55 protein-coding genes and 1 pseudogene (1 of these 56 only partly in view) are annotated in these 56,210 nt (G+C 70.7%); 26 read left to right on the top strand and 30 right to left on the bottom strand.

The genetic code is table 11. The features are described 5' to 3' along the window. On the bottom strand, positions 1–116 hold the start of the coding sequence (locus ACFWV3_RS12170; protein ID WP_382411128.1) for an SWIM zinc finger family protein. The gene continues 1,165 nt to the left of window position 1, outside the view; only the first 116 of its 1,281 coding nucleotides appear in the window; it begins with the start codon at positions 114–116; its stop codon lies beyond the left edge, outside the window. Positions 117–238: 122 nt separating this feature from the next. On the opposite strand from ACFWV3_RS12170, the gene ACFWV3_RS12165 reads away from it, so the two are divergent. Further along, positions 239–1,660, top strand: a complete 1,422-nt coding sequence (locus ACFWV3_RS12165; RefSeq protein WP_382411126.1) for an FAD-dependent monooxygenase — start codon at positions 239–241, stop codon at positions 1,658–1,660. Here ACFWV3_RS12165 and lysA read toward each other — a convergent pair. Beyond that, on the bottom strand, positions 1,651–2,964 hold the full coding sequence (gene lysA, locus ACFWV3_RS12160) for a diaminopimelate decarboxylase (protein WP_382411124.1): 1,314 nt from the start codon (positions 2,962–2,964) through the stop codon (positions 1,651–1,653). The two genes, ACFWV3_RS12165 and lysA, sit on opposite strands and share 10 nt — an antisense overlap. A gap of 241 nt (positions 2,965–3,205) precedes the next feature. Between lysA and ACFWV3_RS12155 the strand changes: the two genes are divergently transcribed. The 3 genes from ACFWV3_RS12155 (at position 3,206) to ACFWV3_RS12145 (ending at position 5,681) form a co-directional block, all read left to right on the top strand. Beyond that, positions 3,206–3,361, top strand: coding sequence for a hypothetical protein (locus tag ACFWV3_RS12155; protein WP_382411122.1), 156 nt, complete (start codon positions 3,206–3,208; stop codon positions 3,359–3,361). Between the two features lie 96 nt (positions 3,362–3,457). Then, positions 3,458–4,162 (top strand): hypothetical protein, encoded by a 705-nt coding sequence (locus tag ACFWV3_RS12150; RefSeq protein WP_382411120.1) that lies wholly within the window; start codon positions 3,458–3,460, stop codon positions 4,160–4,162. 13 nt (positions 4,163–4,175) lie between these two features. Next, positions 4,176–5,681: a hypothetical protein gene (locus tag ACFWV3_RS12145; RefSeq protein WP_382411118.1), complete on the top strand. Its 1,506-nt coding sequence runs from the start codon at positions 4,176–4,178 to the stop codon at positions 5,679–5,681. Here the strand turns inward: ACFWV3_RS12145 and ACFWV3_RS12140 are convergent. Further along, positions 5,678–6,781, bottom strand: coding sequence for a winged helix DNA-binding domain-containing protein (locus tag ACFWV3_RS12140; protein ID WP_382411116.1), 1,104 nt, complete (start codon positions 6,779–6,781; stop codon positions 5,678–5,680). The genes ACFWV3_RS12145 and ACFWV3_RS12140 overlap by 4 nt on opposite strands. Positions 6,782–6,796: 15 nt before the next feature. Next, the gene (locus ACFWV3_RS12135) at positions 6,797–8,773 is read right to left on the bottom strand and encodes an MMPL family transporter (RefSeq protein ID WP_382411114.1); all 1,977 of its coding nucleotides are present in this window, start codon (positions 8,771–8,773) and stop codon (positions 6,797–6,799) included. Positions 8,774–8,827: 54 nt separating this feature from the next. On the opposite strand from ACFWV3_RS12135, the gene ACFWV3_RS12130 reads away from it, so the two are divergent. Next, positions 8,828–9,271, top strand: a complete 444-nt coding sequence (locus tag ACFWV3_RS12130; protein WP_382411112.1) for a MarR family winged helix-turn-helix transcriptional regulator — start codon at positions 8,828–8,830, stop codon at positions 9,269–9,271. Here ACFWV3_RS12130 and ACFWV3_RS12125 read toward each other — a convergent pair. After that, positions 9,264–9,854, bottom strand: a complete 591-nt coding sequence (locus ACFWV3_RS12125) for a maleylpyruvate isomerase family mycothiol-dependent enzyme (RefSeq protein WP_382411110.1) — start codon at positions 9,852–9,854, stop codon at positions 9,264–9,266. The two genes, ACFWV3_RS12130 and ACFWV3_RS12125, sit on opposite strands and share 8 nt — an antisense overlap. Positions 9,855–9,909: 55 nt before the next feature. Between ACFWV3_RS12125 and ACFWV3_RS12120 the strand changes: the two genes are divergently transcribed. The 5 genes from ACFWV3_RS12120 (at position 9,910) to ACFWV3_RS12100 (ending at position 15,032) form a co-directional block, all read left to right on the top strand. After that, the gene (locus ACFWV3_RS12120; RefSeq protein ID WP_382411108.1) at positions 9,910–10,821 is read left to right on the top strand and encodes an RNA polymerase subunit sigma-70; all 912 of its coding nucleotides are present in this window, start codon (positions 9,910–9,912) and stop codon (positions 10,819–10,821) included. A gap of 911 nt (positions 10,822–11,732) precedes the next feature. Continuing rightward, entirely contained in the window at positions 11,733–12,536 is an 804-nt protein-coding gene (locus tag ACFWV3_RS12115) for an SDR family oxidoreductase (protein ID WP_382411106.1), read from the top strand. A gap of 141 nt (positions 12,537–12,677) precedes the next feature. Next, on the top strand, positions 12,678–13,568 hold the full coding sequence (locus ACFWV3_RS12110) for a helix-turn-helix transcriptional regulator (protein ID WP_382411104.1): 891 nt from the start codon (positions 12,678–12,680) through the stop codon (positions 13,566–13,568). Positions 13,569–13,617: 49 nt separating this feature from the next. Next, a complete protein-coding gene (locus ACFWV3_RS12105) occupies positions 13,618–14,184 on the top strand; it encodes a GNAT family N-acetyltransferase (RefSeq protein ID WP_382411102.1) in 567 nt (188 codons plus the stop codon). After that, complete coding sequence (locus ACFWV3_RS12100) at positions 14,184–15,032, top strand: alpha/beta fold hydrolase (protein WP_382411100.1); 849 nt, start codon at positions 14,184–14,186, stop codon at positions 15,030–15,032. Before ACFWV3_RS12105 ends, ACFWV3_RS12100 begins: the two co-directional genes overlap by 1 nt. Here the strand turns inward: ACFWV3_RS12100 and ACFWV3_RS12095 are convergent. The 6 genes from ACFWV3_RS12095 to ACFWV3_RS12070 form a co-directional block, all read right to left on the bottom strand. Continuing rightward, positions 14,982–15,527, bottom strand: a complete 546-nt coding sequence (locus tag ACFWV3_RS12095; RefSeq protein ID WP_382411098.1) for a hypothetical protein — start codon at positions 15,525–15,527, stop codon at positions 14,982–14,984. The two genes, ACFWV3_RS12100 and ACFWV3_RS12095, sit on opposite strands and share 51 nt — an antisense overlap. A gap of 133 nt (positions 15,528–15,660) precedes the next feature. Continuing rightward, a complete protein-coding gene (locus ACFWV3_RS12090; protein WP_382411096.1) occupies positions 15,661–16,311 on the bottom strand; it encodes a response regulator in 651 nt (216 codons plus the stop codon). Further along, positions 16,308–17,480: a sensor histidine kinase gene (locus ACFWV3_RS12085; protein WP_382411094.1), complete on the bottom strand. Its 1,173-nt coding sequence runs from the start codon at positions 17,478–17,480 to the stop codon at positions 16,308–16,310. The genes ACFWV3_RS12090 and ACFWV3_RS12085 overlap by 4 nt, the downstream gene beginning before the upstream one ends. A gap of 985 nt (positions 17,481–18,465) precedes the next feature. Continuing rightward, entirely contained in the window at positions 18,466–18,888 is a 423-nt protein-coding gene (locus ACFWV3_RS12080) for a VOC family protein (RefSeq protein ID WP_382411092.1), read from the bottom strand. A 10-nt stretch (positions 18,889–18,898) separates the two neighbouring features. Then, complete coding sequence (locus tag ACFWV3_RS12075; RefSeq protein ID WP_382411090.1) at positions 18,899–19,333, bottom strand: helix-turn-helix transcriptional regulator; 435 nt, start codon at positions 19,331–19,333, stop codon at positions 18,899–18,901. A 46-nt stretch (positions 19,334–19,379) separates the two neighbouring features. Beyond that, entirely contained in the window at positions 19,380–21,647 is a 2,268-nt protein-coding gene (locus tag ACFWV3_RS12070; protein WP_382411331.1) for a glycosyl hydrolase family 18 protein, read from the bottom strand. A gap of 175 nt (positions 21,648–21,822) precedes the next feature. Here ACFWV3_RS12070 and ACFWV3_RS12065 point away from each other — a divergent pair, with 175 nt between their 5' ends. After that, positions 21,823–22,269: a hypothetical protein gene (locus tag ACFWV3_RS12065; RefSeq protein WP_382411088.1), complete on the top strand. Its 447-nt coding sequence runs from the start codon at positions 21,823–21,825 to the stop codon at positions 22,267–22,269. 3 nt (positions 22,270–22,272) lie between these two features. Here ACFWV3_RS12065 and ACFWV3_RS12060 read toward each other — a convergent pair whose 3' ends face one another. After that, a complete protein-coding gene (locus tag ACFWV3_RS12060) occupies positions 22,273–22,725 on the bottom strand; it encodes a DUF4396 domain-containing protein (RefSeq protein ID WP_382411086.1) in 453 nt (150 codons plus the stop codon). Positions 22,726–22,804: 79 nt separating this feature from the next. On the opposite strand from ACFWV3_RS12060, the gene ACFWV3_RS12055 reads away from it, so the two are divergent. The 3 genes from ACFWV3_RS12055 to ACFWV3_RS12045 are packed head-to-tail and all read left to right on the top strand — an operon-like array spanning position 22,805 to position 24,413. After that, positions 22,805–23,137: a hypothetical protein gene (locus ACFWV3_RS12055; RefSeq protein WP_382411084.1), complete on the top strand. Its 333-nt coding sequence runs from the start codon at positions 22,805–22,807 to the stop codon at positions 23,135–23,137. Positions 23,138–23,186: 49 nt separating this feature from the next. After that, the gene (locus tag ACFWV3_RS12050) at positions 23,187–23,696 is read left to right on the top strand and encodes a DUF305 domain-containing protein (RefSeq protein WP_382411081.1); all 510 of its coding nucleotides are present in this window, start codon (positions 23,187–23,189) and stop codon (positions 23,694–23,696) included. Between the two features lie 48 nt (positions 23,697–23,744). Beyond that, complete coding sequence (locus ACFWV3_RS12045) at positions 23,745–24,413, top strand: glycosyltransferase family 2 protein (RefSeq protein WP_382411079.1); 669 nt, start codon at positions 23,745–23,747, stop codon at positions 24,411–24,413. A gap of 10 nt (positions 24,414–24,423) precedes the next feature. Here ACFWV3_RS12045 and ACFWV3_RS12040 read toward each other — a convergent pair whose 3' ends face one another. From ACFWV3_RS12040 to ACFWV3_RS12025, 4 genes are read right to left on the bottom strand one after another with little or no spacing between them, the layout of a single operon-like run. After that, the gene (locus ACFWV3_RS12040; RefSeq protein WP_382411077.1) at positions 24,424–25,416 is read right to left on the bottom strand and encodes a YdcF family protein; all 993 of its coding nucleotides are present in this window, start codon (positions 25,414–25,416) and stop codon (positions 24,424–24,426) included. Between the two features lie 22 nt (positions 25,417–25,438). Further along, on the bottom strand, positions 25,439–25,612 hold the full coding sequence (locus ACFWV3_RS12035; RefSeq protein WP_382411075.1) for a hypothetical protein: 174 nt from the start codon (positions 25,610–25,612) through the stop codon (positions 25,439–25,441). Positions 25,613–25,644: 32 nt separating this feature from the next. Next, positions 25,645–25,797 carry a hypothetical protein gene (locus ACFWV3_RS12030; RefSeq protein ID WP_382411073.1) on the bottom strand — a complete coding sequence of 51 codons (153 nt, stop codon included), beginning with the start codon at positions 25,795–25,797 and terminating at the stop codon, positions 25,645–25,647. 24 nt (positions 25,798–25,821) lie between these two features. Beyond that, the gene (locus ACFWV3_RS12025; RefSeq protein ID WP_382411071.1) at positions 25,822–26,556 is read right to left on the bottom strand and encodes an aminoglycoside phosphotransferase family protein; all 735 of its coding nucleotides are present in this window, start codon (positions 26,554–26,556) and stop codon (positions 25,822–25,824) included. A gap of 34 nt (positions 26,557–26,590) precedes the next feature. Here ACFWV3_RS12025 and ACFWV3_RS12020 point away from each other — a divergent pair, with 34 nt between their 5' ends. Together ACFWV3_RS12020 and ACFWV3_RS12015 are read left to right on the top strand one after the other, a co-directional pair. Continuing rightward, positions 26,591–27,352 (top strand): IclR family transcriptional regulator, encoded by a 762-nt coding sequence (locus tag ACFWV3_RS12020; RefSeq protein WP_382411069.1) that lies wholly within the window; start codon positions 26,591–26,593, stop codon positions 27,350–27,352. Between the two features lie 29 nt (positions 27,353–27,381). Beyond that, positions 27,382–28,827 carry an aldehyde dehydrogenase family protein gene (locus ACFWV3_RS12015; RefSeq protein WP_382411067.1) on the top strand — a complete coding sequence of 482 codons (1,446 nt, stop codon included), beginning with the start codon at positions 27,382–27,384 and terminating at the stop codon, positions 28,825–28,827. A 40-nt stretch (positions 28,828–28,867) separates the two neighbouring features. On the opposite strand, the gene ACFWV3_RS12010 is transcribed toward ACFWV3_RS12015, so the two are convergent. The 7 genes from ACFWV3_RS12010 to ACFWV3_RS11980 form a co-directional block, all read right to left on the bottom strand. Beyond that, positions 28,868–29,503, bottom strand: coding sequence for a response regulator (locus tag ACFWV3_RS12010; RefSeq protein WP_382411065.1), 636 nt, complete (start codon positions 29,501–29,503; stop codon positions 28,868–28,870). Further along, a complete protein-coding gene (locus ACFWV3_RS12005) occupies positions 29,500–30,357 on the bottom strand; it encodes a sensor histidine kinase (RefSeq protein ID WP_382411063.1) in 858 nt (285 codons plus the stop codon). Before ACFWV3_RS12005 ends, ACFWV3_RS12010 begins: the two co-directional genes overlap by 4 nt. Further along, the gene (locus ACFWV3_RS12000; RefSeq protein WP_382411061.1) at positions 30,354–31,559 is read right to left on the bottom strand and encodes a serine hydrolase domain-containing protein; all 1,206 of its coding nucleotides are present in this window, start codon (positions 31,557–31,559) and stop codon (positions 30,354–30,356) included. The genes ACFWV3_RS12005 and ACFWV3_RS12000 overlap by 4 nt, the downstream gene beginning before the upstream one ends. A 96-nt stretch (positions 31,560–31,655) precedes the next feature. Continuing rightward, the gene (locus ACFWV3_RS11995; protein ID WP_382411059.1) at positions 31,656–33,209 is read right to left on the bottom strand and encodes an MDR family MFS transporter; all 1,554 of its coding nucleotides are present in this window, start codon (positions 33,207–33,209) and stop codon (positions 31,656–31,658) included. Continuing rightward, a complete protein-coding gene (locus ACFWV3_RS11990; protein WP_382411057.1) occupies positions 33,206–33,832 on the bottom strand; it encodes a TetR/AcrR family transcriptional regulator in 627 nt (208 codons plus the stop codon). Before ACFWV3_RS11990 ends, ACFWV3_RS11995 begins: the two co-directional genes overlap by 4 nt. A gap of 62 nt (positions 33,833–33,894) precedes the next feature. After that, positions 33,895–34,647 (bottom strand): DUF427 domain-containing protein, encoded by a 753-nt coding sequence (locus ACFWV3_RS11985; protein ID WP_382411055.1) that lies wholly within the window; start codon positions 34,645–34,647, stop codon positions 33,895–33,897. 40 nt (positions 34,648–34,687) lie between these two features. Beyond that, a complete protein-coding gene (locus ACFWV3_RS11980) occupies positions 34,688–35,671 on the bottom strand; it encodes a ribose-phosphate diphosphokinase (protein WP_382411053.1) in 984 nt (327 codons plus the stop codon). Positions 35,672–35,940: 269 nt separating this feature from the next. Between ACFWV3_RS11980 and ACFWV3_RS11975 the strand changes: the two genes are divergently transcribed. Both ACFWV3_RS11975 and ACFWV3_RS11970 read left to right on the top strand, forming a co-directional pair. After that, entirely contained in the window at positions 35,941–36,078 is a 138-nt protein-coding gene (locus tag ACFWV3_RS11975; protein WP_382411051.1) for a hypothetical protein, read from the top strand. A 77-nt stretch (positions 36,079–36,155) separates the two neighbouring features. After that, positions 36,156–37,649, top strand: coding sequence for an alpha/beta hydrolase (locus tag ACFWV3_RS11970; protein ID WP_382411049.1), 1,494 nt, complete (start codon positions 36,156–36,158; stop codon positions 37,647–37,649). A gap of 401 nt (positions 37,650–38,050) precedes the next feature. On the opposite strand, the pseudogene ACFWV3_RS11965 reads toward ACFWV3_RS11970, so the two are convergent. The 5 genes and pseudogenes from ACFWV3_RS11965 to ACFWV3_RS11945 all read right to left on the bottom strand — a co-directional run. Continuing rightward, positions 38,051–39,859, bottom strand: a pseudogene (locus ACFWV3_RS11965) (DEAD/DEAH box helicase); the annotation flags it as partial. Positions 39,860–40,404: 545 nt separating this feature from the next. After that, entirely contained in the window at positions 40,405–40,905 is a 501-nt protein-coding gene (locus ACFWV3_RS11960; protein ID WP_382411047.1) for a DUF1062 domain-containing protein, read from the bottom strand. Between the two features lie 298 nt (positions 40,906–41,203). Continuing rightward, entirely contained in the window at positions 41,204–43,018 is a 1,815-nt protein-coding gene (locus tag ACFWV3_RS11955; protein WP_382411045.1) for a S8 family serine peptidase, read from the bottom strand. Between the two features lie 162 nt (positions 43,019–43,180). After that, the gene (locus ACFWV3_RS11950) at positions 43,181–44,119 is read right to left on the bottom strand and encodes an RNA polymerase sigma factor RpoD/SigA (RefSeq protein ID WP_382411043.1); all 939 of its coding nucleotides are present in this window, start codon (positions 44,117–44,119) and stop codon (positions 43,181–43,183) included. A gap of 78 nt (positions 44,120–44,197) precedes the next feature. Further along, positions 44,198–45,508, bottom strand: a complete 1,311-nt coding sequence (locus ACFWV3_RS11945; protein WP_382411041.1) for a hemolysin family protein — start codon at positions 45,506–45,508, stop codon at positions 44,198–44,200. A 92-nt stretch (positions 45,509–45,600) separates the two neighbouring features. On the opposite strand from ACFWV3_RS11945, the gene ACFWV3_RS11940 reads away from it, so the two are divergent. The 5 genes from ACFWV3_RS11940 to ACFWV3_RS11920 all read left to right on the top strand — a co-directional run bounded on the left by ACFWV3_RS11940 (position 45,601) and on the right by ACFWV3_RS11920 (position 48,937). Next, on the top strand, positions 45,601–46,005 hold the full coding sequence (locus ACFWV3_RS11940; protein ID WP_382411039.1) for an ATP-binding protein: 405 nt from the start codon (positions 45,601–45,603) through the stop codon (positions 46,003–46,005). A 70-nt stretch (positions 46,006–46,075) separates the two neighbouring features. Then, entirely contained in the window at positions 46,076–46,816 is a 741-nt protein-coding gene (locus ACFWV3_RS11935) for a hypothetical protein (RefSeq protein ID WP_382411037.1), read from the top strand. A gap of 10 nt (positions 46,817–46,826) precedes the next feature. Continuing rightward, positions 46,827–47,882 carry a sensor histidine kinase gene (locus ACFWV3_RS11930; protein ID WP_382411035.1) on the top strand — a complete coding sequence of 352 codons (1,056 nt, stop codon included), beginning with the start codon at positions 46,827–46,829 and terminating at the stop codon, positions 47,880–47,882. Further along, entirely contained in the window at positions 47,879–48,484 is a 606-nt protein-coding gene (locus ACFWV3_RS11925) for a DNA-binding response regulator (RefSeq protein WP_382411033.1), read from the top strand. Before ACFWV3_RS11930 ends, ACFWV3_RS11925 begins: the two co-directional genes overlap by 4 nt. 3 nt (positions 48,485–48,487) lie before the next feature. Beyond that, positions 48,488–48,937, top strand: a complete 450-nt coding sequence (locus ACFWV3_RS11920) for a hypothetical protein (RefSeq protein ID WP_382411031.1) — start codon at positions 48,488–48,490, stop codon at positions 48,935–48,937. 1 nt (position 48,938) lies between these two features. Here the strand turns inward: ACFWV3_RS11920 and ACFWV3_RS11915 are convergent, their stop codons facing one another. Continuing rightward, positions 48,939–49,586 carry a GntR family transcriptional regulator gene (locus ACFWV3_RS11915; RefSeq protein ID WP_382411029.1) on the bottom strand — a complete coding sequence of 216 codons (648 nt, stop codon included), beginning with the start codon at positions 49,584–49,586 and terminating at the stop codon, positions 48,939–48,941. A gap of 58 nt (positions 49,587–49,644) precedes the next feature. Between ACFWV3_RS11915 and ACFWV3_RS11910 the strand changes: the two genes are divergently transcribed. Further along, positions 49,645–50,061 carry a VOC family protein gene (locus tag ACFWV3_RS11910; RefSeq protein WP_382411027.1) on the top strand — a complete coding sequence of 139 codons (417 nt, stop codon included), beginning with the start codon at positions 49,645–49,647 and terminating at the stop codon, positions 50,059–50,061. A gap of 1,014 nt (positions 50,062–51,075) precedes the next feature. Continuing rightward, on the top strand, positions 51,076–52,320 hold the full coding sequence (locus tag ACFWV3_RS11905) for a cytochrome P450 (protein WP_382411025.1): 1,245 nt from the start codon (positions 51,076–51,078) through the stop codon (positions 52,318–52,320). On the opposite strand, the gene ACFWV3_RS11900 is transcribed toward ACFWV3_RS11905, so the two are convergent. Further along, positions 52,321–52,911, bottom strand: a complete 591-nt coding sequence (locus tag ACFWV3_RS11900; RefSeq protein WP_382411023.1) for a TetR/AcrR family transcriptional regulator — start codon at positions 52,909–52,911, stop codon at positions 52,321–52,323. 105 nt (positions 52,912–53,016) lie between these two features. On the opposite strand from ACFWV3_RS11900, the gene ACFWV3_RS11895 reads away from it, so the two are divergent. Next, complete coding sequence (locus tag ACFWV3_RS11895; RefSeq protein WP_382411021.1) at positions 53,017–56,121, top strand: S8 family peptidase; 3,105 nt, start codon at positions 53,017–53,019, stop codon at positions 56,119–56,121. The last annotated feature ends 89 nt before the right edge of the window (positions 56,122–56,210 follow it).

Raw genomic sequence — 56,210 nt, 5'->3', positions numbered from 1 at the left:
GCCAGGAACCCGGTGAAGAAGCGCGGGTTCGGCGCCCGGCCGCCGGAGGTCTGCAGCCCCAGTGCGCGCCGCGTCTCGTCCAGCCGGGAGTCGGCGACGTAGGCGTACGAGTGCATTCGCGCACTCTAGTGAACACACGTTCGACTGGAGGCCGGAACGGGCGAATATCGCTTGCGGCCGCGCACCCGTCGCCCGAGAATCTGCGACCGACCTCAGGAGCTGCGGAAACGGGTGGTTCGTGTTCGATGTGATCATCGCAGGGTGCGGTCCGACCGGCGCGATGCTGGCGGCCGAGCTGCGGTTGCACGACGTGCGGGTGCTGGTGCTGGAGAGGGACGCCGATCCTCCGCCGTCGTTCGTGCGCCTGGTGAGCCTGCACATCCGCAGTCTCGAGCTGATGGCGATGCGCGGCCTGCTGGACCGCCTCCTCGAACGCGGCAGGCAACGCCCCGTCGGCGGCAGCTTCGCGGGCATCCCCAAGCCGACGCCGGAAGGCCTGGACTCGGATTTCGGCATCCTGCTCGGCATCTCCCAGCCGCACGTGAACGGCGTCCTCGAGGACCACGCGGTCGCGTCGGGCGCGGAGGTCAGGCGCGGCCTCGGGGTGACCGGGGTCGAGCAGGACGACGACGGGGTGACCGTCGAGCTGGCGGACGGCGAACGGCTGCGGGCGCGGTACCTCGTGGGCTGCGACGGCGCGCGGAGCACCGTGCGCAAGCTGGTCGGCGTCGGTTTCCCCGGCGAGCCGTCGCGCAACGACACGTTGATGGGCGAGCTGGAGTTCTCCGCGCCGCAGGAGGAGGTCGTCGCGCGGGCGGCCGAGATCCGCGAGACGGTCAAGGTGTTCCACCTCGGCCCGTTCGGCGACGGCCGCTACCGCGTGGTGGTCCCCTGTGCGGCGGTCAGCGAGGACCGCTCGGCCACGCTCGACGACTTCAAGCAGGAGCTGCGCACGGTCGCCGGCACCGACTTCGGCGCCCACTCCCCGCGCTGGCTGTCCCGTTTCGGCGACGCCACCCGCCTGGTCGAGCACTACCGCGTCGGCAGGGTCCTGTTCGCGGGCGACGCGGCGCACATCCACCCGCCCGCCGGCGGCCAGGGCCTCAACCTGGGCGTGCAGGACGCGGTCAACCTCGGCTGGAAGCTCGCCGCGCAGATCCACGGCTGGGCGCCGGACGGGTTGCTCGACACCTATCACGCCGAACGCCACCCGGTCGCCGAGGACGTCCTGGACAACACCCGCGCCCAGGTGCACCTGATGGCCGACGAACCGGGTGCCCGTGCGCTGCGGAGGCTGGTCACGGAGCTGATGGACCTCAACGAGGTCAACAGGTTCCTCATCGAGAAGATCACCGCGCTCGGCGTCCGCTACGACTTCGGCCCCGGCCCCGACCTGCTCGGCCGCCGTCTGCGCGACGTCGAGCTGACGAAGGGCACGCTCCACGACCACCTGCGGGACGGCCGCGGCCTGGTGCTCGACCGGACCGGCACCCTGGGCGTCGCCGGGTGGTCCGATCGGGTCGACCTGCTCGCGGATCCCGGTGCGGCACTGGACTTTCCGGCCGTGTTGCTGCGTCCCGACGGGCACGTGGCGTGGGCGGGTGACCGGCAGCAGGACCTCGACGAGCAGCTCGCCCGCTGGTTCGGTGCTCAGAGGTAGCGGCGCAGCAGGTCCTCCTCGGTCTCCCGCCGCACGATCGGCCGCGCCACCCCGTCCCGCACGGCGACGACCGGCGGCCGGCCGACCTGGTTGTAGTTCGAGGCCAACGCGTGGTGGTAGGCGCCGGTGACCGGCACGGCGAGCAGGTCACCGGCGTGGACGTCGGCGGGCAGCAGCACGGTGTCCGCCAGCACGTCCCCGGCCTCGCAGTGCCTGCCGACCACCGTGACGGGCTTCGGCCTCCCGCCCCTGCCGACGAGCCGCACGGCGTACTTGGCGCCGTACAACGCGGGCCGCGGGTTGTCGCTCATCCCGCCGTCCACGGCCACGAACGTCCGCGTGGTGCCTTCCTTGACCGCGCAGACCCGGTACAGCGTCACGCCTGCGTTCGCGACGATCGCCCGTCCCGGCTCGATCAGCAGGCGCGGCACGGGAACGCGGTGCAGCGCGCACTCGTAGTTGAGCGTGCCGCGAACCCGTTGCGCGAAGCCGAAGAGGTCGAACGACGACTCCCCCGGCAGGTACGGCGCGCAGAACCCGCCACCGAGGTCGAGCTGCTCGATCCGCACCCCGCACGACGCGATCAGCCCGGCCATCCGCCGCGCGGCCTCCTCGTAGGACGCGACGTGCCGGACCTGCGAGCCGATGTGGCAGTGCAGCCCGACGAGCCGCAGCGACGGCTGCTCGACCACGCGCAGGACCGCCTCCAGCGCGGCGCCGGAAGCCAGGGAGAACCCGAACTTCTGGTCCTCCACACCGGTCGCGATCGCCGCGTGCGTGTGCGCGTCCACGCCCGGCGTCACGCGGATCATGACCTCCTGGCCGTGCCGGGCCAGTGCGCCGAGCTGGGCGATCTCGTCGAACGAGTCGACGACGATCCTCGACACCCCGTGCTCCAGCGCGGCTTTGAGGTCCTCGCCGGTCTTCACGTTGCCGTGCAGGAGGATGCGGTCGCCGGGCACACCCGCCGCCTTCGCGAGGGCGAGCTCACCGGCGGACGACACGTCGAGCGACAGGCCTTCGTCCGCCATCCACCGGTAGACCTCGGGGCAGGGCAACGACTTCCCGGCGAACACGACCTCGGCGTCCGGCAGCGCCGCGCGGAAGGCCCTCGCCCTGGCCCGGACCGTCGACTCGTCCAGCACCTGGCAGGGCGTGCCGAACCGCGCCGCGAGCTGCGCCGCGCTCACCCCACCGATCACGAGGTCCTGGCCGTCGAGACGGGTGCCGTCCGGCCAGAGACCCGCTTCCAGCACCGGCGCGGTGGAACATCCGGTGCTGGGCAACAACTCCGCGAGCGTCATGCGCCCAGCACACGCCCGGCGGGCGCCCGTGCCCAGGCCCCGGACGGGACCCTGACACGGGCGGCCCGCACCTTGACGCGATCCTGACGACCCGCGTGCCCCAGGTCACGGGTGCGTCCACACCCCGTGCGAGAAGGTCGCCGGACGGTGGACCTGGACCGGGTGGACGGCTTCCACCACCCGCGGGCGGCGTGGACGTGCCGGCCTGGTGGCCGCCCACCGCTGAAGTACGGTGTGGTCCGTGACCGAGGCCGCCCGCAAGACCGTCCAGCTCCCCCAGTGCCCGCAGTGCGAGGCCGACGACCTGCGCCCGTACGGCAACGGTTCCAAGTGGATCTGCCCGAGCTGCCGCTTCCTGGCCCCGTGCTGCGAGCCGGACACCGCCTGCCGCTGGTAGACCGACCCCCGAATCGTTACCCGGCGTGATAACGCCAGGTCGCCCGGCGGCGACGTACTCCCCACAGCGTCCGAACGGCGTAGCGAGGAGGCCGCCATGGCGACCACGTTCTGGGCTTGGATCGTGTCCGCACTCGTCATCGTGCTGCTCGCGGTGGTGGTCCCGAGCCGTCTCGGCGCGCAGAGCGTGCTGCGCGACGCCCGCGGCCGGTACAGCCTGTCGCGGCTGCAGATGCTGTTGTGGACGGTCGTGCTGCTGTCACTCGTCAGCGGGATGGCGTTCGGGCGGTTCGCGGCCGGGCAGGTCGACGTCGCCGGGTTCACGATCCCGGCGCAGGTGCTGACGTTGCTCAGCATCGCGACGGGGTCCGGGGTGGTGGCGGCGGCCATCAAGGTGGTCAAGAGCAACACCAGGCCGGACAACGTGGCCGCGTACGTGCGCGGTGAGGAACGCGGGCGGTTCATGGAGATGCTCACCGCCGAGGAGGGCGCGTCGGCGGGCAAGTCGATCGACCTGTCCAAGTTCCAGAACTTCGTCATCACCGTGCTGCTCGTGCTCATCTACGTCGCGCAGGCGGTCGCGGCGCTGCGGGCGGTGGACACCCCGGCAGGCATCGGCGGGCTGCCGGGGTTCTCCGACACGTTCCTGGTGCTGCTCGCGATCAGCCACGCCGGCTACCTGCTGGGCAAGATCCCGTCGCCCGCCGGGACGCCCGAGGGCGGGACGATGAGCGCGCGGCTCGCGTCGGAACCGGTGGGCACCGTCGCGGCGAACCCGGTCCCCGAGGTGCTCCCGGCGTGATATCCACTCGTCCGTGATCGAACGAGTGCGGTACGAGGAAACGCATCACCGCAAGGGCAAGGACGCCTGGCCCGACCCGTGGAAGGTCATGCGGGTCCACTTCCCGATCGTGGAACGGCTGCGCGACACCCCTCGTTCGACGTGGCGGCACCCGGACGAGCTGCCGAGCTCCCTGGTCCACCTGGCCGAGTCGTTCCACGACGCGGGCTGGGACGACCTGGCCCGCCGCGCGTACTACGAGGTGATCGACCTCCGCCGCGAGGCGGGCGAGTCCGTGGACCTGCGGCGGGCACTGACGGCGTTGCGCACCCTGCTCATCGACAACGAGCAGTACGAGGAAGCGTTGCCGGTGGCCGAGGACGAGCTCCGGCTCGCGGCGAAGCTGGCCGTGGAGGGCGACTACAGCACGGAGGTCGCCAACTCGGCCCGGTACTGGGTCCTCGACCTGCTCGGTGAGCTGGGCAGGCACGAGGAGTCGGCCCGCGTCGCGGGTGAGGACGTCGCCGCGCTGCGCACTCAGAGGCCCGTCAAGAACGGTCCGCCGCCGGGGTACGGCCTCGCCCACGCCCTGCGCGAACACGCCACGCGGCTCACGAGGATCGGTGAGCTGGAGCGCGCGGCCGAGAACCTCGGGGAGGCCGCCGAGTTCTGGCGGCACGCGAAGGGCGAGGCCATCCGCCTCTACAACGTCCTGAACGACCTGAGCACCCTGCAGCTCCGCCTGGGCCGCTTCGACGAGTGCCGCGCGTCGCACGCCGAAGCCGTCGCCGTCATCCGCAAGCGCGCCAGAACCGACGAGTTCCGCGGTCACCTCGCGGCTGCGTTGAACAACCACGCCAACCGACTGCACGACCTCGGCCTCGACGAGGAAGCCGTGAAGGCGGCCGAGGAGTCGGTCAAGCGATATCGCGCACTCCTCGCCAAGGCCGAGGGTCGTGCCAAGGTCACGCAGCTGGAACTGCGCTTGGCTCTCGTGCTGGTCGGGCTCGGCAGCAGGCTGCACGACGTCGGCCGGTTCGACGAGTCACTGGCCGCCAGCGACGAGGCCATCGCGTTCGCCTCCCGGCACGAGGACCGCGAGAGCGGCCGCGCGGAACTGGCCCGTGCGTGGTCCAACCGTGCGAGCCTGCTGATCTCCCGGCACGCCTACCGCGAAGCGGCGGAGGCGGCAGCGAGAGGCATCGAGCTGTACGACATCGCCGACGGCAAGGCCATGGCGCGCAACACGTTCGCTCTCGCATCGGCGCTGGCCGGTGAGCTCGGGACCGCACTGGAAGCGTCGCTGCGGTCGGTCGCCGAGTACCGGGAGTGGCACGCCGAGGACCCGGAGGAGTACGCCTGCCTGCTCGCCGACGCACTCTGCGACCACGCGGAGATCCGCCGGTTGCGTTCGGAGACAGGGGAAGCCGAGGCCGCCATCGCCGAGTCCCTTGCCCTGTACGAGATGCTCGCCGCTGCCAACCCCGCCCGATTCCGGCGCGAGCTGGACCGCGCTCGTGAGGTCGCCGCGCGACTCTAGAGGACGCGGACGTCACGGGCGGGAAGTCCGGTCCACCAGCGTGCATAACGCTTGTACACCTGCGGTTCGCGGTCGCCGAGCAGTTTCCGCAGCGCCGCCGCCTCCTCCGCGAGCCCCGCCCACTGGTCGTCGGTGAGTGCGTGGAACGAGGTCGCTTCGACCCCGCCGTCCTCGGTCGGCCGCCACACCCCGGCCACGTGCCCGTCGACGAGCAGCGTCGGCAGGGTGTCGCCGTTGCTGCGGATGACGACCTTCCGGTACTGCTCGGGGATGATGCGGCTGCGGTCGGCGTAGGCGAGCAAGGTGCTGTCCCACATGGCCATCAGCCGCGGCGGCGCCGGGGTGTCCTCGTCCGGGACCGTCCCCTCCGGAACGTCGTAGTGGTCGCCGGTCCTGACGAGGTCCAGCGTGGCCAGCGCCTCCCGGATCGAGGTGCGCGGCAGCATGGTGAACTGGTTCATGTCGAGCACGGTCGCGGGCCCGAACCCGGTGAGGTAGCGGCGCAGCATCTCGGCGAGCGCCGCCGTCCGTTCGCGCGGCTCGGCGGTCACGGCCTGGTAGGACGGTCGCAGCCCGAACGACCACGGCCCGCCCGTGGGCGCGTGCACGAGCCCGCCGTAGGTGCGCAGCGCCCACCAGACGCCGGGCTGGCCGACGTCGCCGACGTGCGTGTGCAGGAGCGCCTCGATCTCGGCCTTCGCCCGCGGTTCGGTGGCGAACTCCAGCACGTGCGCGAGCAGCGCGTCGGCCTGGTCGATCGTGATGTCCATGCCCTTGAACCGCTTGTCGTACAGCCGGGACGCCCTCAGCGCGGGCAGCATCGCGTGGTGGAACACGGCGTGGTCGGCGGCGGTGACGGCGTGCAGGGTGATCCGCATCAGCGACGCCTTGCGGACCGCCCCGGTCGCGAACGCCTCGTCCAGCGCGGCCGGGTCGAAGCCCGCGACCCTGTTCCACAGCGCGAGGTAGGGCGAGGCGGGTTCCTGCGCCTGGATCGCGACGACGTTCTCCACGGCCGTCAGCACGTCGACCGGCTCACGCTCCAGCAGCATCTGCCGGTGGAGCGTGGCGCGGTTGAGCTGACGGGCCGTGGAGGTCATGCCGGTGATCCTCGCTCACCGCAGCTTCGAGGGCCACCAGATCCGGCCGCCGATGTCGACCGACAGCGCCGGCACGAGCAACGACCGCACCAGCAGCGTGTCCAGCAGCACGCCGAACGCCACGATGAACGCGATCTGGGTGAGGAACAGGATCGGCAGCACCGCGAGCGCCGCGAACGTCGCCGCCAGCACCACGCCGGCCGACGTGATCACGCCACCGGTGAGGCTGAGCCCGCGGATGGTGCCGTCGACCGTGCCCAGCTCACGGGTCTCCTCGCGGACCCGGGTCATCAGGAAGATGTTGTAGTCGATGCCCAGTGCCACCAGGAAGACGAACCCGAACAGCGGCACCACCGGGTCCGCGCCGGGGAAGTCGAAGACGTGGTTGAACACCAGCGCCGACACGCCCATGGTGGCCGCGAACGACAGCACCACGGTCGCGATCAGCAGCAACGGCGCCAGCAACGACCGCAGCAGCAGCGCGAGCACGAGGAAGATCACGACCAGCACGATCGGGATGATCAGCAACCGGTCGTGCTCGGACGTGGTCCTGGTGTCGAGCAGCGTCGCCGTCTGCCCGCCGACCTTCGTGCCGTCGATGCCGTCCACCGCCGCACGCAGGCGCTCGACCGTCGCGACGGCGGCGTCGGAGTCGGGCGCGTCCTTCAGCGTCGCCTCGATCCGCACCAGTCCTTCGGCGGTGCCGCTGGGCCGCACGTCCGCGACACCGTCCACCTTGGACTTCTCGAGCACCTCGGCGGTCCTGCCCTCGGCGGCGATGATGACGGTCGGCGACCCGGTGCCGCCGGGGAAGTGCCGGGACAGCACCTCCTGGCCGGCGACGGACTCGACCTCGGTGAGGAACACGTCGGACTGCGCGGTGCCGGACGCCTTGAGCTGCGGCAGGAACGCGGCGCCGACGAGCAGCACGAGCGTCGTGACGACCCAGATCTTGCGGGGCTGGTTGCGCACGAACGTCGCGACCCGGCCCCAGAGCCCCTTGGTCTCCGGGTGCGGGGAGCCGAACTTCGGCGAGAACGGCCAGAACGCGCCGCGTCCCAGCAGCGCCAGTGTGGCGGGCAGGAACGTCATGGTGGTGAGCAGGGCGGCGCCGATGCCGATGGCCGCGACGGGCCCGAGTCCCTTGTTGGAGTCGAGGTCGCTGAACAGCAGGCACAGCACACCGAGGATGACGGTGCCGGCGGACGCCGCGATGGGTTCGACGGTGCCGCGCCAGGCCGTGCGGATGGCGGCGAACCGGTCCTGCGTGTCGCGCAGCTCCTCGCGGAACCGGGATACGAGCAGCAACGCGTAGTCGGTCGCCGCGCCGAACACGAGGATCGAGAGGATGCCCTGGCTTTGGCCGTTGAGCGCCAGCACGTCGTTCTTCGCGAGCAGGTAGACGACGAAGCTGGCGAGGCCGAGCGCGAACACCGCGGACACCAGCACCACGACCGGCAGCAGCGGGCTCCGGTAGACCACGAGCAGGATCAGGGCGACGACCGCGCCCGCGACGATCAGCAGCAGCCCGTCGATCCCGCCGAACGCCTCGACGAGGTCGGCGACCTGCGCCGCCGGACCCGTGACCAGCACGGTCAGGCCCTGCGGGGCGCCCCTGGTGCCGTCGCGGAGCTCGAAGACGGAGTCCTTGACGTCCTTCGCCGGGTCGAGCAGGACGACGACCTGCGCGGCCTGGTTGTCGTTCGGCGCGGGGATGACCGGGGACGCCTGGAAGCCCTCGACCTCGCCGGCCAGGTACTTCTTGTCCTCGTCGGTCAGCCCGCCCTGCCGTTCGACGACGATGATCGCCGGGATGGCGTTCTCGCGCTGGAACTTCTTCTGCAGCTCGGCGACCTGGGTGGACTCGGCGGAGTTGGGCAGGAACGCGCTGCTGTCGTTCTCGGCGACCTCGGACAGCTTGCCCGCGTACGGCCCGGTGAAGCCGCCCAGGGCCAACCAGACGACGAGCAGGACCCCGGCAAGCACACGCATCAGTGATTCCTTCGATCGTCGAATCTTTCGATGGCCGAACTGTATGCTGGCATCGTGAGCGACGCAACCGACTACGACCTGAGCATGTTGCTGCGCGGGTTGGTGATGGAGTCGAACCGGTTCCTGGAGATCTTCAGCGCGGCGCACGCACTGCACCCGACCGACATGACAGCGCTGAACCTGATCATGACCACACCGATGACGCCGGGCTCGCTCGCCAAGGCCCTGAACCTCAGCGCGTCCGCCACGACGTCCGTACTGGACCGCCTGGAGAGGGCCGGCCACGTGGTCCGCGAACGCGATCCCGAGGACCGGCGCCGCGTCGAGCTGCGCGTGCTCACCGACGCCCAGGTGCTGGCTGCGGAGTTCTTCGCCCCGCTGGCACGCGGTTATGCCCAGGCCTGGGGCCGGATGAGCGCGGAGGAACGCCAGGTCGTCGCCCGGTTCCTGGTCGCGACGATCGAGGCGACGGCGCAGGTGCGGTCGTCGGTCAGCTGAGCCGGTGCGGTGGCAGTTCGCGGCCGCAGACGAGGAGCAGCAGGTCCTGGGCGAGCCCGCGGACCGGCGTGCCCTCCCCGAACGTCCAGTCCAGGTCCGTGGCTTCGAGCCGCTTGCCCGCGAGGTCGGCGCCGAAGTACTTGACCGCGCCGGGCGTCATGCCGTCGAACACCAGCTTCAGGCGGTCGTGCGGCACCCGGCGGTCCAGTCCGAGCGCGACGGTGATGTCGAGCCCGTGGATGACGTCGTGCGACAACGCCCCCACCGCGCCGCCGCCGGGTGGTGTCCACGGGTGGTCGGCGTTGGCCTTGAGGATCTGTACGAGGTCGCCGGTGGACAGTGCCTTGGCGTCCTTGCGCGCCATGCGGTCGGAGGCGTGGTTGAACCGGCCGGCCGACCGCAGCATCTCCAGCACCACCCGTGTGCCCTTGGAGTGGAACGGCAGCGTCGTGTGGGCGACGACGTGCTTGACCGTCCACCCCGCACACAGGCTGGGCGCGTCCCACTGGTGCGGCGTGAGGCTTTCGAGCAGTTCTGCTTGGTCTCGTCGTTCGGCTTCGATCGCCGCGCGGATGTCCGTCATGCCCTGTGTACGGAGCGGCCCGCGAAAACTCATCGGCCCGCGTAGGGTCGTCGGCGTGATCGAGGCGCTGGAGCCGTTCAGGGTGGAGCTGACCGGCTACTGCTACCGCATGCTCGGCTCCGGCTTCGAGGCCGAGGACGCCGCGCAGGAAACACTGGTGCGCGCCTGGAAGTCGTACTCGTCGTTCGACGCCTCCCGCGCCTCGCTGCGCACCTGGCTCTACCGCATCGCCACGAACATCTGCATCGACATGCTGCGCAGCACCCAACGCCGAGCCCTGGCCGTGGACCTGGGCCCGTCCGGCGGCGAGATAGGCACACCTCTGCACGAACGCGTCTTCGTGCACCCCGCCCCCGACGCCCTGGTGCTGCCCGAGGACAGAGCCGTGCTGCGCGAGTCCGTCCGCCTCGCCTTCCTGGCCGCCCTGCAACTCCTGCCACCACGCCAACGCGCCGTGCTGATCCTGCGAGACGTGCTGGCGTGGCAGGCTTCCGAGGTGGCCGCACTGCTGTCCGTCTCGGTGGCCGCGGTGAACAGCGCCCTGCAACGAGCCCGCGCCACCCTGGACGTCGCCGACCCCGGCACACCGCTGGACCCGTCGGACCCGGTGCAGACATCACTGCTGACCCGCTACTGCGAGGCGTTCGACCGGCACGACGTGGAGACTCTCGTGTCGCTGCTGCACGAGGACGCGACGACGTCCATGCCTCCTTTCGCCTGGTGGCTGCGCGGCCGTCCCGCCATTTCGGTCGCTCTCCGCGACCCCGCGGCGTCCTGCGCCGGCGCGTGGCTGGTGCCGGTCGCCGCCAACGCCTCGCCCGCCTACTGGCAGATGCGGCCGGGTCTGGCGGATCCGTTCGCCCTGGTGTTGATCGACACGCGTGACGGGCTGGTGACGGGGGTGACCACGTTCCTGGACGTTCCGGCGCTGCTGCCGTTGTTCGGGGCCCCTGCCGTTCGGCGGTGAGCCTGTCCGAGCGGTGCGGCCGGTCGCTCGGGATTTCCACTGTGTCGGATTTCAAGATCTCAAGTTGTCCACAGGGTTGCGGATCGCTGACCTGCGGGTTCTTCGTTTTCGGTAACCTGTGGACAGACGGGGAACCGAAATCGCGATTTCTTCGTTCCGCAAGGCAAGGAAACGCGGGGGCCGGATCGCTCGGGTTCGGCCGGGGCTGTGGGGCTGTGGAGAGACCGGCTGGGCAGTCCGTCGGGATGTGGGCCGGGGGTCGGAGCTGCTCGGAACGCGGGCCGGGATGTCGCGGAGCCGGCCCGTCGCGACGGGCCGATTCGCGACGACGCCGAGCCCCGATACACGCCGAGCACCCTGACGGTGCACTCCGCGATTCCGGACAGGTCGAGCACCTGACCGTGCGGGCGCGCAGGTGGCGACTCCGGCAGCGTGATCCGGCGTGCCAGGCACACGCCCAGGCCGCACTGGGCCCACGCGGTGCGGCGCTGGGCCCACGCGGTGCGGCGGCGCCAGGCACACGCCTCGCAAAGGGGATCCCCCAGTACCTGTACCACCAGGATCTCCCAGCCGCCCGAAACGCCTGCCACTCTTGCCAAGTCGGTTCCCAGCCGCACCGAGGACACACGACGGATCCGCGGAAGGCACGCACCACGCCCACCGAGAACCCGGTTCCACACACTCTCGACAAGGCGCCGACCAATCCCGACGAATCCCACGGAAACGCGCCGCGGCGTCGCCCGTCGAGCCGCAAACGCGGCCTGACCCGTTGAGCCGCAGTTTCGGCCTGCCCGTCGAGCCGCAGCCGCGGCGTCACCCGGTGAGCCGCGCCCTCGGCTCGACCCGTTGCGCCGCAACCGAAGCGCGCCCGTGCCAGCACACGCCTCCACCGCAGAAGGAACAACCCACCCATGGCGGACACCAGTTTCACCACCCACGCCGGCCTCTTCGACCTGACCGGAAAACACGCACTCGTCACCGGCGGCACCAGGGGCATCGGGATGATGATCGCGCGCGGCCTCCTCCAGGCAGGCGCCCGCGTCGTCGTCAGCTCGCGCAACACCGACGCGTGCGCGGAGGCCGAGCGCGCGCTGTCCGAGTTCGGCGACGTGCGCGCGATCCCCGCCGACCTGTCCGAAATCGACGAGTGCCGGCGCCTCGCGGATCTCGTCGTGGCCGACTCGGGGCGTCTGGACATCCTCGTCAACAACGCGGGCGCGATGTGGCGCGAGCCGTTGGAGACGTTCCCGGCCGGGGCCTGGGACGAGGTGGTCGACATCAACCTCAAGTCGCCGTTCTGGCTGGTGCAGGCGCTGCTCCCGGCACTGCGCGAGGCCGGCACCGCCGACGACCCCGCGCGCGTGGTCAACATCGGCAGCATCGCCGCCATCCACGTGGCCGACTCACCCAACTACTCCTACGCGGCCAGCAAGGCGGCGCTCCACCAGCTCACCAGGGTGCTCGCCAGGGAGCTGGGGCCGCAGCACGTCACGGTGAACGCGGTGGCGCCGGGCCCGTTCCCGTCGCACATGATGGCGTCCACGCTCGAGGCCGTCGGCGACAAGATCGCCGCGAAGGCACCGCTGCGCCGGCTCGGCCGCGACGACGACATGGCCGGCACCGCCGTCTTCCTCGCCAGCCGGGCCGGTGCCTACCTCACCGGCGCCGTCATCCCCGTCGACGGCGGCATCGCCACGACCGCGTCGGGGACCTAGGAACGCACGGTCACCCGAGCTCTACCAGCGAGAACCCCGGCCGGACGACCCGACCGCGAACGAGGCCGAAACAACACCGGCGAGCAGCAGGGGTACCAGCAGGACCTCCCTCGATCCGCGACCGGCGCCTACGGTGGAGGAGTGGTCGAGATCGATCTGCGCACCGAGATCAAGGAGTTCCTGAGCTCGCGTCGCGCGCGGCTCACGCCCGAGCGGGCCGGGCTGCCCGCGTACGGCGGCAACCGCCGGGTCAAGGGCCTGCGCCGCGAAGAGGTGGCTCTGCTGGCGGGCGTGTCGGTCGACTACTACGTGCGCATGGAGCGCGGCAGCCTGACCGGCGCGTCCGACGGGGTGCTCGACGCGGTGGCCTCCGCCCTGCAGCTCGACGAGGCCGAGCGCGACCACCTGTTCCACCTCGCGCGCCAGTCCCGGTCGCCCGGCGGTCCGCGCCGCCGGCGACCCGCGGCGACGGTGCGTCCGGCGCTCCAGCAGGTGCTCGATGCCATCACCGACGCGCCGGCCTGGATCTGCAACGGCCGTTACGACGTCCTGGCGACGAACCATCTCGCCCGCGCGCTGTACTCACCGGTGCTGGCCGACCCGCGACGGCCGCCGAACACCGCCCGGTTCGTGTATCTGGACGAGGACGCGGCGAAAGCGTTCTTCGTCGACTACGACCGGATCGTCCGGGACGTGGCCGCGAAACTGCGCATGGAGGCCGGGCGCGACCCGCACGACGAGGAGCTGATCGCCCTGGTCGGTGAGCTGGCGACGAACAGCGAGCTGTTCCGGCAGCGGTGGGCGTCCCAGGACGTCCGGCTCCACCGGTCAGGACGCAAACGCCTGCACCACCCCGTGGTGGGCCGGCTCGACCTGGACGTCGAGGCCATGGAACTGACGGCCGACGCCGGTCTGCTCCTCACCGTCTACACCGCGCCCGCCGGCACGCCCACCGCGGACGGTCTGGCCCTGCTCGCGTCGTGGGCGGCGGCCCAGGAGACGCCGGCGACCGGAATCCAGGCACCCGGCTGACGCCCGGAAAGCCCGGCCAGCGGATCTCGGCTTGGCTAGGCTGAGCCGCATGATCCGGATCGTGCCGTCGGACGAGGTGCCCTGGGAGGACGTCGAGGCGATCTTCGACGGCTCCGAGCCCGGCAAGTGCCACTGCCAGCGGTACAAGGTCGAGGGCTGGATCTGGCGCGACTCGACGCAGGACCAGCGCTACGCCGCGCACGAGGAGCAGTCCGCGCGGGGCAGCGGCCTGGTCGCCTACGTGGACGACGAGCCGGCGGGCTGGGTGGCGGTCGAGCCGCGCACCCACTACGCCAAGCTGCTCACGATGCCCATTCCCTGGAAGGGCCGCACCGAGGACAGGCACGACGACGGCGTGTGGTCCGTGACGTGCTTCGTGGTGCGCAAGGGTTTTCGCCGCCAGGGCCTTACCTACGAGCTGGCCGTCGCCACCGTGGAGCATGCGCGCAAGAACGGTGCGCGCGCTGTGGAGGCGTACCCGATGCTCGCCGCACCGGGCCAGAACGTCACGTGGGGCGAGATGCACGTCGGCGCCCGGCAGGTGTTCGAGGAGGCAGGGTTCACGGAGGTCACGCACCCGACCAAGCGGCGTTTCGTGATGAGGGTGGACTTCTGATGGACTTCGACGAGATCGTCATCCGGACCGAGCGGCTCGACTTCCCCGCACTGGCCGCGGGCGACGGGCCGATCATCGTGTGCTGGCACGGTTTCCCCGACCACCCGGCATCGTTCGGGCCGCTCGCCGAACGCCTCGTCGCCGCCGGCCGCCGGGTCGTCGCGCCGTTCCTGCGCGGGCACCATCCGTCCACTGTGGACCAGCTGCCGTTCGGCGACGGCCTCACCCTCGCCGCCGATGCCGCGGCGGTGAACGCGGCGCTGTCGGACGAGCCGGTCGACGTGTTCGGGCACGACATCGGCGCGGGTGTGGCCGGGCGGCTCGCGGCGATCAGGCCGGACCTCGTGCGGCGGGTCGTCACGGCGTCCGTGCCGCCGCCGGCCGCGTTGCGCACGATCTTCGACGATCCCGCGCAGCAGCAACGGTTCTTCTACCTGTTCCTGTTCCAGGTGCCGGGTGTGGGCGAGGCGCTGCTGAACGACACGTTGATCGGCTACCTGTGGCGCACGTGGTCGCCAGGGCTCGAGGTGCCCGCGCACGTGCGGGAGATGTACGCGGATCCGGCGATCAGGGCCAACGCGCTGAAGCTGTACCGGGCGAACTTCGACCGGTCGCTGCACGACCCGGCGCTCGCCGAGCTCGGGCAGGTGTCCGAGAAGCCGGCGGAGGTGCCGATGCTGGTGCTCGCGGGTGCCGACGACGGGTGCATCACGCCCGACAAGTACGCCGACGCCGCCACGGGCCTCGCCGCCGGTTCGCGGGTCGAGGTCGTGGCGGGCGCCGGGCACTTCCTGCAGCTAGACCGCCCCGACGAGGTCGCGGCGCTGACGCTGGACTGGCTTCGCTGACCTGCGGATCCGGCCCCACGGCTTGAACACCGAGAGGACGTAGGCGACCAGCAGCAGCGTCGGCGCGACGACGACCGGCCCCATCAGGTTGCCGGGGAGCACCGCGGCCGGATCTCCCGCCGTCATCCGCTCGCCGATCCGCGCCGCCTCGGCCATGCCCGGCCGCAGCGCGAACACGATCAGCAGCGACATGCCGACGTTCACCACCAGCTTGACCGCGACCCACCAGTACCTCACGAGCCCGTACTTGCTCCCGACGCCGAGCACGACACCGGAGATCATGCAGATGACGCTGGCGCCGAACATCGGCCAGATCGCGAAGATGTCGACCGCCTGGATCGCCACACCGGCGGTGTTGACGTCCGAAGTGGACAGTGCGACGACGACCAGGATGCCCAGCGCCAGGTCGATGCCGAGCCACGCCGCCGCCGACAGGACGTGCACGAGCAGGACGGCCTTGCGGGCACGGCCGCTGAGCTTGCGGGTGGTAGTCATCGCGTTGCGCTCCTTCTCTCGTGGTGTCGCGTCCTACTCTCGCGACCACGAGCGCGCGCATCATCCGCTCACGTTCTGATCTCGCGTACGTCAGATTGCGTAGGTGGATTGCTCAGGCGGATTGCGTGGGGAGTCACCCTCCGGGCGTGACGATCCCTTGCTCGTACGCGAACACCACGGCGTGTGTGCGATCGCGCAACCCAAGCTTCGCCAACACACGCGAGACGTGCGTCTTCACCGTGGTTTCCCCTAGGTACAACGCGGCGGCGATCTCCGCGTTGGACGCGCCTTTCGCCAGCTCCACCAGCACCTCGAACTCGCGGTCGGTGAGCTCGGGCGGCCGCGTGCGTTCCCGCGCACCGGCCGTGCTGAACCGCGCGATCACCCGCCGCGTCACCTCGGGCGATAGCAGCGCGTCGCCTCGTGCGACCACTCGCACCGACTCGACGAGGTCCTCGGGCGAGGCGTTCTTCAGCAGGAACCCGCTCGCCCCCGCCTGCAACGCCTCGAACAGGTAGTCCTCGCGGTCGAACGTCGTCAGGATGACCACGCGCGTGCCGTGACCTGCGGAAAGGATCCGCCGCGTGGCTTCGAGGCCGTCCATCCGCGGCATCTGCACGTCCATCAGCACGACGTCCGGCCGCAGCGACGCGACCAGGTCGACGGCTTCGGCACCGTCGCCCGCCTCACCGACGACCTCGATGCCCGGCTCCGTGCCGAGGATGACCCGGAAGCCGGCGCGGACCAGGTCCTGGTCGTCGGCCAGCACGACTCGCAGACTCACGCACTCTCCTCCGTCGGCAACGACGCACGGACCAGATAGCCCGCATCACGCCGTGGCCCCGCCTCCAGCGAACCACCGTGCACGGCCAGACGTTCGCGCATACCGACAAGCCCAAATCCAGAACCGTTGGACGCCGAGTGCCCACGCCCGTCGTCGGCGACTTCGACCTCCAACGCGCTGTCCAGGAAACGCATCCGCACGTCCACATGCCGCGCATCGGCGTGTTTGACGACGTTCGTGAGTGCTTCCTGCACGACCCGATAAGCAGACAACGCAACCGCCGACGGCACGTCACGTGGCGACCCGTAGACGCCGTGCGACACCTCCAACCCGGCAGCGCGCGCGTTGTCGAGCAACTCAGGCAAGTCATCGAGCCCAGGAGCAGCCCTGGAGTCGGTCTCGGCATCAGCCCGGAGCACCCCGAGCAACCCACGCAACTCGTTGATCGCCGTCCGCGCCGTCTGCTCAACCGTCTGCAACGCATCGCGCGCCATGCCGGCATCGGAGTCGAGAACACGCCGCGCCGCACCGGCCTGGATGCCCATCACCGACACATGGTGCGCCACCACGTCGTGCAAATCCCGCGCGATGCGCATGCGCTCAGCCGCGATAGCGCCCCTCGTGTTCTGCTCCTGCGAACGCCGCAACTCCTCGGCCTTGAACTCGAGCTGCGCCTGCCGCCGCGCCGCCGTCCACGCCATCTCGCCCACCACGTAGGCGAAGAGGAAGAAGAAGATGTTGAACTCGAGTCCGTAAAGGACGTTGGCGAGCATCGGGTCCATGGGCCCCGCGGCGTTCTTGAACTGCACCTCGGGCCCGATGATCGCGCGCACGAGGTGGAACCCGAGCCACAGGAACATCCAGACGATCACCCCGATCCGGGACCAGCGCGCCCGGACGCGGTTCTGCTCCCACGCGCCGACGGTGAAGATCGCGAGGAACAGGACACCGGACGGCACGAGGTTGTCGCCGGTCTGCCGCCACTGCGCGCCGATGAACAGCACCGAGACCACGATCATGACGGCCACCGGATACCGCCGGCGCACGACGAGCGGCACCGCCAGCGCCAGCACCCAGGCGAGCTGCTCGCGCAGGCTGGGCGCCCGCCCGAAGGTGAAGGCGCCCATGCTGTTGATCAGCACGGTGATCTCGACCGCGCACAGCAGCACGATGCCGGCGACGACGACGTCCCGCCGCCGCTGGGCGGCTGTGGGGCCGGGCCGCCGCCACTCGTTCCACACGGGCTCCTGCACGCGGTCACGGTACCTGGCGGCGGTGTGCGCCGTGATCAACTCAGCCCGAGGTGGTGGGGTGGCTCGCGTCCGGGCTGCGGGAGGTGGGGGCTGGGTGCCGGCCGCTCACGCGGAGCAGCCAGCCGCGAGTCTCGGGAGGTGGCCAACCGGGGTTTGCGCAGTGGCGACGCGCAGCGCGCGGCGGGCGGGGCGGGGCGCAGCGCGGCGGCCGGGGCACGGCCAGCCAGCGACGCGACGCGCGGCGGGGGCGCGGTGGGCGAGCGACGCGGGGCGCGGCAGGGCGAGCGACGCGTGGCATGGCGTGGCGTGGCGTGGCAGAGCAGGGCGTGGCAGGGCGGGGCGCGGCAGGGCGGGGCGCGGTGGGCGAATGACGCGGGGCGCGGCGGAGGCGCGGGCGAACCATTCAGGATGAGCGGCCCGGAAAGGCCACCGGAGTCTCCGTGGACGAGGGGCGGCCGTGGTGTCCTGGGTGAGCAACCGAGGCAGGCGGCCGGCTGCTTCGCGTGGACGGCCAGAGCAAGCGGCTGACTGCTTCGCGTGGCAGCCAGAGCAAGTGACTGACGGCTTCGCGTGGGCAGAGCCAGCAGGCGGCTGAAGCGTCCAAGCCACGCGGGCCTCAAGCCGCCGAAACGGCCAACCCGGACGCTCGGCTGCCAACCAAACCACCCCGAACGAGCCCCAAAAGCCGCCCCGGACGAACCCCGAAAAAGCTACCGAGCCATCTGCCCAGCGCGACCCCCACTGCTCCCCCGCGCGATTCCTCCTGACGCAACGCGCGAACCCCGTTTTTGGTTCCCGCTCTGTCCACAGGCTACCGGAATCCAGATAACCGCAGGTCAACACCAAACCAGCCTGTGGACAACTCGCGATCAAGAAACCAGGAGAACCCGAAAACGAAAAATCAGAGCTGGTTCACACGAACCAGATTCCCGGCCGGATCCCGGAACGCGCAGTCCCGCACCCCCCAAGGCTGGTCCTCCGGCTCCTGCAGCACCTCACCGAACCCGGTCGACTCCACCCAGGATCGCGCCCGGTCGAACGTGCCCTGCAGGTCCTTCGTGGCGAGCGACAACGCGGTGTAGACGCCCTTCGCCATCAGCACGGCGATCGTGCGGCGTTCCTCGTCGCTCACACCGGGGTCGGCGGCCGGGGGGTGCAGGACGATGCCCGTGTCCGGCTGGTCGGGCGGGCCGACGGTGATCCAGCGCATGGTGCCCTGGCCCACGTCCTGGCGGACCTCGAAGCCGAGGGCGTCGCGGAAGAAGCCGAGGGACTTCTCGGGGTCGTCTGCGGGGAGGAAGGCCGCGGCGATGATGACTGACATGGCGGTCAACCTAATCGGAGTGGCCGGGTGCCGCTTCTCGATTCCTGATCGGCCTCATCACGGCCTTGGCCATGCAGTTCGGGATGCCCTGGCCGTCCAGCGAGGCGGCCTTGCGGTACTGGCTGGGCGACATGCCGACCAGTTCGGAGAAGCGGGTGCTGAAGGTGCCGAGCGAGGTGCAGCCGACCTCGAAGCACACGTCGGTCACGGACAGGTCGCCTCGTCGGAGCAGCGTCATGGCGCGTTCGATGCGGCGGGTCATCAGGTAGCTGTACGGGGACTCGCCGAAGGCGGCGCGGAAGGCTCGGGACAGGTGGCCGGCGGACAGGTGGACGCCGCGGGCCAGGGCGGCCACGTCCAGGGGCTCGCGGTACTCGCGGTCGATCCGGTCGCGGACCTTGCGGAGCAGGACGAGCTCCTGCAGGCGCGGGTCTGGGGCGGTCACGAGAGACAGCCTAAGGCCCGCGCCTGACAGATCGCTGACGGAGAACTCAGCAGGCGCCCTGGTCGCGCCAGACGCCCCACTCACCGGTGGTGCCGGGCTCCTCGTTCTGCGTCCACCACTGGGCCTTCCACTTGCGGCCCTTGTGCGACACCTCGTTGCCTCCCGTGTAGACCTTCGAGCTCTCCCACGCCGGCAGCGAACACACCGGGGCAGTCGTCGTGGTCGTGGTGGTCGTGGTGGTCGTCGTCGAGGTCGGCGTGGTGCCGCCGCCGATGCGCGGGTAGTCGGCGGTGATCGCGTAGGACTGGCCGCCGAAGGTGAACACGAAGTTCGACGGCGTGGCGATCGGCAGCTGGTAGCTCACGGTCAGCTCGATCGACGCGCCCGGTGCGAGCGACTGCCACGACGGGAGGGTGAGCTCCGCCTTCTGGAAGTCGCCGCGCAGGCCGCCGACGTTGGCGCCGCTGTGGCCCTTCGACGTGATCCGGAGTCCGAAGCCGGACTGGTCGGCCATGCTGCCGGGGGCGCTGGTGCCGTAGTCGAACGTGATCTTCGTGCTGCCGGGGATCGTCACCGAGGAGCGGTTGGTGAACTTGATCTTCGGCGTGATCGGGTAGTTGTTGTCGCCCAATGCGAAGCCGTAGACGTCCACGTCGACCGCCAGCGACTGGGTCTGCTGCGCGGAAGCCTTCGAAGCGCCGTAGGGAGCGGCGCCGTTCAGGCCCGAGTTGATGGTCGACAGCAGCGTGTCGCCCATGAAGTACTCGTTCTTGGCGGAGTCGAAGCGGTAGTCGCCGGCGAGCTCCCAGATCATGATGCCGCCGAGCCCCTTGTCGCGCACGTACTTCGCCTTCTCGGCGATGGACTGCTCGGTCTCGGTGGAGAGGAACACCTTCTTGTCGTCGTTCCACAGCCACGGCGACTTCAGCGTCGAGTCGTAGTACGGCGTGTAGGTGCCGGTGAGGCGGTCGGTCGGGTCGTTGGCCGGGTCGAGGCCGTACTGGGCGCCGTAGGAGCCGGTGATCTTGGCTTCGAGGTTCTTCGTGTGCCACAACGGGTTCACGCCGGACGGGACCTCGGCGCCACCGGCGGTGACGTCGTGCCACAGGTTGTCGATGCCGGCCGCGCCGTTGCCGCACGGGGTGGTCGAGCCGACCGCGGAACCGGTGCCGGGCGGGCACTGCGACTGGTTCGGCAGAGCTGCCTTGCCCCAGAGGCCGTTCGTGCCGCCGGTGACGCCCTGCCAGCCGCGCGAGTAGAACGGCACGCCGATGTTGATGCGTCCGGCCTGCATGGCGCCGCGGTAGTAGTGGTACGCCCAGTCGGTGTTGAGATAGCCCATGCCCTCGTACTGCGGCGCCGTGTACACGCCACCGGCCGAGAGCTCGCCGTCCTTGCCGTCGTCGTAGAGCGCGGCGTTCGGGCCGACGAAGTGGTTCCACGAGCCGTGCAGGTCGTAGCTCATGACGTTGAGGTAGTCGAGGTACTTGACGACCTGGTACGACTCCTGGCCGCGCAGCAGCCAGCCGGACGCGGGGACGGCGGCGGTCAGCAGGTAGTGCTTGCCGTCGGCGGCGCCGGCGCGGTCGAGCTTCTCGCGCAGCGTCTTCATGATCGCCTGGTAGCCGGTCCACAGCGTGCCGCGGTTGGCGTTGGAGATCCAGAAGTCGTCGGGGTTGCCGGCGTGGTTGTTGGACGTCGCGTACTCGTAGTCGATGTCGGCGCCGTTGAAGCCGTACTGGCGCAGGAAGGTGACGACGGAGTCGGCGAACGTGTCGATCGCGGCCTGGTTCTGGCCGAGCTTGTAGAAGCCGCCGGAGGCGTTGCGGGTGCCGTCGGCGTTGAAGAAGCCGCCGGTCTCGGCCCAGCCGCCGATCGAGATCAGCGTCTTGACGTCCGGGTACTGCTTCTTGAACTTCGTCAGCTGGTTGAAGTGGCCCTTGTAGGGCACGGACGGGTCCATCTCGGCGCCGGCGACACCGGGCCACTCCATGCCGATCGACGAGTTCGTGGCGCTGTTGTCACCGACGGAGATCTTGTTCTGGCCGTCGATGTGCGCGAACGCGTAGTTGAGGTGCGTGACCTTGTTCCAGGGGATGTCCTTGGCGAGGTAGCCGGGCTGGCCGTTCTTGCCGGTGCGCCAGCTGGTGAAGTACCCGATGACGCGGCGGGACTTGTCGGCACCGAGGTTCTCGCGTCCGGCGGTGTCGTAGACCGTGCAGTAGGGCGACTCGACGCCCGGCGTCTTGTAGAGCCCGTCCGGCCGGCAGTCCTCGTGGGCAGCGGCTGCGGTGGGCGCGTTCGTCACCGCAATCAGGGTCCCGGCTAGCAGGGCTAGTACCGGGACCACTCTCGTGAGCAGTCGCAAGGGAAGGACCTCCTGGCTAGGGCGGCGGCCACTGCCGGGAACCGTAAAATGGTCCAGACCTTTGCGTCAACACCCGATCACTGTCATACGTTGTCAGTGAATCGGTTTAGCGTCCGTTTCCATGAGCGAGAACGATTTCGACTTCTTCCACGGCCGGTGGCACGTGGCCAACCGCAAGATCGACGACATCCCCGGACGCGGCACCGAGTGGGTCGAGTTCGAGTCGGAGTCGGAGGCACGGCCGGTGCTCGGCGGCGGCGCGAACGTCGACAGCATCCGCGCCGCGGACTGGGAGGGCTTCACCCTGCGGCAGTACGACCCCGCCGACGACGTGTGGCGGATCTGGTGGGCGTCGAGCCGCGCCCCCGGCAGGCTCGACCCGCCGCTCGAGGGCCGGTTCGACGACGGGCACGGCGTCTTCTTCGGCGACGACGTGGTCGGCGGGCACGCGGTGAGGCTCCGGTTCGACTGGACCGCGGGCGACGAACCCGTGTGGCAGCAGGCCTTCTCCTACGACGGTGGCGAGACCTGGGAGACGAACTGGGTCATGCGCTTCACCCGCGCGTAGCGCTCAGTGGTGGTGCTGGTGGACCACGGCGTGCCCGCGGCCACGCGCGATCATCCACCGGTTCACCGGCACCGTCACGACGAACGCGATCGCCAGCGAGAACACCAACGACACCCAGAACAACCAGGTCGCCAGGCCGGTCTCCATGGCGCCGGGCACGAGCAGCATCACGGCGTTGTCGACGACCTCCATCACGGCGATCGACACGGTGTCGGCGGCCAGCGCGACCCCGATGGCCGCCTTGAACGCGAGACCGGAGCGCAGCACCGGGCGGATCGTCAGCGAGTAGCCGAACACGAACGCGAGCACCACGGACAGCACGACCGTGGCGAGGTTGTGCCAGCCCAGCGCCGTGCCGACGACCATGCCGAGCACCTCGCCGATCGCGCAGCCGGTGAGGCAGTGCAGCGTCGCGGAGATCGCCTGCCGGGTGAGGCTCACGGGTGCGTGGTCCATCTCGTCCTCCTTCAAGGCCCACCCGAAGGTACCCCTAGGGGGTATTGACGGCAACAGATACCCCCGTAGGGTTTGTCCCGTGACGAGGCGCCGGCTCACCCAGTGGGTGCTGCTGGGCGCGCTCGTCCTCGCCGTCGCGGGGATGCACCACGTGGCGACCGCGGAAACCCCGCACACCGGGCACGCGGTCACCCACCAGCAGGAACCCGTGCCGCCGCACGACCACGACCTGCTGCACCTGTGCCTCGCGGTGCTGGTCGCGGCCGCCGTCGCGCTCACGGTCCGGTTCCTCGTCCGGACGGCGCTCCCCCGGGACGCGGTGGCCACGACCGAGGCGCCGCTGCGCACACCCCAGCGTCCGCCACCGGGTGGCAGACCACTTCTCACGACTCTCTGCGTGCTGCGGAACTGAGTTCCTCAGTCCATTCAGCACTGTCCACACACGCGGAGAGAGAAACCCCTTGAAGAAGTCCCTCATCGGGGCTGCCGTCGGCATGCTCGTTTTGAGCGCCTGCGGTGGTTCCACGCACAACGACGCGGACGTGACGTTCGCGCAGAGCATGGTCCCGCACCACGAGCAGGCGCTGGACATGGCGGAACTGGTGCCGTCGCGCAGCAGCAACGACAAGGTGCGCGCGCTCGCCGACCGCGTCGAGAAGGCTCAGAAGCCGGAGATCGCGCGGATGAACGAGTGGCTCGCCGAGTGGGGCGCCGGCACGAAGCATGAAGGCCACGACATGGCCGGAATGACGGGCCACGACGACATGGCCGGACTGGAGAACTCGAGCGGCGCCGAGTTCGACCGCAGGTGGCTCGACCTGATGATCAAGCATCACGAAGGCGCCGTCGCGATGGCGAGGACCGAGCTCGACCAGGGTCAGGACGAGGACGCCCGGAAGCTCGCCAGGGCCGTCGCCGACGGTCAGCAGCAGGAGATCACCGAGATGGAGGACCTGCTGAGGACCCTGTGAGACCGCGGGGGCCGGGACCTCCCCGGCCCCCGTGCCATCATGGCGATCATGACGCTCACCTTCGCGGTCATCCCCACCCACGACCGCCCGGCCGAGCTGCGGCAGACCCTCGCGACCCTCGGCCTCCCGCCCGAGCGCGTCCTGGTCGTCGACAACGCGAGCACCCCGCCCGTCTCGGACGTCGAGGCCTGCGTGCTCCGCGACGAGGAGCAGCCGCCGAACATCTACCGGCTGTGGAACCTCGGCCTCGACTGGGCGCACGACCGGGCGGGCGGCGAGAAGTACGCGGTGGCCGTCCTGAACGACGACCTGGTGCTGCCGCGGGGTTTCCTCGACGAGATGACCGCCGCGCTCGACGAGTACGGCGCCTCCATCGCCTACCCCGACCGGTCAGGGGACAACGAGACCTGGCACAACACCGAGCAGGGCCCGGTCCTCAAACCCCACCGCATGACGGGCTACGCGTTCGTGGTCGACGGGCAGTCGGGGCTGCGTGCCGACGAGCGGTTCCGCTGGTGGTATGGCGACGACGACCTGGAGTGGCGGGCGCAGGCGCTCGGCGGCACCGTCCGCGTTGGTGGCGTAACCGTGGAACACCTGTACAGCAACGACTCCACGTACGGCAGTCCCGTCCTCCACGCGCAGACCGAAGTGGACGCTCAGACGTTCATCGCGAAGTGGGGCAGGCCGTCCTGGATCTTTCCCGCAGACAGTTAGACGGGAACAGTCAGATCTGGGTCAGCACCAGACCGCCCGCCATCAGCAGCAGGCACGCCAGGCCGTGCACGACGGGGTTGCGCACCAGCAGCGCCACGAACTCCCGCAGGAACGCGCTCGGCACGAAGTACCAGGCCGTGGGCGCGCCGATGACCTGCAGCCGCAGGCCGTGGTTGCGCGAGAGCACGGCGGTGCGGAACACGTGGTAGTTGTTCGTGACGGCGACGACCCGGCCGGTGTGGCCGCGTTCGGCCAGCAACGCCTTGCTGTACAGGAGGTTCTCGTCGGTCGTGGTCGCCTGGTCCTCCATCACGATCTCGTCGTCCGGGATGCCGCGCTCGACCAGATACTCGCGCATCGCGAACGCCTCGGACACCTCCTCGTCCGCGCCCTGACCGCCCGTCACGACGATGACCGGTGTCCGGCCCGCGGCGCGTTCGCGGTGGTAGAGCCGCATGGCGCGGTCGAGGCGGTTCGCCAGCAGCTTGGGCACGCGGGAGCCGATGAGGCCCGCGCCGAGCACGATGATTCCGTCGAACCCGCTGCGGCGGCCGGTGCGGCCGTAGATCACCGAGTACAGCAGCAGGCTCACGAACAGGAACGCGATGTAGGCCGAGACCAGGAACAGGCCGATGGCGCTGCCGCGGATCCAGTCGTTGGGCTGGCTGATGCCCCAGGCGAAGTACGCCATCTCTCCCAGCAGGGCGAGGCCCGCGAGCAACGACAGCAGGTTGCCCAGCGACCGGCCCTCCCTGCGGACCATGACCATGCCGTTGGCCAGCAGGGCGAGCGGGAGCAGCAGCAGGCCGACGACGGCCAGGAGGAACGCGAACGCGAGCGGCAGGCTGAGCACCGGGTTGTCCTGCCCGACGTCCGCGAGCAGCAGCAACAGCATCACGAGGGCGATGCCGAGCCAGATCGCGTTGCTCAGCCTGCGCCGGTCGCGCACCATCCCGAGCACGAAGAAGGCGGCGGGGATGAGGAACAGCAGCGCGGCGAGCACCGCGCAAGAGTAGTACCGGTGATCACCCGGTGCTCTCGGGCTCCTGTTCCGGAACGGGCTTCGGGCGCGGCCTGAGCCGCACCGCGCCCGTCGTGAGGTCGAGAGGCCCGGTCTCCTCGTAGTCCTCGCCGGTGCCGGCGTCCGTCGCCTCGCGACGGACCTTCGGCCCCGGGAACAACTCGCCCAACTGTCCCATGCCCGCGAGGTTACCCCCAGCAGAGGGTCACCTCAGAAGATGGCGATGAGCAGCACGATCACGGCGATCGCGATGGCCACGAGGACCCAGGTGGATCCCGCGGGCCTGCGGTAGTGGCTGCGGACCGTGGTGGTCCGGAAGAAGCTGTACGGCGCGCTGCGGCGGTGCCGGCGGACCCAGGGCATCTCGTCCTCCTGACGGTGGGCTTGTCAGGTCGGGGATACCCCGGTCCGCAACCTCTCCTTTACTCCAGCCAGACCAATTTCGGCGACTCGCGTGTCACCGATGTCGTTGCCGTGCAGGACCTCGTGCCACGGGCCGAGCTTGTGCCAGATCAACGCCCTCTCCCGCAGCTCGTCCGTGACGCCGTAGGTGTCGGCGAGCGCGGCGGCGAACTCGGGCGGCGTGGCGTGCAGCGTCCAGGCGAGGTCGATGGCCGCGTCCCCGATGTGCAGGTCGCCGAAGTCGATCACCCCGGTCAGTGCGCCGTCGTGGCCCAGGACGTGCTCAGGTCCGAGGTCGCCGTGCACGACCGTGTCCGCGGGCAGGTCGCCGAGCCGGGCCAGCAGCTCCTCCCCGCCCGGCACGCGCACCTCCGCCCGGAAGCGCTCGACCGGCAGCACCAGGGGTCCCACGCCAAGCAGGGCGGCCTCGTCCACAGAGGACGCGTGCAGCGCGAGCAGGAACTCCCCCAGCTGCCGGCCCATCGGCGCGGTCAGGTCGGCGACCTCGGCACCGGGTACGAACGCGTGCCGGACCACCACGGGTGAGGACGACACGACCTCCGGCACCGGGACGGGCAACGGCAGACGGGGCGCGAGCCACGGCATCACGACCGCCTCGCGCAGGAGCTGCGGCCCGATCTCCTCGCGGCGTGGCCGTCGTTCCACCCACCCGTCGACCAGGACGGCCGTGCTGTCCCAGCCCTCACCCAGGTACGTCACGCGCACAGTGTCACCCGAGAGGCAGAATTCGCGGATGGCCGCCTCCGTGTCCTCCAAGCTGCTGTCGCTGCTCGGCACCTTCGACGCCCGCCACCGCCGCCAGACGCTCAGCGGCATCGCGCGGCGCGGCGGGCTCCCGGTCAGCACGGCGCACCGGCTGCTGGCCGAGCTGGAGCAGTGGGGCGCGGTGCGGCGGCTGGAGACCGGCGAGTACGTGATCGGCCGGCGGATCTGGCGGCTCGGGCTGCTCGCGGCGGGCGAGGTGGACCTCAGCCGGGTCGCGGAGCCGTTCCTGCACGACCTGCACGCCGCGACGCGGGCCGTGGTGCACCTGGCCGTGCGGGAGGGCGCGGAGGTCCTGTACCTCGACCGGGTGTCGGGGCACGCGTCGGTGCCGATCGTGAGCACGACCGGAAGCCGGTTGCCGTTGCACTCGACCGGTGTCGGGAAGGTGCTGCTCGCGCACGCGCCCGCGGAGGTGCAGGAGGAGGTGCTCACGCACGGACTGACGCGGCTCACGGCGTTCACGGTCACCGAACCGGGGCGGATGCGCGCGCAGCTGCACCGCATCCGGCGGGACGGCTACGCGCAGACGTTCGAGGAGATGACGCTCGGCGCGTGCAGCGTCGCGGTACCGGTCGAAGTGGACGGTCACGTCGTCGCGGCGCTGGGCATCGTGGTGCCGGACCTGCGCACCGTGCGGGCGCGGCTGGTGTCGGCACTGCAGGTGGCGGCCCACGGGATCAGCCGGACGCTGGAGCCCGGTTTCCACCCACCGGAAGAAAAGCTTGGATGATCGCCCCCTTGCCTGTTGAATCTTCAACCGTGGCAAGCGAAACGCGTCAGCTCTTCATCGGCGGCGAAAGCGTTCCGGCGCTGGAAGGCCGTACCACCGACGACCTCAACCCGTTCACGGGCGAGGTCCACGCCGTCGTCGCCGCGGGGAGCGTCGAGGACGTCACCCGAGCCGTCGACGCGGCCCAGGAGGCCTTCGCCGGCTGGGCGGCCACCCCGCCGTCCGCGCGGCGCAAGATCCTGCTGAAGGCCGCCGACCTGCTGGAGACCCGCACGGCGGAGGTCGTGGCGCTCATGGCCGCCGAGGTGGGCGGCGTGGGCGGCTGGGCGGGGTTCAACGTGGTGCTGGCGTCGAACATCCTGCGCGAGGCCGCCGCCGCGGTCAGCCAGCCGGTCGGCGAGGTGCTGACGACGGACACGCCCGGTCAGCTGTCGCTCGCCCTCCGCGAGCCGCTCGGCGTCGTCGCGGCGTTCGCGCCGTGGAACGCCCCGGTCATCCTGAGCACGCGGGCCGTCGCCGCGCCGCTGGCCGCCGGCAACACCGTGGTGCTCAAGCCCAGCGAGGACGCGCCGATCGCGGCCGGGCTGTTCATCGCCGGGGTGCTGCACGAGGCGGGCCTGCCGGCGGGCGTGCTCAACGTCGTCACCAACGCCCCCGAGGACGCCGCCGAGGTCGCGAAGGCACTGATCACCGACTCGCGCGTGCGGGCCGTGAACTTCACCGGCTCCACCGAGGTCGGCCGGATCGTCGGGACGCTGGCCGCGCAGCACCTCAAGCCCGCCGTGCTGGAGCTCGGCGGCAAGAACTCGCTGCTGGTCCTCGACGACGCCGACCTCGACCACTCGGTCGACGCGGCCACGTTCGGCTCGTTCCACAACGCGGGCCAGATCTGCATGTCGGTCGACCGCGTCCTGGTGCACGAGTCGGTGGCCGAGGAGTTCACCGCGAAGCTCGTCGCCAAGGTCGGCTCGCTGCCGCACGGCGACCCGGCCGACCCCGGCACCGTCATCGGCCCGGTCATCAACCAGCGCTCCGCCGACCGCGTCGCCAACCTCGTCGCGGAGGCCGTCGAGAACGGAGCCCGCGTCCGGACGGGCAACGACGGCACCGCGACCGTGCTGGACAACGTGTCGCCGTCGATGCGGATCTTCCGGGAGGAGATCTTCGGCCCGGCCGTGGTCGTCGTGCCCGTCGCGGACGACGACGAGGCCGTGGCCATCGCGAACGACACCGAGCACGGCCTCACCGCGGGCATCATGACCGAGGACTCGCAGCGCGGGTTCGGGCTGGCGCGGCGGATCCAGACCGGCATCGTGCACGTCGGCAACCAGACGGTGGACGACGAGCCGCAGGCGCCGTTCGGCGGGGTGAAGGCCAGCGGCTACGGGCGGTTCGGCGGCCGGTGGGGCGTCGAGGCGTTCTCGGCGACGCGCTGGGTCACGATCGCGAGCGAGCACGGCCACTTCCCGTTCTGAGACGAGCGCGGCTGGACGAAGAAGCCGCCCTGGCCCGCCACTAGCCCACCAGTCCCGCCTCGTGCGCGACGATCGCCGCCTGCACCCGGTTCTCCGCTCCGAGCCGGGTCAGGATGGCGCTCACGTGCCCCTTCACCGTGCCCTCCACGAGGTCGAGGCGCCGGGCGATCCGCGCGTTCGACAGCCCCTCCCCCAGCAACGCGAGCACGTCCCGTTCCCGCGCGGTCAACGCCGCCACGCGCGACCGGGCGTCGCTCACCCGTCCCGACCGGAACCGGGTGATCATCCGCGCGGCGACCTTGGGCGCGAGGTAGGCGCCGCCGGAGGCCACCGCGTGCACGCCCGCGATCAGCTCCCGCGGGTCGCCCGACTTCAGCAGGAACCCGCGGGCGCCGCCGTCGAGCGCCTGCTCCAGGTAGCCGTCGTCGTTGAACGTCGTCAGCATCGCGACGCCGAACCCCAGCCGGGCCAGCTCCCGCGCGGCTCCGAGGCCGTCGAGGCGGGGCATCCGGATGTCGAGCACGGCCACGTCCGGCCGGTGCTTGAGCGCCAGGTCCACGGCCTCCCGGCCGTCGGCGGCCTCGGCGACGACCTCGATCTCCGCGTCCGAACCGAGGATGGCCCGCACGCCGGCGCGCACCATCGCCTCGTCGTCGGCGAGCAGGACGCGGATCACGACACCCCCGGAAGCGTGGCGACCAGCTCGAACCTGCCGCCGCCGCGGCTGGTCCGCAGCGTACCGCCGGCGAGCCGCACCCGTTCGCGCAACGCGACCAGGCCCAGCCTGCTGCCCGGACCCCGCCGGAACCCGGTGTCGTTGTGCGCCTCCACGACCGTCGTGCCGTCCGCCGTCGTCACCTTCAACGACAGCAAGGACTTCGGCGCGTGCTTGGCGGCGTTCGTCAGCGCCTCCTGCACGATCCGGCGCACGGTCGGTTCCACTGTGGACGGCACGGCTCCGTCCACTGAGAACTCGACGCGCAACCCGGCCGCCACCGCGCGGTCCACCAGCTCGTGCAGCCCCGAGACCGGCGGCGGGTCGCCGTCGCGCAGCAGGAACACCAGGTCGGCGAGGCGGTCCGTGGCACCGGCGGCCGTCCCGCGCAGTGCGGCGGCGGCAGCCTGGTGCTCGGCGGGCAGGGTCAGCTCCAGCGCGCCCGCCTGCAGCGCGAGCAGGCTCAGCTCGTGGCCCAGCGTGTCGTGGACCTCGTGCGCGATCCGGGCACGTTCCCGCAGGTGAGCGGCCTCGGCACCGGCGGCGGCCAGCGCGGCCTGCTGGTGTGCGGCCCGCCCGAGGAACCACGGCAGCGCGACCACCAGCCCCACCAGCACGACCCCGGTCAGCCCACCGGCGACACCGCCGGCGAACAGCAGCGCCGGCCACGGTGACGCGGTCCGGCGTCCCAGCAGGAACGCGACCGCGAACAACGGGACGCACACCGCGGCCGTCCACGGTGGAACACCGGGGTCCATGAAGAACGAGGTGACCACGGCCGCGGCGACGCACGCCCCGAGCGCACCTGCTCTCAACGCCTCCACCTGACCACCGCCACGCTGATGTTCATCACGCTCGACACGCCCAACCACACCACAAGCGGCAGCGAATAGTGCGCCAACTGGAAGAACGTGATGTCGCGCCCACCGCCGTAGAGCAGCCCGAGCAACGTCGGCAACGCCAGCAGCACGCCCAGCGGCACGAACCTCAGCACCTGCCACGCCCTGGGGAACCGGCGCGGTCGTCGCAACGCACGTACGCACAACCCGATGGACAGCAACGTCAACGCGGCGAGCACCAGATCGATCGGCAACCGGTAGGACGACGGCTCGGGCGGCGTTTCACCGTCGAGGACGTCCGCGATGCCGTTCTCCAAGGCGTACGTGCCCTCGTTGCCCAGCGTGACTCCGCTGGTGGACATGACCGCGATGCCGTAGCCGGACTTCGTGAGCAGCTGGCCCGCGGTGGCGGTGAACCAGATCCCGCTGTGCCGCAGCTGTCCCTGGGAGTCCTGCTGCCAGCCCATCCCGTCCCGCGGCGCCAGCGAGGGTTGCGCGGCGAGCCACTTCGCCATGTCCGCGGCGGTGGTGACCACCCCGTCCGACCCGGCGACGAACCGGTCGGGTTCGTTCAGGGGCACCGAGATCCCGTAGGCGTAGCCGTACCCGCGCCGGAAGTCCGCTGGCAGATCCCGTGGCGTCACGTCGATCGCGACGGTCTCGGTCATGCCGAGCGGCTGGAAGACGTGCTTCGCCAGGTAGGCGTCGAACGACTCCCCGGACGCGATCTCCACCAGTCGCGCGGCCAGGTGGTAGTTCGTGTTGGTGTAGCGGAACTGCCCGTCCGGCTCGGCGGACCGCAAGGCCTCACGGGCCCGGTCCACCGCCTCCGCCGGGGAGTTCGGCTGCGTCAGGCTCTTCTCCGGCAGCGTGCGGTCGCTGATACCGGACTTGTGGGCGAGCAGCTGGCGCGGCGTGACGCGCGAGTCGAACACGGGCCGGTCCAGGTCGATCTTGCCGGCGTCCGCGAGCTGCCGGACCGCCAGTGCCGTGAACGACTTGCTGACCGACGCGATCGCCATCTTGGTGTGCCCGGTGATGGGCGCGCCGGCCGAGTCGTGCCCGAAGCCCTGCACCGCGACGACCTCGTCGCCTCGGGTGATCGCGACGGCGACGCCGGGATACGAGGAGCCGGCCATGAAGGACGAAACCAGGAGGGCGAGCGCTGCGAGGTTCATGCCCGGAAACCTAGGAACCGCGACGCCCGTGAACCCGACCCGGAAGACAGGACGGACCCCCGACGAAAGTCAGGGGTCCGCCCGGTGGATGCGAGATCAGTGACCCGCGGCCATCTCCGCCGCCAGCCGGTCGTCGCCGCTCATCTCCTTGAGCGGCTTCTCCTTGATGAACAGCACCGCCAGCAGCGCGAGCACCGCGAACGGCGCGCCCACCAGGAAGATCTCCGCGGTCGCCGTCGCGTAGATGTCGGCGATCACGGCCTTGATCTCCGGCGGCAGCACCGAGAGGTCCGGCACCTGGTCGCCGCCCGTGGTGAGGCCGCCCATCGGGCCGAACTTCTCGGCCGCGAGCGAGGAGACCTTGCTCGCGAGCACCGCGCCCAGCGCCGAGACGCCGATCGCGCCGCCCAGCGAGCGGAAGAACGTCAGCGTCGACGTGGTCGCGCCGAGGTCCTTGGCCGGCACGTCGTTCTGGGCCGCCAGCACCAGGTTCTGCATCAGCAGGCCGACGCCGACGCCGAGCACGAACATGTCGACGGACACCATGAACACCGTGGTCTGCGCGGTGATCGTGGACAGCAGCAGCAGGCCGCCGACCATGATGACGCCACCGGAGACCAGGTACGCCTTCCACCTGCCGAACTTCGTGATCAGCTGACCGGCCACGGTCGACGAGACCAGCAGGCCGAAGATCAGCGGCAGGCCCATCAGGCCGGCCTGCGTCGGCGACTTGAACAGCGCGAGCTGGAAGTACTGCGACAGGAACACCGTGCCGCCGAACATCGCGACGCCGACCAGGGCGCTGGCGACGGTCGCGAGCGCCACCGTGCGGTTGCGGAAGATCGACAGCGGCACGATCGGGTCGTGCGCGGTGGCCTCGACGCGGACGGCCGCGGCCAGCAGCAGCACGCCGAGCGTGACGAGACCGGCGGTCCAGGCGGACGCCCACTCGAACTTCTGCCCGGCGAGCGACGACCAGATCAGCAGCGTCGACACACCGGACACGATCAGGAACGCGCCGAGGTAGTCGATCTTCGTCTCCTCCTTGCGCACGACCGGCAGGTGCAGGGTGCGCTGGAGCAGGTAGATCGCGGCGAGCGTGAACGGGATGCCGATGAAGAAGCACCAGCGCCAGCCCAGCCACGACGTGTCGACGAGCAGGCCGCCGATCAGCGGGCCCGCGACCGTGCCGACGCCGAACACGGCGCCGAACATGCCGGAGTACTTGCCGAGCTCGCGCGGCGGGATCATCGCGGCCATCACGATCGTGGCGAGCGCCGTGACGCCGCCGGCGCCCAGGCCCTGCACGACGCGGCTGACGATCAGCATCTCGATGTTCTGCGAGAAGCCCGCGATCAGCGAGCCCACGACGAACAGGCTCAGCGACGCCTGGATCAGCAGCTTGCGGCTGTAGAGGTCGGCGAGCTTGCCCCACAGCGGCACGGTGGCCGTCATCGCGAGCAGCTCGACCGTGACGATCCAGGCGAAGATCGACTGCGAGCCCTTCAGGTCGGCGACGATGCGCGGCAGCGCGTTCGACACGATGGTGCTCGCCAGGATGGACACGAACATGCCGAGCATGAGGCCCCACAGTGCCTGCATGACCTCGCGTCTGCTGTGCGTCGGTGCCACTTCCGCTTCGGTGCTCATGAGGTTCCCCCTTCGTCGTGGTGCGGCACGTGAGCCAGCCCGGTGCCGAACATCTCGAGCGCCTCGCCGACCAGGTCGCCCAGCGCCAGCGTGTCGTCCGCTGCCCACCTCGTGACCGCGCAGCGGAACGCGGCGCTGCCGGCGGCGACCAGCAGCCGCGGGTAGGCGTGGGACTCGGGCAGCCCTGCCCGTCGTGCCACCGCCGCCGCGAGCTGCTGCTCCGACTCCGCGCTGCTGGCGAACGCCCTGAGCAGCAGGTCAGGGCGTTGCGTCAGCACTTCCTTGCGCAGCAGCCACAGGTCGCGGGCGCTGTCGAGCTCGTCGGTGATCTCGGCGAGCACCGCCTGCCGGTAGGCGTCGAACGGCGTGACCCCGTCCGCGGCGGCGAGGACGCGCCCGGCCACCCGCGGTCCCATCTCGGGGTCCGCGCCGATCAGCGCCTCGTCCTTGCTCGCGAAGTAGTTGAAGAACGTGCGCATCGAGACGTCGGCCTCGGCGGCGATCTCCTCCACCGTCACGTGGTCGTAGCCGCGCTCGGCGGAGAGCCGCACGGTCGCCCGCTCCAGCGCCGCACGCGTGCGGCGCTTCTTGCGGTCGCGCAGGCTCTCCCCCGGCTGGTTCACACGGGACAGCGTACGGACTTTTTTGCACTCACTGCAAGTTTGCAGTTTGTGAAGTAGATCGCCTACGACCAGGGGCTCTTCGGGCGCTCCTGCAGCTCGCCGTCGAGGAAGAGGTCGACCTTCTCGCTGTAGAAGCAGGCCATCCCGGCGATCTTCTGGCTCTCCGGCAGCGGCGACCGGTAGATCCACACCAGGTCGTCGTGCCGCGTGCCGTTCACCTCGACCGACCAGTACGTGGCCGTGCCCTTGTACGGGCACTGCGTCTGCGTGTCCGACGGCCTGAGCAGATCGAACCGGACGTCGCTCAACGGCAGGTAGTACCGCGGTGGAAGGCTCGTCTCGAACAGGATGCGCGGCTGCGTGGACGCCGCCAGCGTCACGCCGTCCAACGCCACCCGCACGTGCCGTGAGCTGTTCAGGACGTCGACGCGCTTGTACGGGTCGCGCGGGTGGACGTAGATCGGTTCGTCCTCCTCCAGCCACTCGTCCATGGCGGCGAAGTCGAACCGGACGAGGTCCCGCAGCTCCTCGATCGGCGAGTCCGGATAGGTGAGCGCCGCCCCGGACGCCGTGCCGCCGGCCGTGACGACGTCGTGGACGACCCCGTCACCCCTGCTCGGCGAGTGCGCCGTCTCCCCCGCCGGCTTCAGCTCGGCGCGCACCGCGGAGAGCGGCAGGTAGTAGGCGGGGTAGTGCGGGATCTCCCAGACCAGGCGCGGCGAGATCGTGTCCGCGACCAGCTCGCCACCGAAGTACGCACGGACCCGCTTCGCCGAGTTCTCGACCCGCACCCGGCCACGCTGCTCGTTGCCCATGTCTCATGGCAACACGGAACCGCCCGCCGCGCTTCCCCCGTCAGGCGTTGCCGTCGAACAGGCTGGTGACCGAGCCGTCCTCGAAGACCTCCTGGATCGCCCGCGCCAGCAGCGGGGCGATGCTCAGCACCGTCAGCCCCGGGAACCGGCGGCCGGGCGGGATCGGCAAGGTGTCGGTGAGGACGACCTCGCGCGCCTTGCTGGCCACGAGCCGCTCGTGGGCGTCGCCGGACAGGATGCCGTGCGTGGCCACCAGGACGACGTCCTTCGCGCCCTGCTCGAGCAGCTGCTTGGCCGCCGACGTGCTCGTCATCGCCGTGTCGATCATGTCGTCGACCACGACGCACGTACGCCCCTCGACGTCGCCGACGACCCGGTTGCCCATGACCTCGTTGGGGCGCAACGGGTCGCGGGTCTTGTGGATGAACGCGATGGGGCAGCCGCCGAGCAGGTCCGCCCACTTCTCGGCCAGGCGCGTGCGGCCGGCGTCCGGGGAGACGACCGTCAGGTCCTCGCTCTGGTAGCGGGCGCGGACGTGGTCGGTGAGCAACCACATGGCGTGCAGGTGGTCGACGGGGCCGTCGAAGAAGCCCTGCGCCTGCGCGGTGTGCAGGTCGACGGTGACGATGCGTTCGGCGCCGGCCGTCTTGAACATGTCCGCGACCAGCCGTGCCGACACCGGTTCGCGGCCGGCGTACTTGCGGTCCTGCCGGGCGTAGGGGTACGTCGGCACGACCGCGGTGATGCGCTTGGCGGACGCGCGTTTCAACGCGTCGACCATCAGCAGCTGCTCCATCAGCCAGTCGTTGATGGGCGCGCAGTGGCTCTGCATGACGAACGCGTCCGCGCCGCGCACGGACTCCTCGAACCGCACGAAGATCTCGCCGTTCGCGAAGTCGTAGGCGGCCTGCGGGGTGATCCCGACCCCGAGGTGCTTCGCGACCGCGTCGGCCAGCTCGGGGTGTGCCCGGCCGGTGAGGAGGATGAGCTGGCGCTTGGCGACGCCCGGCTTGCCGCTGACCATCGTTGCGCTCCCCGGGTCGGTTGCCGTCCGTCCCGATCGTTCAGCATTCTCGCGAGATCGTGCAAACAACACGTCCGGCCGATGGGATTCCACGTCGCTGAACACAACGGATTAACTCGATCGGGCACACTCACACGTAGGCCATACCAGGTTTGGACCCGCACGCTCGGTATAGATCGAGGGAACCACGTTCACCTCTTGGGGTATGGCCGGTGTGAATCGGTGATCAGCGTGCTTTAGGGGTCGTAGAACGTCTTTACGCTCCTCACATGCCGGACAACCAGGACACCCCAGGACCGACACCCCAGGCCCCTTCCGCCGCGGCCCCGGTCGCGATGGGCACGCCCATCCACGACCAGCTCGCGGACAGCCTGGGAGTCCGCCAGAAACACCCGATACCGGACTGACCGACTTCCGGCGGTCGACCCGCCCTCGCGCGAGCCGGTAGGAAGGGCCCCTCTGCGGATGAGGAGGGGACCTGCCCATGCGTCTCACCGTGCTGGCCGCGGCCGCCGCGCTCCTGGTCACCGGCACGCCCGCCGTGCAGGCGTCCGGCGCTCCCGCGGTGCCCCGGATCGCCTGGGCCTCCTGCGGACCCGAGAATCCCGGTTTCGAGTGTGCCTCGGTGAAGGTGCCGCTCGACTACGACGACCCGCGTGGCGCCACCACCACGGTGGCGTTGGCGCGCAAGCCCGCGACCGACCAGGCGCACCGGATCGGGTCGCTGTTCCTGAACCCGGGAGGGCCCGGCGGTTCCGGCGTCGACTTCGCGCTGGGCGCGGGTAACCAGCTCTCGGCGAACCTGCGGGGCCGGTTCGACATCGTCGGCTTCGACCCGCGCGGCATCGGCAGGTCCGGCCCGCTGCACTGCTTCGCGAGCGAGGCCGAGCTCGACCGGTTCTTCGAGGGCGTCCCCGGCTTCCCGTACCAGGCGGCGCAGGAGCGGCCGTTCTTCGACCGGTACCGCTCCCTCGGTCCCGAGTGCCGCGACGACCAGCGGATCGCCCGCCACATGAGCACCGCGGACGTCGCCCGCGACCTCGACCTGCTGCGCCGCGCCGTCGGCGACCGCGAGATCAACTATCTGGGCTTCTCCTACGGCTCCTACCTCGGCGCGACCTACGCGAACCTGTTCCCCGGCAACATCCGCGCCCTGGTGGTCGACGGCGTGCTGAACCCGGAGCTGTGGTCAAGCGGCCGGCAGGTCGAGTCGGACCGGATCGCGACCAAGGAGGAGTTCCGCGAGTTCCTGCGCACCTGCGACGAGGCGGCGTGCGTCTTCGGCCCGCACTCGGAGCAGCGCTGGACCGCGTTGCTGAAGTCGGTGCGCGCCAAGCCGATCCAGCTCGGCGACGACGTCTGGACCTACGACGCGGTCGTCAACGCCGCCCTCGGCGCCATGTACTCGCCGAACGACTGGCCCGCCGCGGCCGAGCTGTTCGACCAGCTGTCCGACGCCTCCGCAGGCTTGTCGATCGCCGCCCGCGAAGCGGACTACGACAACGGCTTCGACGCCTACAACGGCAACGTGTGCGCGGACATCGAGTTCCCGCGCTCGCTCGGCGCCTACCAGGCCACCGCCCGGTACGCGCAGGCCGGTTCGGAGTTCGGCCCTGCCTGGTGGTGGGGCAACGCGGCGTGCGCCGACTGGCCGGTCAACCCCGACCGCTACACCGGCCCGTGGCACACCCGCACCAGCGCCCCGGTCCTGGTGGTCGGCAACTACTTCGACGGCGTCACGGACTACCGCGGCGCCCAGGCCGTGCACCGCCAGCTCGCCGGCAGCCGTCTGCTGACCTACGCGGGCTGGGGGCACACGGCGTACGAGGTGAGCCAGTGCGCCACCGACCACACCAACGCGTACCTGCTGACCGGCGCGCTGCCACCGGCCGGGACGGTGTGCCCGGCGAACCCGAACCCGTTCCTGCCGTCGGCGAGGGCCGCGGAGCCGCTGGTCAAGCCGGCGCACCGGAGGTAGGGCTCAGTCCCGGCGTCCGGTGCCGCCCGTCCCCAGCTCCTGCGCCAGCTCCACCGCGGCCCGCGCCGGGTCGAAGCCGAACCGGCTGCCGAACGCGTCGTGCACCCGCCACCCGCGTGGCCGAGCGCGCGCCAGCGGTCCAGGTGCGCCCGCGGCCCGTCCGGGTGCGGGCGCGTCTCCACGGCCACCGCCTCGTCCCGCTCCCCCACCACGAGGTCGACCCGCCACCGCCCCACCGGGTAACCCGTCCGCACGACCAGCCCCGCGGCCCGCAGTTCCCCCGCCAGCCGCGCGGTCCACTCGTCCGACGGCTCGGCGCCCTCCGTCTCCTGCGGCGCGACCGAGGCGTGCCGCAGGTAGTCGCCGATCAGGCCGGGCGGCTGAGCCACCGACGTCACCACGTGCACCCGGCGGCGGGCTCTGGTCGTCAGCACCGCGAGCAGGGTGCGGTCGTTCACGAACCGCCACGCGGCGGGGCGGTCGGCGGCCAGGCTGATCACCACCTCGTCGAACTCGCCGCCCTGCACGCCGTGCACCGTGCCGACGCGGACGCCGCCGGCGGTGATCTCGTCCAGCGTCAGCTCGCCGAGCAGCGCCTCCTCCAGCGCGTCGGCCTGCGCGCGGAACGGGGACACGACGCCGATCGATGCCACGCCCGCGGCGACGCGCTTGCGGACGTGGGCGAGCACGGCGTCCACTTCGGACCGGTTGACGCCCTGCGCCGTCCGTGACCCGTCGACGATCTCCACGTCGATGCAGTCGACGTCCGCGACGGCCGGGTGCGTGGTGAGCAGCTCCATCCTGCCGTCGTAGAAGCGGGACGCGGCGAACCCGATCAGGTGCGGTGCGCAGCGGTGGTGCTCGTCGAGCCAGTGCACGCCCGCGACGGCGGCCGCGTCGAACAGGCTCACCTTCGGCACGTCCAGCCGGTCGCGCAGGCCGGCCGTGCCCTCCGCCTCGACCGCCGCCCGCACCGCCTGGTCGCTCACGAACGACACGTGCCGCAGCTGCCGCGGGTCGCCGCCGATCACCGCGGACCTGCCGCGCAGCAGGGCGGGCGCGGCGAGCGGCTGGTCGACGTGGCTCGCCTCGTCGATGACGACCAGGTCGAACGCGCCGGGCACCGGCGGCAGGATGTCCTGCACCTCCGACAGCGTTCCCACCCACAACGGCAGCGCCGTCAGCAGGTCCGCGCTGTCGATCCGGGCCAGCGCGCGCCGCCGCGCCGACCGGCCCGAACGCAGCGCCGTCGCGAGCGCCGACACCGCCCGGCGCGCGCCGGCTCCCCTGCGGCTGACCGAGTACTCCGCGAGCCACGCGGCGACGGCCTCCCGCTGCACGGCGTCCTGCTCGATCAGCAACGGCCGCAGCGACCCGAACATCGTCCCGCCGGAAGCCCCGATCCGCACGGCGGCAGCGGTCTGTTCGGCTGCCTCGATCGCCGCCGTCAGGTCCTCGACGGAAACCTCAGTCGCACCAACGCTCTGACGCGCCCGGCGCAACGCCCAGCCAGTGCGCAGTCCACTCAGGAACCCGGCACGTGGTGCGAGAAGTTCCTTCAACCGCGGGAAATCCACACCGGCCGAGAACGCCTCGGGTGCCACCGCGCGGTGTGCCGCCATCAACGCCTCGTGCTTGCGGGCGACCGCCGCCAGCTCCTCGTCGCGCAAGGCTTGGGCGACCGCGCGTTCGACCCGCGCGACCCCGGCCGCCGCGGCGTCCCGTGCCTTGGCCGACTCCGGCAGCCGGGCGCCCTTCCGGGCGGCGCTGAACCCGTCGCTCAGCTCGCGCGCCATGCCCTGCCGCAGCTCGGAGTCGCCGAACAGCACCGGCACCGGCCCGCCAGCCCGGCGCAACGCCTCCCCGAGCACCTCGGCTGCGTTGCGGGTGCGGCTCGCGAGCAGCACCGACTTGCCCGCGGCGACCGCGTCCAACGCCAGCGCGGCGAGCGTGTGCGTCTTGCCCGAGCCGGGAGGCCCGCCCACGACGGTGATCCGCGCGCGGCGGGCGTGCTCGACCGCGAGCTGCTGGCCGCGGCTCAACGGCAACGCCGAGCTGATCGGCTCGTCCCGGTCGTCCACCGCCCCGCCGGTCCCGTACAGCGCGGCGAACGCCGTGTCCTCGACACCGGCCGTGGAAGCCCACTCGTACAGCGCCGACCCGTGCTCGGTCGTCACGACGGGTTCCCCCGCGTGCAGACCCACGCCCATCGCCACGACGAGCTCGCTGCCGGAGATGAACGCCGTCGGGTCGTCGTGCACCACCGGCACGTCTTCGAACCCCGCGAGCCGCAGCGTCTCGGCGACCCACTCCCCGGTCGGCGCGAGCGAGGACTCCCGTTCCGCGACCGCGGTCCAGTCCTCGACCAGCGGGAACAGCGCCGCGTCGCCGGCGGGGTGGAAGGTGTGGGCGGAGCCGGACCCCTGCAGGCGCACGGGCCGGGAGACCAGCGGCAGGCACACCCGGCGCCGTTGGCCGCCGACCTGCGCGGGCCCGGCGAGGAACGCCCAGCCCAGCCGCAGCAGCCGGTCGTCCCGGTGCAGCGCGTCGAACGCTGCGAGGCGCGCCGCCTGGTCCCGCACCGGCCTCGGCGCGGTCCAGGCGACGGGGTCCCCCGGCTGGGCGATCGCGCGCCACGACGGCTCGTGATCACCCAGCCACAGCAGGCCGGCCGCCCTGGTCAGGTCCAGCTGGACCTTCTGCGGCTGCTCGGCGGCGCTCAACCGGGCGAGGGTGCGCAGGACGGCCGGAACGTTCACGCCGTCATGGTGCCATTCCGCTTGAACGTGAACGCGAAGTCACCGGAGACCTTGCCGGCGAGCCGGACCGTCGAGACGAGGCCGCCCTCGTCCAGCAGCCGCAGGACCTCGGCCCGCGACACGCCGAACCCCTCGGCGATCAGGCGCACGGGCCGGACGGGGATCCGCGCCCCGAACCGGACCTCGACGTCGACCGTCTCGGCGTCGGGCACGCCCTCGGTGTCGAGCCGCCAGGCGCCGTCCCAGTCGAGCGAGACGTGGTTGCGCCGCTGCAGCACGGTGTCCTGCAGCAGTTCGGCGGCGAGGCTGACGTCGTTGTGGTGCAAGCGGTCCAGCAACGCGGACCGGACGTTGCGCACGTTCACGCGGTCCAGGACCGTGAGCTTGACCGTGTCACCACACCCGACGCACAGCACGAGCAGCCAGGCGTCGAGGACCTTGTGGTTGGCGTTGACGCGGAACTTGCCGTTGGCGCGGAAGCGTTCCGAAGCGCACACGTGACAACGACGGCGCACGAGCGGAAGGCGGGTGGGTACGACAAACCAGGTGGAGAGCACAGAGGTACACCGATCTTGGTGAGAAGTCCGCAGCACGAGGAAGCGCGACGCGATGCGGCGCGCTGCAAATCAGCTCTGGGGATGTCTCACGCGATGTACAACGGCGGTCCTGACCTCGGCGACCCGGTTCCGCGGGACGATAGCGGCGGACGACGACGTCGCTCCACTGGTTTTCGTGCCGGAACGAGAACGTGGCGGGCGTTCCGGAGAACACCCGCCACGCACCGGAACTACTGGATCAGAGAGTCAGGGTCCACGTGTCGATGGTCCCGGTGTCGATCGTCGCCGCGTCCCGGACCCGGAGCGTCCAGGTGCCGTCGCGCGTCTCCGACGACAGGTTCACGGTGTAGGTCTGGTCGATGTCGTCGGTGCTGCCGCCGGTCCGGTTGTGCAGGTTGTAGACCGACCCGTCGGGTGCGACCAGGTCGACGACGAGGTCGCCCTGGTAGGTGTGCTTGATGTGCACCTCGACCGTGCTGACCGGCGAGGCGGTGCCGGTGCAGCCGCTGAACGCGACCGTGCTCGTCACCGTCGAGTTGTCCGGGATCGTCACGTCCGTGCCGTTGGTCTGCGGCGCGCAGGACGCCGAGCCGACCCACCACGTGAACGACGTGCTGCCCGTGCCGCCCTCGGTGTCGGTGGCCGTGACCGTGACGCTGTAGGTGCCCTCGGCGGTCGCCGTGCCGGAGACCAGACCCGTGTCGGAGATGGCGAGGCCGGTCGGCAGGCCGGTCGCCGACCACGTGTACGGCGCGACGCCGCCGTTCGCGGTCAGCTGCAGGGTCGCGGTGCCGTCCAGCGCCGTCACCTGGTTGCCGGGGTTGACCACCGAGACGCTCGGAATGCCGCCGATGTTGGTGCGCAGCAACAGGTTCGCCGTGTTGGAGCCGGGGTTGGTGATCTTGTTCGGGGTGGCCTCCGCGAGGATCGCCGCGTGCACCTCGGCCGGGGTCTTGCCGGGGTTGGCGCCGAGGTACAGCGCCGCCGCGCCCGCGACGTGCGGCGAGGCCATCGACGTGCCGCTCATCGTGGCCGAGCCGCTGTTGTTGCTGTAGGACGCCGAGACGATGTTCTCGCCCGGTGCGAACAGGTCGCTGCAGGTGCCGAAGCTCGAGAACGACGCACGGGCGTCGGTGCGGCCCGACGCCATGACGTTGATCGTCTCGGTGACGCGCTGCGGCGAGTACTTGCAGGAGTCGTCGTTGAAGTTGCCCGCCGCCACCACGTACGTGACGCCACGGCTGATCGACGCGCGCACGGCGTCGTCGAGCACGCGGCTCGGCTCGTTCGCGGTGCCGGTGTAGATGCTCATGTTCGCGACCGCCGGCAGCACGGCGTTCGCGGTGACCCAGTCGACGCCCGCCGCCTCGGTCGCGACAGAGCCGCCGCCGGAGCAGTTCAGCACGCGGACGGCCTTGAGGGTGACGTTCTTCGCCACGCCGAACGTCGCGCCGCCGATCGTGCCGGAGACGTGCGTGCCGTGGCCGTGGCAGTCCTTGCCGTTGCGGCCGTCGGTGTACGCGTCGAACCCGAACGACGCCCGGCCGCCGAAGTCGGTGTGGTCGTAGTTGATGCCGGTGTCGATGACGTACGCGGTGACGCCGGAGGCGTCCGCGGTGTAGCTGTAGCGGCTGTCGAGCGGCAGGTCGGCCTGGTCGATCCGGTCGATGCCCCACGACGGCGGGTTGAGCTGGTCGGTCAGGATCTGGACGGTCCGGTCCTGCTCCACGTAGGCCACCGACGGGTCGGCGGCGAGGCGCTTGGCCTGCTGCTTCGACATCGTGGCCGAGAAGCCGCCGAACGCGGCCTTGTACGTGAAGCCCTTCTTACCTCCGTAGCGCGCGGCCAGGTCGTCGGCGCGGCCACCGACCTCCGAGCGCCTGACAACGTTGTCCTTGAACACGACGATGTAGCTGTCCTGGACGGCGTTGGGTGCGCTTTCCGCGACGATCGGCCCCTCCGGCGGTGCGGCCGCGGCCGATGGGAGCGCGAACACGGTTCCGGCGACGGCAAGAGCCGCCACCCCGAGCGTGCGCAGGGTGCGTTGTCTCATCACTGCTCCTCATTCGCAGGGAACCGCGTGTGAACGCGAGCCGGCCCTCGACGGCCCCTTGATGCGTTCACACGCGGTTGCGAAACAGCGTTAGTCCGTTGTCGGACGTGATGAGTCTTTAGTTGTGAGAACCCCTCATACAAGCGACTTTCGTACGGAGTGTCACCCGGCGAGTGCGAAGAGTTCCTCCGGACGGCCCGTCTGCTTGAGCACCGCCAGCGACTGCTTCTCCAGCTGGCGGATCCGCTCGCGGGTCAGCCCGAGCTCCTCCGCGACCTCCTGGAGGGTGCGCTCGCGCCCGTCCTCCAGGCCGAACCGCAGCCGCATGATCCGCACCTGCCGCTCGGGCAGGACGTCCAGCAGCGACCGCACGCCGTCGATGAACTCCTGGCGCTCCACCATGTCCGGCGCCGAGACGCCGTCGGTGTCCTGGATCAGGTCGCCCAGCGTCGAGTCGCCCTCGTCGCCCACGGGCGTCTCCAGCGACACGCACGCGCGTGCGGCGTCGCGGAGGTCCTGGACGCGTTCGGGCGAACACTTGGCCTCGGCGGCGATCTCCTCGACCGTCGCCTCCCTGCCGAACTGGGCGGAGAGCTTCTGCCCGATCTTCTTGAGCTTGTTGACCTCCTCCACGACGTGGACCGGGAGGCGGACCGTGCGGGTCTGCTCGGCGAGACCCCGCTCGATCGCCTGGCGGATCCACCACATCGCGTAGGTGGAGAACTTGTAGCCCTTGGCGTAGTCGAACTTCTCGACCGCGCGGATCAGGCCGAGGTTGCCCTCCTGCACCACGTCGCCGAAGGGCAGGCCGCGGAACGAGTGCTTCTTCGCGACCGACACGACCAGGCGCAGGTTCGCGCGGATCATGTGGTCCTTGGCGCGCTCGCCCTCGGCGGCGATGCGGCGCAGCAGCCGGCGGTCCCGCGTGGTGTCGCCGGACTCCAGCAGGTGGGCGGCGTAGACGCCGGCCTCGATGCGCCGCGACAGCTCGACCTCCTCCGACGCGGTGAGCAGCGGCGTGCGGCCCACCTCGCGCAGGTACTGGCCGACCGAGTCCCCGTCCTGCTGCCCGGACGCGCGGTTCTTCAGATCTGCAGGCATGACAAATCCCCCCGTTTCCGATTGGCAGGAGTGGCAGCCCGAGTGGCTGCCTCATGTGTAACGGTCAAGAGGGCTTGGTCATTCCGCGGTTTCGCCTGTGACCTCGCCCTCACCCGTGTTGTTGTCGTCGGATTGTCGGCGCTTCAGACGCACCTGCGTGATCGCGTGGTGCTCCACGGCCAGGACCTCGATCCGCCAGCCGGAGACCTCCACCACGTCACCGGGTTCCTCCGGGATGCGGCCGAGCACCACCAGCACGAGACCGGCGATCGTGGCGTACGGGCCGGACGGCGCGTTCTGCAGCTCCACGCCGATGTCCGGCAGGTCGTGCACCGGGAACGTGCCGAGCAGCTCGATCGAGCCGTCCGGCTCCGCCTTGACCGCGACTACGTCCGAGTCGGTCTCGTCGTAGATCTCTCCGACGATCTCCTCAAGGAGGTCCTCCAGCGTCACGATTCCGTCGACAGCGCCGTGTTCGTCCACGACGAGCGCCATCTGCTCGTGTTCGGCCTTCATGCGCCGCAACGCGTCCGTGACGCGCACCGAGTCCGGCAGCACCATGGGCGGCCTCGTCACCTCCGCCAGTGCCACGGCGTCGTCGAGCAGATCACGCAGGCTCACGATGCCGACGACGTCGTCGAGGTGACCGTCCTTCGTCACCGGCGCTCGTGAATGTCCTGACTTCGCCAAGATTTCCCGCGCGTCGGCGGTCTCCAAACCTGATTCGAGGATCGTGACGAGCCTGCGGGGCACGAGGACCTCGCGCAGCTTGCGTTCGTGGATCTCGAGTGCGCCGGTCATGATCGTGCGTTGTTCGGGGTTGAGGTGCTGCTGGACCTCGACGAGGTCGCGCAGCTCCTCCGGCGACATCTGCTCCTCCTCGACGTCGGGGTTGCCGCCGAAGATCCGCACGACCAGGTCGGTCGACCTGCTGAGCAGCCACACGGCCGGTCGTGACACGGTCGAGAGCAGGTCGAGCGGGCGAGCGATGATCTTGGACCAGCGCACCGCGTACTGCATCGCGAGCCGTTTGGGCGCCAGTTCGCCGAACACCAGTGTGAAGAACGTCAGCAGGATCGTCACCAGCGCGATCGCCACGCCGTTCGCCGCGCTGCCGAGGAACCCGAGCAGCGGCACGATCGGCGCCGCGAGCGAGACCGCGGCCGTGGCCGAGGCGAGGAAGCCGGAGAGGGTGATCCCGATCTGGATCGTCGCGAAATACCTGTTCGGATCCCGTGCGAGCCGCACGAGCGTGTGCCGTCCTTCGCGTTCCAGTGAGCGCAGCTGGCCTTCGCGCAGGGACACGAGAGCCATCTCGCTGCCCGCGAAAGCCGCGTTGAGCAGAACCAGAACCGCGACGAGCGCGAGGTTGAAGCCATAACCGTCCACACGTTTCAGTTAGCACGGGCAGTGGTAACTCGCACTCTGACGGTCGTCTTGAGCCAACAGGAGGACCTGAACCGGAAAAGGTGGGGATTGCCATGGACACGCCAGAGGTGCTCAGTGCCTCCGCGAGGACCCTGCACACCCTGCCGGAGGACGAGCCCGACCTGGCGTCGATGCGCGCCTGGGTCTGCGTTCTGCTCGAGGACCTCCACGAGGACGTCCAGCTCGACGTCCTCCTCGTGTGCACGGAACTGGCCAGCAACGCTTACGAGCACGCTGAGGGGCCACGCGCGGTGCGGGTGCAACGACATACCGGCTTCGTCCGGGTGGAGGTCGACGACCACACACCGGCGGACCTGCCGCGGCTCGGCACGTCGCGGCTCGGTCACTCCAGAGGCCGCGGCCTCGTCCTCGTCGCCCGGCTCTCCCGGTGCTGGGGCACCCAGGAGTTCGCCGGTGGCAAGACCATCTGGGCGGAGATCGACGCACAGCTCGGGTGAGCGTTTCGCACAGCGAAGTCGTGACATCTCGCGGATGGATGTTGCGGTGAGCTGATCCGACGCTCAGTGCATGACGACAACTGTGTCGCCGACGGTCAGGCCGTTGGTGCGCCACGGAGCCGAGATGCTCGTGGCGATGCTGGTGGGGATGGCCCTGCTGGGGCCGCTGTGGACGCCCGAACGGGTCGAGCTCGCCGCCCTGTGGATGGCGGTGTCGATGTCCGTGCCGATGGCGTTGTGGATGCGCTACCGCGGACACGGCCGGATTCTCGAGATGTGCGCGGCGATGGTCGTGCCGTACCTCGTGCTGCTGGTGCCGTACTGGTTCGGGCTCCTCGACGGCGACGCCGTCGAGATGGGCGGGCACGCGCTGATGCTGCCCGCGATGGCCGCCGTGCTCGTCCTGCGGCGGCACGAGCACGGGACGCCCAGCACGAACCCGGTGATCAGGGCCCTGGGTGACCGCTGGCCGGTGGTGATCGCCCTCGCGGTGACGTTCGACTTCTGGCAGTCGCCGCTGGTGCCCCCGGTGTGGACGTTGTTGTTGTGCCAGGCCGCTTATCTGTTCTGGGGACGGCGCGCGCCTGGCATGCAGCTCGCGGTGTTCGCCGGCTACGTGGTGCTGGCGGCGGCCGTGCTCGTGGTCTCGGACTCGGCAGGGGTGCTGCTGATCGCGCTCGGGTGGGGAGCGCACGCCGGCTGGGACCTGTGGCACCACGTCCGCGACGCCGTCGTGCCGCGCTGGTGGTCGGCGTTCTGCGGGGTGTTCGACCTGGTCATCGCGGTCACGATCCTGCTGCGGTGGTTCTAGTCTGATGGCGATGAACGACCTTCCGCACACCGCGCTGCGCGGCGTCCTGCACCTGCTCTGGGCGGGTTCCCTGGCGGTGCCGCTGGTCTCGGTGCTGCGCGACCCGTCCCCGATGCGCTGGCTCGGCGTGGCCGGGCTCCTGCTGCTGGCCGTGGCGTACGCGGTGGCGCTGCACGGCGGGCGGCTGCGGTGGCTGGTGGCGGCGACCCTGGTGTCGATCCCGCTCGTGGCGCCCGCCGGGCCGGACGAGATGTCGACGTGGGCGTGGATCGGTGGCTGTGCCGCCGGGTTCGCTCCCCTGCTGCTCACCGGTGTCTGGCGGTGGATGGCCGCGATCGGCGCGGTCGTGCTGGCGGGCCTGGTCGGGTTCTTCGTGACGCGCGGCCAGGTGACGTACCAGATGATCGCGGTCTGCGTCGGCGCGACGATCGTGGCGACGGCCGGGTTGCCGACGTGGTTCGCCGGGCTGCTCGCGCAGGCGCGGGCCGGTCGCGAGGCCCAGGCGGAGCTGGCGGTGAGCGAGGAGCGGCTGCGGTTCGCCCGCGACGTGCACGACCTGCTGGGCCACCGGCTGACCGTGATCGCGCTGAAGGCCGAGCTGGCGGGACGGCTGGCGGACTCCGACCCGGCGCGGTCGGCCGCGGAGGCGTTCGAGGCGCAACGGCTGGCGTCCGGCGCGTTGGAGGAGGTGCGTGACGCTGTGCACGGTTATCGCGCCGTGGATCTGCCGTCGCAGTTGGAGGCCGTGGGGAATGTCCTGCGGGAGGCCGGAATCCGGTGCACGGTGTCGGGTGCGGACGTGTCCTCCGGAGCGCAGCTCGCGTTGGTGGTGCGGGAGGCGTGCACGAACGTTCTGCGCCACAGCCACGCGACGTGGTGCATGATCGACGTGGCTGACGCCGACGGGGAGGTGCGGATGACCGTGACGAACGACGGTGCCGAGAAGCCTTTCGCCGCGGGGAACGGCATTCGCGGCATGACCGAACGACTGGCCTCCGTGGGTGGCACGGTGTCGGCGGACCTGTCCGACGGCGTGTTCACGCTGCAGGTGGTGGTACCGGCGTGATCAGGGTGCTGCTGGCCGACGACGAGGAGCTGATCCGCGAGGCGCTCGCGGCGTTGCTGTCGCTGGAGCCGGACCTGGAGGTGGTGGCGCGTGCCGGTGACGGCCGCGCCGCCGTGGAGGCCGCCCGCGCGCACCGCCCGGACGTGGCCGTGGTCGACCTGCAGATGCCCTTGCTGGACGGCCTGGAGGTCACCGAGTCGCTCGCGCGCGTGCTGCCGTCGTGCGCGGTGGTGGTGCTGACCGGCCGGGGCCGTCCGCCGCACCTGCAGCAGGCCCTGCACGCGGGCGCGAAGGGCTTCCTGCCCAAGGGGTCGCCGGGCGGGACGCTGGCCGACGTGATCCGCCGCGTGCACGCCGGTGGCCGGTGGGTGGACCCGGCGCTGGCCGCGGACGCCCTGGCCGCCCCGCCCTGCCCGTTGACGCAGCGGGAGCTGGAGGTGTTGCGGCTCAGCGAGTTCGGCACGTCCGTGGCGGAGATCGCGGCACGCACCTCGCTGTCGGCGGGGACCGTGCGCAACCACCTGTCGGCGGCGGTCTCGAAGCTCGGCGTGGCGCACCGGTCGGCGGCGTTCCGGCTCGCCGAGGAACACGGGTGGCTGTGAGCCTTGAGTGACACCGCGTTCCGGGTCGTCGAGATCTCGGTGAGCGCCGAGGAGGCCGCGCGCCGGGCCGTCGTGGTGCGGCAGTGGCTGGCGGAACGCGGTCTGGTCACCTTGGACGACGACAACCGCGTGGACGTGGTGGTGGAGCGGGTGGTGCACCACGCGTTCGGCAACTACGACCCGCCGTCGTGCCCCGGATGTGGTGCGGCCGTGGACGATTCCGCGCACCACGACCTGGTCGAGCCGTGGTTCTCCGCGGGTTTCGAGGGCAGTCTCACGTGTGTCTCTTGTGGACTGTCCACGCTCGCCGGCGACCTGGTGGGGCCGTGGGGGTTCCACGTCGGCGAGCTGGCGGTGGTGTTCCTCAACTGGCCCCCGCTGCCGCCTGTCGTCGTGGCGGAGCTGGGTGCGGTGATGGGGCCGCGGCCCCGCGTCGTGCTGACGCGGACCTGACTCACAACCCCGACGTGAGCACCTCGAACGCGTGCCGCCGATGCTCCGCGAACAGCTCCAGCGCCCCCTCGGCGTTGCCGAGCCGCAGCGCCGCCGCAAGGTCCCGGTGCTCCGACCGGATCTGCTCGAGGTAGCCGTCGGAGCTGACGTTCACCCGCGTGACGAGGAACAGGTGCACCTGCGACCGGATCGCCTCCCACGCCTGCACCAGCCGCGAATGCCCGGCGGCCGCGTACACGGCGTCGTGGAAGGCCATGTCGCACCGCACCATCTCGTGCGGCGTCCGGGCCCGGTCCATCTCGGCCACGGCCTTCTCGACCAGCCCGAGCGAGGCGTCCGACGCGTGGTCCACGACCCGGCGCACGGCCAGGACCTCCAGGGCTGCGCGCAGGCTGTCCAGCTCGGCGACGTCCTGCAACGTCAGCGCCGTCACCGTGGCGCCGCGATGCCACTCGGCCCGGACGATGCCCTCGACCTCCAGCGCCCGGATCGCCTCGCGCACCGGCCCGCGGCTCACCTGCAACGCCTCGGCCAGCTCGACCTCGCGCAAAGCGGCACCCGGCGGGTAGCGCCCGTCGAAGATCGCCTCCCGGATCAGGTCGGCGACCTCGCTGCTCAGGCCCCTCCTACGCGCCGGTCCCACACTCATGTCCGAATGTTAACAAGCACCCTAGTTCCCCGCCTTGTAGCAATGTTAACATTCCGACATGCCGAACATCCCCCGTTTCCACTTGGCCATGCCCGTGGACGACCTGGCCGCCGCCCGCCGCTTCTACGGCGAGACCCTCGGCCTGGACCAGGGCCGCAGCTCCGACACGTGGGTCGACTGGAACCTGCACGGCCACCAGTTCGTCACCCACCTCGCACCGCGGACCGAACGCGTCAGCAACCCGGTCGACGGCCACGACGTGCCGGTCCCCCACTTCGGCCTCGTGCTGACAGTCGAGGCGTTCCAGGAACTGGCCGCGAAGCTCACCGACGCCGGCACGAAGTTCGTCATCGAGCCGTACGTGCGCTTCAAGGGCGAGCCGGGCGAGCAGTGGACGATGTTCTTCCTGGACCCGGCGGGCAACGCACTGGAGTTCAAGGCTTTCGCGGACGACGCGCAGGTGTTCGCCGTCTGACCGGGCTGCCTCGGTGAGTTTGAGGGTGTGTCCGAGGGCGAGGTGGTGACGCCCTCGGACACACCTCCCGCACACGCGCTTTGTCGCGGCCGCGGCCTGTCCGGCACGCCCTCTCTCTCGCGGCCGCCACCTGCGTGCAAGCACCTCTCTTACGGCCGCCACGTTCGTGCACGCACCTCTCTTAAGGCCGCCACCTGCTTCGCGCACGCATCTCTCTCGCGACAGCCGTCTCCTTCGCGGCTACCCACTCTCTCGCGGAACCGTCTCTCTCGTGGCTACCCAACCGCTCGCGCACGCGTCTCCCTCGCGGTCACCATCCCCTCGCGGCAGCCATCTCTCTCACGCACGCGCCGGGCTCGTGAGCCACCTTCTCTCTCACGGACGCCATCTCTCTCACGGGGCGCGGCCACGCCCACGGTCGCGACCTCTCTCGCGGCCACCCTGTCTCTCGCGGGGCGCGGCCTCTCCCGCAGGCGCGCTCGTTCACGGCCACCCTCTCTCGCGGCCACGCCCTCTCTCGCGGGCGCTGCTTCTCTCACGGGCACGGCCACTCGCGCCGCCGCCCTCGGGACGCCCTCGCTTTCGCACATCGCCACCCACGCCTCACCTGCCGCCTCCCTCAGCCCAGTCCCCGCGTCAACCTCCCCTCACACCGCCTTCCCCATCCACGCGCCCCATCGAGCGCCTTCCCGCACCCCTCTACCTCCCACCCCCAACGCCTGCCCACCTCCGCCACCTGCCCACCTCCGCCACCCGCCCACCTCCGCACTCTCCCCACGCCCGCCCCCTCCTCACCTCCGCACCCTGCCCACGCCTGCACCCTGCCCACCTGCCCCTCTCCAGCCCTGCACCTCCCTCACCCTCACGCTCTCCCACCCACCTCAGCCGATCCCCCGACCGGCCCCCTCCCCGTTAAAGACAACTTAAAAATCTTGCACGTCGCGCAAGTTTCGGTAGCGTGGGAGTGACGCCGAGCTATGGCCCGGTCACGCCGGGTCAGACAGGGAGAAGGCCATGACCACGGCCGAGCGGCAGCGCAACGCGCAGGAGCTCATCCGCCCGCAGCTGCCCGCCGAACTCAGCAAGCGAGACGGCCGGTGCCCGTTCGACCCGGCCACCGCGCTGACCGAGTTGAGCGGGCACGGGCGGATCCACAAGATCGAGCACAACGGCGACACCGTGTGGCTCGTCACCGGGAACGACGAGGCACGGGCGGTGCTCGCCGAGCCGAAGATGAGCGCGGACCGCATCAACAGCCCGCGGGCCAAGGCGCTGATCTCGCCGGAGCTGCACGCCGAGATGTTCCCGCCGGAGCGCCAGGCCGGGTCGTTCATCTTCATGGACGCCCCCGAGCACACCCGCTTCCGGCGGCTGCTGACCGGGCAGTTCACCGTGCGGCGGATGCGGGACCTGACGCCGCGCATCCACGAGATCGTCACCACCCAGCTCGACGCGATGATCGAGAAGGGGCCGCCCGCCGACCTCGTGCACGACTTCGCGCTGCCGGTGCCGTCGCTCGTGATCTGCGAGCTGCTGGGCGTCGACTACGGCGACCGCGAGGAGTTCCAGCGCCGCACGGCGACGTTGCTCAGCCTCAACACCACGATCGACGAGCAGATCAAGAACTCCGCCGAGCTGCGCCGCTTCATGCACTCGCTGGTCCGCGCGAAGCAGCAGAACCCCGGCGACGACCTGCTGTCCGGGCTGGTGCGCGACACCGACCTGACCGAGAACGAGCTGGCGGGCATCGCGAACCTGCTGCTCATCGCGGGTCACGAGACGACGGCGAACATGCTGGCGCTCGGCACGTTCGCGTTGCTGGAGCACCCCGACCAGTTCGCGAAGCTGCGGGACAACCCCGAGCTGACCGAGAACGCGGTCGAGGAGCTGCTGCGCTACCTGTCGATCATCAGCATGGGGGTCGCGCGGCATGCGAAGGAGGACGTCGAGATCGGCGGCGCCACCATCCGCGCCGGTGAGACGGTCGTGGTGTCGGTGCCGGCGGCGAACCGCGACCAGGGCCAGTACGACGACCCGCACGAGCTGCTGGTCGACCGGCCGCGCGGCCACCACGTGGCGTTCGGGCACGGCATCCACCAGTGCCTCGGCCAGCAGCTGGCGCGCGTGGAGATGACCGTCGGCTTCACGGAGCTGCTGCGCAGGCTGCCGTCGCTGAAGCTGGCCGTGCCCGCGGAGGAGGTGCCGCTGCGGACCGACATGTCGATCTACGGCGTGCACAAGCTGCCCGTCACGTGGTGACTAGCGGGTGAACCCGGCGCCGAGCTGGTCGATCATCCGGCCGACCAGCTCGGTGGCCGTGTACCTCTCCGACGCCTGGGGCGTGTTCAGCCACCACTGCACGACGGCGCGCATCGACGCGAGGAACGCGGACGCCGCCATCGCCGGGTAGGGGTCTTCGCGGGGGTCGACGCCGCAGCGTTCCGCGATCGCCGCCGTCAACGCCTGCTCGCGGGCGGAGTAGGCGGCGAAGACGTGCGGCAGCAGCGCGGGGTGCTCCCGCAGCTCGCGAAGCTGGCGGAGCCGGTCGAGGTCGACGTAGCGGGGGTAGATCGTCTGCAGGGCCATCTTGAGCGCGACCAGCACCGGTTCGTCGAGGGGCCGTGCGGCGAACTCCCGCACGAACGCGAGCGCCGTGACGGTGTCGCCGGCGACCACTGCCTCCTCTTTGGACGAGAAGTAGTTGAAGAACGTCCGCAACGACACCCCGGCCGCCCGCGCGATCTGCTCGACCGTCACTCCGTCCAGGCCGCGTTCGACGCACAGACTCCAGGCGGCGTCACCCAGCGCTTCCCTGGTCGCCGCCTTCTTGCGTTCACGCAGGCCCGTCATGGCGGAAAGATTAGGCGGTACCGGAAATTGGTGTAGACCTTGTCACCCAGGTGAGCACCTCACTACGGTCCGTGAGAACGCTCTCACAGACCTACGGAGGACCGGGTGCGCCTACTCGGAGTCGTCGTGCTGGCCGGTGCCGTGCTCACCGCCGGCCAGGCCCAAGCCGCTCCCCCGCGATCGGCGGCCGCACCCCCGGTCACGCTGATCACGGGCGACCAGGTGCTCCCGGGGCAACGAGCCGTCAAGCCCGCACCCGGCCGCGAGAACGTGCTGTTCACGAGCTACAGCGCGCAGGGCCACGAGTACGTCGTGCCGGACGACGCCCTCCCGTTGATCGCGGAAGGCCGACTCGACGAACGCCTCTTCGACGTCACCGAGCTCGCCACCTACGACGGCGCCCTTCCCGTGATCGTCACCTACCCCGAGGGCACCGCACGCACCCTGAGCACCGGCCGCCAGCTGCCCAGCATCAACGGCGTGGCGTTCGACGCGGCCACGACGCCGGTTGTCGGAATGTTGACAACCGGCATGTCGACGTTGGGGCAATCGGGCATCAAGAAGATCTGGCTCGACGCCAAGCGGCAGGCGAGCCTCGACCGCAGCGTGCCGCAGATCAACGCCCCCGCCGCGTACGCCGCGGGTTTCACCGGCAAGGGCACGACGGTCGCCGTCCTCGACACCGGCGTCGACAACACGCACCCGGACCTCGCGGACCGCGAGATCGGCGAACGCAACTTCACGACGTCACCCGACTCGGGCGACCACTACGGGCACGGCACGCACGTGGCGTCGACCATCGCGGGCACCGGCGCGAAGAGCGGCGGCAAGTACCACGGCGTGGCGCCGGACGCGAACATCCTCGACGTGAAGGTGCTGGGGGACAACGGGTCCGGTCAGGACAGTGCCATCATCGCCGGCATGGAGTGGGCCGTCGAGCAGGGCGCCCAGATCATCAACATGAGCCTCGGCGGCTACGACACGCCCGAGATCGACCCGCTCGAGGAGGCGGTCAACCGCATCAGCGCCGACAAGGGCACGCTGTTCGTGATCGCGGCCGGCAACTCCGGCCCCACGACCAGGACCATCGGCTCGCCCGGCACGGCCGACGCCGCCCTGACCGTCGGCGCCGTGGACCACGACGAGCGGATCGCCGAGTTCTCGAGCCGCGGCCCGACCCTCGCCGGCACGCTCAAGCCCGACCTCACCGCGCCGGGCGTGGGCATCGTCGCCGCCCTGCACTCCGACGGCAGGATCGGCCCGCCAGTCGTCGACGGCTACACCTCACTCGACGGCACCTCGATGGCCACCCCGCACGTCGCGGGCGCGGCGGCGTTGCTGCGCCAGCAACACCCCGAGCTCACCGGCGCCGAACTGAAGGCCCGTCTCGCCGGCAGCACCACGCCCAACACGACGCTGACGCCGTTCGACCAGGGCTCCGGCCGCGTGGACGTCGCGAAGGTGATCAAGCAGAACGTCACCTCATCCCCGACCAACATCAGCTTCGGCGCGCACCAGTGGCCGCACACCGGCGAACCCGCGCTGTCGAAGGAGATCACCTACTCCAACGCGAGCCCCGAGCCGGTCACGCTCGACCTCACCGCCGAGACGAACGGCACCGTCTTCAGCGTCTCGCCCGCGAAGCTCACCGTCCCGGCCAACGGTTCCGCGACCGCCACGGTCACCGCGGACATCGCCAAGCAGCCCGACGGCGGCGTGATCGGCGGCGCGATCGTCGCAAACGGCGTGCGCACTGCCGTCGTCGTCGACCTCGAGCCGGAGAGCTACGACGTCACGATCGCCGGCCTCGACCGCACCGGCGCGAAGGCGAGTTCGACGTTCGCGTTCCTGATCAACGTCGACACCGGCGCCCGCGTCTGGCCCGACAGCACCACCGGCGTCGCCCGTCTCGCCAAGGGCCGTTACGTCCTGTCCGGCAGCGTCCTGTCGTCGGGCAGCGCGTACACCCACGATGTCGTCAACTACCCGAACCTGACCATCGCCGGCACCACGACGATCACCCTCGATGCCCGCCAGGCCAAGCCCGTCAAGGTAACCCTCCCGGTCGCCGCGCAGCTTTCGTTGCTGCAGACCGGTTTCGACCGAACCGTCAACGGCACCAGTTACACGATCAGCAACTTCTCGGTGGGCGGCGTCACCGACCACCTCGGCGTGGCCAGCATCGGCCCGGACTCCCCCGAGGTCACCGGCAAGACCGCGACGTTCTGGACCGCGGGCTCCGACTTCTACGGCCTGGCCTGGTACACGAAGGGCGCCGCACCGACCGGCCTGACGCGCACCGTCGCACCGAAGGACCTGGCGTCCGTGCGAGTGGACATGCCCGCGTTGAAGGATGGCCAGACCGCGTCGATCGGCCACACCTCCTCCCCCGCGGGCCGCGCCGACTGGGGCTGGGGCTCGCTGGACAACCTCAAGCCGGGCCAGCGCACCGAGTACTACGGCGGCGAGGGCGGTGACTGGTCACGCAGGTTCAACCTGTTCGACGCCACGGGCAACATCGCCGCTCTGGACGGCCCGCTCAAGCACTACAAGCCGGGCTGCTCCTACGTCGAGCAACTCAACCGCGCCGTCTTCGGCCCAGCGCTACCTGAGTCGCGCGACATCCCGCACTCGTTCCGCACAGGCGACTTCGTCCGCATCACCGTCCCCCTGTACGGCGACAGCGCGGGCAACGCCGGCTACGCCCCGGTCACCGAAGCCAGGACCACCCTCTACCGCGACAACACGAAGGTCGCCGAGACCTCCGACCCGGGCTGGGCCCTGGCCGACGTCCCCTCAGGCGCCGCCACGTACAGCCTCGACGCCACCGCAACCCGACTCACCCCGTTGAGCCGCAAGGTGTCCGGCACCTGGACCTTCCGCAGCGACACCACCCCGCGCCAAACCGCACTACCGCTCTCGGTGATCCGCTTCACCCCGCAACTGGACGACAACGGCTCCGCCCGCGCCGGCCAGATGCTGTCCGTGCCGATCTCCACCCAGTCGCAAACCGGTCCGGGCTCCGTGAAGGTCACGTCGGTCGAGGTCTCCTACGACAGCGGCACGACGTGGCGCCGCACCCCGATCACCAGCAACCGCGTCCTGCTGGCCCACCCGCGCGACGCCAAGTCGGTCTCCCTGCGAGCCAAGGCCTCGGGCATCGGCCAGACCGTCGAGCAGACGATCATCGACGCCTACCTCCTCCACTAGCCGCCGTGGCCCGCGCGCTGGTGGGATGGGCTCGTCGTGCAACCCCACCCCCCTCTCTTACCCACTGGTGACACCGCGCGTGTCTCCTC

This window comes from Lentzea sp. NPDC059081 (assembly GCF_042738015.1).
Lineage (GTDB): Bacteria > Actinomycetota > Actinomycetes > Mycobacteriales > Pseudonocardiaceae > Lentzea.
The sequence above is the reverse complement of the archived record's forward strand: the minus strand, read 5'-3'. Positions and strand labels throughout refer to the sequence as shown.

Bases quoted from the DNA above. Each gene is read 5' to 3' on its own strand.
- lysA (WP_382411124.1), bottom strand. From the start codon at position 2,964: ATGACGCTCGCGGAGTTGTTGCCCAGCACCGGATGTTCCACCGCGCCG.
- ACFWV3_RS12150 (WP_382411120.1), top strand. From the start codon at position 3,458: ATGGCGACCACGTTCTGGGCTTGGATCGTGTCCGCACTCGTCATCGTG.
- ACFWV3_RS12140 (WP_382411116.1), bottom strand. From the start codon at position 6,781: ATGACCTCCACGGCCCGTCAGCTCAACCGCGCCACGCTCCACCGGCAG.
- ACFWV3_RS12135 (WP_382411114.1), bottom strand. From the start codon at position 8,773: ATGCGTGTGCTTGCCGGGGTCCTGCTCGTCGTCTGGTTGGCCCTGGGC.
- ACFWV3_RS12125 (WP_382411110.1), bottom strand. From the start codon at position 9,854: ATGACGGACATCCGCGCGGCGATCGAAGCCGAACGACGAGACCAAGCA.
- ACFWV3_RS12115 (WP_382411106.1), top strand. From the start codon at position 11,733: ATGGCGGACACCAGTTTCACCACCCACGCCGGCCTCTTCGACCTGACC.
- ACFWV3_RS12105 (WP_382411102.1), top strand. From the start codon at position 13,618: ATGATCCGGATCGTGCCGTCGGACGAGGTGCCCTGGGAGGACGTCGAG.
- ACFWV3_RS12100 (WP_382411100.1), top strand. From the start codon at position 14,184: ATGGACTTCGACGAGATCGTCATCCGGACCGAGCGGCTCGACTTCCCC.
- ACFWV3_RS12095 (WP_382411098.1), bottom strand. From the start codon at position 15,527: ATGACTACCACCCGCAAGCTCAGCGGCCGTGCCCGCAAGGCCGTCCTG.
- ACFWV3_RS12080 (WP_382411092.1), bottom strand. From the start codon at position 18,888: ATGTCAGTCATCATCGCCGCGGCCTTCCTCCCCGCAGACGACCCCGAG.
- ACFWV3_RS12065 (WP_382411088.1), top strand. From the start codon at position 21,823: ATGAGCGAGAACGATTTCGACTTCTTCCACGGCCGGTGGCACGTGGCC.
- ACFWV3_RS12060 (WP_382411086.1), bottom strand. From the start codon at position 22,725: ATGGACCACGCACCCGTGAGCCTCACCCGGCAGGCGATCTCCGCGACG.
- ACFWV3_RS12045 (WP_382411079.1), top strand. From the start codon at position 23,745: ATGACGCTCACCTTCGCGGTCATCCCCACCCACGACCGCCCGGCCGAG.
- ACFWV3_RS12035 (WP_382411075.1), bottom strand. From the start codon at position 25,612: ATGGGACAGTTGGGCGAGTTGTTCCCGGGGCCGAAGGTCCGTCGCGAG.
- ACFWV3_RS12030 (WP_382411073.1), bottom strand. From the start codon at position 25,797: ATGCCCTGGGTCCGCCGGCACCGCCGCAGCGCGCCGTACAGCTTCTTC.
- ACFWV3_RS12020 (WP_382411069.1), top strand. From the start codon at position 26,591: ATGGCCGCCTCCGTGTCCTCCAAGCTGCTGTCGCTGCTCGGCACCTTC.
- ACFWV3_RS12000 (WP_382411061.1), bottom strand. From the start codon at position 31,559: ATGAACCTCGCAGCGCTCGCCCTCCTGGTTTCGTCCTTCATGGCCGGC.
- ACFWV3_RS11995 (WP_382411059.1), bottom strand. From the start codon at position 33,209: ATGAGCACCGAAGCGGAAGTGGCACCGACGCACAGCAGACGCGAGGTC.
- ACFWV3_RS11985 (WP_382411055.1), bottom strand. From the start codon at position 34,647: ATGGGCAACGAGCAGCGTGGCCGGGTGCGGGTCGAGAACTCGGCGAAG.
- ACFWV3_RS11980 (WP_382411053.1), bottom strand. From the start codon at position 35,671: ATGGTCAGCGGCAAGCCGGGCGTCGCCAAGCGCCAGCTCATCCTCCTC.
- ACFWV3_RS11975 (WP_382411051.1), top strand. From the start codon at position 35,941: ATGCCGGACAACCAGGACACCCCAGGACCGACACCCCAGGCCCCTTCC.
- ACFWV3_RS11970 (WP_382411049.1), top strand. From the start codon at position 36,156: ATGCGTCTCACCGTGCTGGCCGCGGCCGCCGCGCTCCTGGTCACCGGC.
- ACFWV3_RS11955 (WP_382411045.1), bottom strand. From the start codon at position 43,018: ATGAGACAACGCACCCTGCGCACGCTCGGGGTGGCGGCTCTTGCCGTC.
- ACFWV3_RS11950 (WP_382411043.1), bottom strand. From the start codon at position 44,119: ATGCCTGCAGATCTGAAGAACCGCGCGTCCGGGCAGCAGGACGGGGAC.
- ACFWV3_RS11940 (WP_382411039.1), top strand. From the start codon at position 45,601: ATGGACACGCCAGAGGTGCTCAGTGCCTCCGCGAGGACCCTGCACACC.
- ACFWV3_RS11935 (WP_382411037.1), top strand. From the start codon at position 46,076: ATGACGACAACTGTGTCGCCGACGGTCAGGCCGTTGGTGCGCCACGGA.
- ACFWV3_RS11930 (WP_382411035.1), top strand. From the start codon at position 46,827: ATGAACGACCTTCCGCACACCGCGCTGCGCGGCGTCCTGCACCTGCTC.
- ACFWV3_RS11915 (WP_382411029.1), bottom strand. From the start codon at position 49,586: ATGAGTGTGGGACCGGCGCGTAGGAGGGGCCTGAGCAGCGAGGTCGCC.
- ACFWV3_RS11910 (WP_382411027.1), top strand. From the start codon at position 49,645: ATGCCGAACATCCCCCGTTTCCACTTGGCCATGCCCGTGGACGACCTG.
- ACFWV3_RS11905 (WP_382411025.1), top strand. From the start codon at position 51,076: ATGACCACGGCCGAGCGGCAGCGCAACGCGCAGGAGCTCATCCGCCCG.
- ACFWV3_RS11900 (WP_382411023.1), bottom strand. From the start codon at position 52,911: ATGACGGGCCTGCGTGAACGCAAGAAGGCGGCGACCAGGGAAGCGCTG.